The organism is Planomonospora alba, assembly GCF_039534085.1.
Classification (GTDB): Bacteria; Actinomycetota; Actinomycetes; order Streptosporangiales; family Streptosporangiaceae; genus Planomonospora_B; species Planomonospora_B alba.
The window spans coordinates 1-55,526 of the sequence record NZ_BAAAUT010000004.1 but is presented as its reverse complement, the minus strand read 5'-3'; the positions used below and the strand labels follow the sequence as shown (position 1 = coordinate 55,526).

Annotated in this window: 53 protein-coding genes, 2 tRNA genes and 1 riboswitch (1 of these 56 running past the window's edge); of the genes, 26 read left to right on the top strand and 29 right to left on the bottom strand. The window is 72.2% G+C overall.

Annotation, left to right across the window (positions count from 1 at the left end):
- The 3 genes from ettA to ABD823_RS03255 form a co-directional block, all read left to right on the top strand.
- Positions 1-103 carry the 3' end of an energy-dependent translational throttle protein EttA gene (gene ettA, locus ABD823_RS03265; RefSeq protein ID WP_344855722.1) on the top strand. The gene continues 1,562 nt to the left of window position 1, outside the view, so 103 of the gene's 1,665 nt are visible here — the last part of the coding sequence; its start codon lies off the left edge, out of view; the stop codon is at positions 101-103.
- 67 nt (positions 104-170) lie between these two features.
- Positions 171-617 (top strand): acyl-CoA thioesterase, encoded by a 447-nt coding sequence (locus ABD823_RS03260; RefSeq protein WP_344855720.1) that lies wholly within the window; start codon positions 171-173, stop codon positions 615-617.
- A 46-nt stretch (positions 618-663) separates the two neighbouring features.
- Positions 664-1,497, top strand: coding sequence for an arylamine N-acetyltransferase family protein (locus tag ABD823_RS03255; RefSeq protein ID WP_344855718.1), 834 nt, complete (start codon positions 664-666; stop codon positions 1,495-1,497).
- A gap of 85 nt (positions 1,498-1,582) precedes the next feature.
- On the opposite strand, the gene ABD823_RS03250 is transcribed toward ABD823_RS03255, so the two are convergent.
- The 4 genes from ABD823_RS03250 to ABD823_RS03235 all read right to left on the bottom strand — a co-directional run bounded on the left by ABD823_RS03250 (position 1,583) and on the right by ABD823_RS03235 (position 5,419).
- Positions 1,583-3,145, bottom strand: a complete 1,563-nt coding sequence (locus ABD823_RS03250) for a glycoside hydrolase family 13 protein (protein ID WP_344855716.1) — start codon at positions 3,143-3,145, stop codon at positions 1,583-1,585.
- Entirely contained in the window at positions 3,142-3,540 is a 399-nt protein-coding gene (locus ABD823_RS03245; protein WP_344855714.1) for a globin, read from the bottom strand. The genes ABD823_RS03250 and ABD823_RS03245 overlap by 4 nt, the downstream gene beginning before the upstream one ends.
- A gap of 152 nt (positions 3,541-3,692) precedes the next feature.
- On the bottom strand, positions 3,693-4,754 hold the full coding sequence (locus ABD823_RS03240) for a mechanosensitive ion channel family protein (RefSeq protein ID WP_344855712.1): 1,062 nt from the start codon (positions 4,752-4,754) through the stop codon (positions 3,693-3,695).
- A 380-nt stretch (positions 4,755-5,134) separates the two neighbouring features.
- Positions 5,135-5,419, bottom strand: a complete 285-nt coding sequence (locus tag ABD823_RS03235; protein ID WP_344855710.1) for a hypothetical protein — start codon at positions 5,417-5,419, stop codon at positions 5,135-5,137.
- Positions 5,420-5,759: 340 nt separating this feature from the next.
- On the opposite strand from ABD823_RS03235, the gene ABD823_RS03230 reads away from it, so the two are divergent.
- From ABD823_RS03230 to ABD823_RS03215, 4 genes are all read left to right on the top strand, one after another.
- On the top strand, positions 5,760-7,325 hold the full coding sequence (locus ABD823_RS03230) for an NsdA family TPR-like regulatory protein (RefSeq protein ID WP_344855708.1): 1,566 nt from the start codon (positions 5,760-5,762) through the stop codon (positions 7,323-7,325).
- Positions 7,322-7,816 carry a GNAT family N-acetyltransferase gene (locus ABD823_RS03225; protein ID WP_344855706.1) on the top strand — a complete coding sequence of 165 codons (495 nt, stop codon included), beginning with the start codon at positions 7,322-7,324 and terminating at the stop codon, positions 7,814-7,816. The genes ABD823_RS03230 and ABD823_RS03225 overlap by 4 nt, the downstream gene beginning before the upstream one ends.
- Positions 7,817-8,406: 590 nt before the next feature.
- Complete coding sequence (locus tag ABD823_RS03220) at positions 8,407-9,021, top strand: TetR/AcrR family transcriptional regulator (RefSeq protein ID WP_344855704.1); 615 nt, start codon at positions 8,407-8,409, stop codon at positions 9,019-9,021.
- The gene (locus ABD823_RS03215) at positions 9,021-10,169 is read left to right on the top strand and encodes an FAD-dependent oxidoreductase (RefSeq protein ID WP_344855702.1); all 1,149 of its coding nucleotides are present in this window, start codon (positions 9,021-9,023) and stop codon (positions 10,167-10,169) included. Before ABD823_RS03220 ends, ABD823_RS03215 begins: the two co-directional genes overlap by 1 nt.
- Positions 10,170-10,260: 91 nt before the next feature.
- Here the strand turns inward: ABD823_RS03215 and ABD823_RS03210 are convergent, their stop codons facing one another.
- From ABD823_RS03210 to ABD823_RS03200, 3 genes are read right to left on the bottom strand one after another with little or no spacing between them, the layout of a single operon-like run.
- Entirely contained in the window at positions 10,261-10,704 is a 444-nt protein-coding gene (locus ABD823_RS03210) for an NUDIX hydrolase (RefSeq protein WP_344855700.1), read from the bottom strand.
- 32 nt (positions 10,705-10,736) lie between these two features.
- Positions 10,737-11,369 carry a DUF47 domain-containing protein gene (locus tag ABD823_RS03205; protein WP_344855698.1) on the bottom strand — a complete coding sequence of 211 codons (633 nt, stop codon included), beginning with the start codon at positions 11,367-11,369 and terminating at the stop codon, positions 10,737-10,739.
- Positions 11,366-12,304: an inorganic phosphate transporter gene (locus tag ABD823_RS03200; protein WP_344855696.1), complete on the bottom strand. Its 939-nt coding sequence runs from the start codon at positions 12,302-12,304 to the stop codon at positions 11,366-11,368. The genes ABD823_RS03205 and ABD823_RS03200 overlap by 4 nt, the downstream gene beginning before the upstream one ends.
- Before the next feature lie 355 nt (positions 12,305-12,659).
- Here ABD823_RS03200 and purU point away from each other — a divergent pair, with 355 nt between their 5' ends.
- The gene (purU, locus tag ABD823_RS03195) at positions 12,660-13,511 is read left to right on the top strand and encodes a formyltetrahydrofolate deformylase (protein ID WP_344855695.1); all 852 of its coding nucleotides are present in this window, start codon (positions 12,660-12,662) and stop codon (positions 13,509-13,511) included.
- An 88-nt stretch (positions 13,512-13,599) separates the two neighbouring features.
- Here the strand turns inward: purU and ABD823_RS03190 are convergent, their stop codons facing one another.
- The 3 genes from ABD823_RS03190 to ABD823_RS03180 all read right to left on the bottom strand — a co-directional run bounded on the left by ABD823_RS03190 (position 13,600) and on the right by ABD823_RS03180 (position 17,047).
- Complete coding sequence (locus tag ABD823_RS03190) at positions 13,600-13,947, bottom strand: VOC family protein (RefSeq protein ID WP_344855694.1); 348 nt, start codon at positions 13,945-13,947, stop codon at positions 13,600-13,602.
- Between the two features lie 156 nt (positions 13,948-14,103).
- Positions 14,104-14,922 carry a helix-turn-helix domain-containing protein gene (locus tag ABD823_RS03185; protein WP_344855692.1) on the bottom strand — a complete coding sequence of 273 codons (819 nt, stop codon included), beginning with the start codon at positions 14,920-14,922 and terminating at the stop codon, positions 14,104-14,106.
- A 52-nt stretch (positions 14,923-14,974) separates the two neighbouring features.
- A complete protein-coding gene (locus ABD823_RS03180; protein ID WP_344855690.1) occupies positions 14,975-17,047 on the bottom strand; it encodes a prolyl oligopeptidase family serine peptidase in 2,073 nt (690 codons plus the stop codon).
- Positions 17,048-17,363: 316 nt separating this feature from the next.
- On the opposite strand from ABD823_RS03180, the gene ABD823_RS03175 reads away from it, so the two are divergent.
- The 3 genes from ABD823_RS03175 (at position 17,364) to ABD823_RS03165 (ending at position 19,035) form a co-directional block, all read left to right on the top strand.
- Positions 17,364-17,873: an HNH endonuclease gene (locus ABD823_RS03175; RefSeq protein WP_344855688.1), complete on the top strand. Its 510-nt coding sequence runs from the start codon at positions 17,364-17,366 to the stop codon at positions 17,871-17,873.
- A gap of 43 nt (positions 17,874-17,916) precedes the next feature.
- Positions 17,917-18,738 carry a GNAT family N-acetyltransferase gene (locus ABD823_RS03170; protein WP_344855686.1) on the top strand — a complete coding sequence of 274 codons (822 nt, stop codon included), beginning with the start codon at positions 17,917-17,919 and terminating at the stop codon, positions 18,736-18,738.
- An 87-nt stretch (positions 18,739-18,825) separates the two neighbouring features.
- On the top strand, positions 18,826-19,035 hold the full coding sequence (locus ABD823_RS03165; protein ID WP_344855684.1) for an FmdB family zinc ribbon protein: 210 nt from the start codon (positions 18,826-18,828) through the stop codon (positions 19,033-19,035).
- 155 nt (positions 19,036-19,190) lie between these two features.
- On the opposite strand, the gene ABD823_RS03160 is transcribed toward ABD823_RS03165, so the two are convergent.
- The 5 genes from ABD823_RS03160 to pepN all read right to left on the bottom strand — a co-directional run bounded on the left by ABD823_RS03160 (position 19,191) and on the right by pepN (position 26,585).
- On the bottom strand, positions 19,191-19,676 hold the full coding sequence (locus ABD823_RS03160) for a WYL domain-containing protein (protein WP_344855682.1): 486 nt from the start codon (positions 19,674-19,676) through the stop codon (positions 19,191-19,193).
- Between the two features lie 222 nt (positions 19,677-19,898).
- The gene (gene ilvD, locus ABD823_RS03155; protein ID WP_344855680.1) at positions 19,899-21,737 is read right to left on the bottom strand and encodes a dihydroxy-acid dehydratase; all 1,839 of its coding nucleotides are present in this window, start codon (positions 21,735-21,737) and stop codon (positions 19,899-19,901) included.
- Between the two features lie 222 nt (positions 21,738-21,959).
- Positions 21,960-22,799, bottom strand: coding sequence for a nuclease-related domain-containing protein (locus ABD823_RS03150; RefSeq protein ID WP_344855678.1), 840 nt, complete (start codon positions 22,797-22,799; stop codon positions 21,960-21,962).
- Positions 22,800-22,951: 152 nt separating this feature from the next.
- The gene (locus ABD823_RS03145) at positions 22,952-23,899 is read right to left on the bottom strand and encodes a hypothetical protein (RefSeq protein WP_344855676.1); all 948 of its coding nucleotides are present in this window, start codon (positions 23,897-23,899) and stop codon (positions 22,952-22,954) included.
- Positions 23,900-24,011: 112 nt separating this feature from the next.
- Positions 24,012-26,585: an aminopeptidase N gene (gene pepN, locus ABD823_RS03140; RefSeq protein ID WP_344855674.1), complete on the bottom strand. Its 2,574-nt coding sequence runs from the start codon at positions 26,583-26,585 to the stop codon at positions 24,012-24,014.
- A gap of 228 nt (positions 26,586-26,813) precedes the next feature.
- Between pepN and ABD823_RS03135 the strand changes: the two genes are divergently transcribed.
- A complete protein-coding gene (locus tag ABD823_RS03135) occupies positions 26,814-27,434 on the top strand; it encodes a mycothiol-dependent nitroreductase Rv2466c family protein (RefSeq protein WP_344855672.1) in 621 nt (206 codons plus the stop codon).
- A gap of 246 nt (positions 27,435-27,680) precedes the next feature.
- Positions 27,681-29,090, top strand: coding sequence for an aldehyde dehydrogenase family protein (locus ABD823_RS03130; protein WP_344855671.1), 1,410 nt, complete (start codon positions 27,681-27,683; stop codon positions 29,088-29,090).
- 27 nt (positions 29,091-29,117) lie between these two features.
- On the opposite strand, the gene def is transcribed toward ABD823_RS03130, so the two are convergent.
- The gene (gene def / locus ABD823_RS03125) at positions 29,118-29,606 is read right to left on the bottom strand and encodes a peptide deformylase (RefSeq protein ID WP_344855669.1); all 489 of its coding nucleotides are present in this window, start codon (positions 29,604-29,606) and stop codon (positions 29,118-29,120) included.
- A 100-nt stretch (positions 29,607-29,706) separates the two neighbouring features.
- Between def and ABD823_RS03120 the strand changes: the two genes are divergently transcribed.
- Positions 29,707-30,174 (top strand): ribose-5-phosphate isomerase, encoded by a 468-nt coding sequence (locus ABD823_RS03120; protein WP_344855668.1) that lies wholly within the window; start codon positions 29,707-29,709, stop codon positions 30,172-30,174.
- Between the two features lie 58 nt (positions 30,175-30,232).
- On the opposite strand, the gene ABD823_RS03115 is transcribed toward ABD823_RS03120, so the two are convergent.
- Positions 30,233-30,394: a hypothetical protein gene (locus tag ABD823_RS03115; RefSeq protein ID WP_344855666.1), complete on the bottom strand. Its 162-nt coding sequence runs from the start codon at positions 30,392-30,394 to the stop codon at positions 30,233-30,235.
- A 164-nt stretch (positions 30,395-30,558) separates the two neighbouring features.
- Positions 30,559-31,788, bottom strand: coding sequence for a GNAT family N-acetyltransferase (locus tag ABD823_RS03110; RefSeq protein ID WP_344855664.1), 1,230 nt, complete (start codon positions 31,786-31,788; stop codon positions 30,559-30,561).
- A gap of 117 nt (positions 31,789-31,905) precedes the next feature.
- Here ABD823_RS03110 and ABD823_RS03105 point away from each other — a divergent pair, with 117 nt between their 5' ends.
- The 3 genes from ABD823_RS03105 to ABD823_RS03095 all read left to right on the top strand — a co-directional run bounded on the left by ABD823_RS03105 (position 31,906) and on the right by ABD823_RS03095 (position 35,129).
- Positions 31,906-33,021 (top strand): PP2C family protein-serine/threonine phosphatase, encoded by a 1,116-nt coding sequence (locus ABD823_RS03105; RefSeq protein WP_344855663.1) that lies wholly within the window; start codon positions 31,906-31,908, stop codon positions 33,019-33,021.
- A 178-nt stretch (positions 33,022-33,199) separates the two neighbouring features.
- Positions 33,200-34,504: a M50 family metallopeptidase gene (locus ABD823_RS03100; protein ID WP_344855661.1), complete on the top strand. Its 1,305-nt coding sequence runs from the start codon at positions 33,200-33,202 to the stop codon at positions 34,502-34,504.
- Between the two features lie 49 nt (positions 34,505-34,553).
- Positions 34,554-35,129, top strand: coding sequence for a MarR family winged helix-turn-helix transcriptional regulator (locus ABD823_RS03095; protein WP_344855659.1), 576 nt, complete (start codon positions 34,554-34,556; stop codon positions 35,127-35,129).
- Here the strand turns inward: ABD823_RS03095 and ABD823_RS03090 are convergent.
- The 5 genes from ABD823_RS03090 to ABD823_RS03070 form a co-directional block, all read right to left on the bottom strand.
- Positions 35,116-35,622 carry a DinB family protein gene (locus ABD823_RS03090; protein WP_344855657.1) on the bottom strand — a complete coding sequence of 169 codons (507 nt, stop codon included), beginning with the start codon at positions 35,620-35,622 and terminating at the stop codon, positions 35,116-35,118. The two genes, ABD823_RS03095 and ABD823_RS03090, sit on opposite strands and share 14 nt — an antisense overlap.
- A 186-nt stretch (positions 35,623-35,808) precedes the next feature.
- Positions 35,809-36,756 carry a coiled-coil domain-containing protein gene (locus tag ABD823_RS03085; protein ID WP_344855655.1) on the bottom strand — a complete coding sequence of 316 codons (948 nt, stop codon included), beginning with the start codon at positions 36,754-36,756 and terminating at the stop codon, positions 35,809-35,811.
- Between the two features lie 54 nt (positions 36,757-36,810).
- Positions 36,811-36,945: riboswitch (cyclic di-AMP (ydaO/yuaA leader) on the bottom strand.
- Between the two features lie 72 nt (positions 36,946-37,017).
- Complete coding sequence (gene galT / locus ABD823_RS03080) at positions 37,018-38,097, bottom strand: galactose-1-phosphate uridylyltransferase (protein ID WP_344855654.1); 1,080 nt, start codon at positions 38,095-38,097, stop codon at positions 37,018-37,020.
- On the bottom strand, positions 38,094-38,894 hold the full coding sequence (locus ABD823_RS03075) for a DeoR/GlpR family DNA-binding transcription regulator (protein WP_344855652.1): 801 nt from the start codon (positions 38,892-38,894) through the stop codon (positions 38,094-38,096). Before ABD823_RS03075 ends, galT begins: the two co-directional genes overlap by 4 nt.
- A gap of 83 nt (positions 38,895-38,977) precedes the next feature.
- Positions 38,978-39,580: an HD domain-containing protein gene (locus ABD823_RS03070; protein ID WP_344855650.1), complete on the bottom strand. Its 603-nt coding sequence runs from the start codon at positions 39,578-39,580 to the stop codon at positions 38,978-38,980.
- A gap of 38 nt (positions 39,581-39,618) precedes the next feature.
- Here ABD823_RS03070 and ABD823_RS34550 point away from each other — a divergent pair, with 38 nt between their 5' ends.
- Positions 39,619-39,771, top strand: coding sequence for a 50S ribosomal protein bL37 (locus ABD823_RS34550; protein ID WP_425566561.1), 153 nt, complete (start codon positions 39,619-39,621; stop codon positions 39,769-39,771).
- Positions 39,772-39,850: 79 nt separating this feature from the next.
- Here the strand turns inward: ABD823_RS34550 and ABD823_RS03065 are convergent, their stop codons facing one another.
- From ABD823_RS03065 to ABD823_RS03050, 4 genes are all read right to left on the bottom strand, one after another.
- Complete coding sequence (locus ABD823_RS03065) at positions 39,851-40,420, bottom strand: TIGR03086 family metal-binding protein (protein ID WP_344855648.1); 570 nt, start codon at positions 40,418-40,420, stop codon at positions 39,851-39,853.
- 187 nt (positions 40,421-40,607) lie between these two features.
- Entirely contained in the window at positions 40,608-42,383 is a 1,776-nt protein-coding gene (locus ABD823_RS03060) for an ATP-binding SpoIIE family protein phosphatase (protein ID WP_344855647.1), read from the bottom strand.
- On the bottom strand, positions 42,380-43,966 hold the full coding sequence (locus ABD823_RS03055; protein WP_344855645.1) for a phytoene desaturase family protein: 1,587 nt from the start codon (positions 43,964-43,966) through the stop codon (positions 42,380-42,382). The genes ABD823_RS03060 and ABD823_RS03055 overlap by 4 nt, the downstream gene beginning before the upstream one ends.
- 152 nt (positions 43,967-44,118) lie before the next feature.
- Entirely contained in the window at positions 44,119-45,477 is a 1,359-nt protein-coding gene (locus ABD823_RS03050) for a TrpB-like pyridoxal phosphate-dependent enzyme (RefSeq protein WP_344855643.1), read from the bottom strand.
- A gap of 131 nt (positions 45,478-45,608) precedes the next feature.
- Between ABD823_RS03050 and ABD823_RS03045 the strand changes: the two genes are divergently transcribed.
- Complete coding sequence (locus tag ABD823_RS03045) at positions 45,609-45,761, top strand: hypothetical protein (RefSeq protein WP_344855641.1); 153 nt, start codon at positions 45,609-45,611, stop codon at positions 45,759-45,761.
- 89 nt (positions 45,762-45,850) lie between these two features.
- On the opposite strand, the gene ABD823_RS03040 is transcribed toward ABD823_RS03045, so the two are convergent.
- Positions 45,851-45,921 (bottom strand) — tRNA-Gly (locus ABD823_RS03040).
- An 89-nt stretch (positions 45,922-46,010) separates the two neighbouring features.
- Between ABD823_RS03040 and ABD823_RS03035 the strand changes: the two genes are divergently transcribed.
- Positions 46,011-46,084, top strand: a tRNA-Pro gene (locus ABD823_RS03035).
- 119 nt (positions 46,085-46,203) lie between these two features.
- Here ABD823_RS03035 and ABD823_RS03030 read toward each other — a convergent pair.
- Positions 46,204-46,713, bottom strand: coding sequence for an ATP-binding protein (locus ABD823_RS03030; protein WP_344855639.1), 510 nt, complete (start codon positions 46,711-46,713; stop codon positions 46,204-46,206).
- A 244-nt stretch (positions 46,714-46,957) separates the two neighbouring features.
- Here ABD823_RS03030 and ABD823_RS03025 point away from each other — a divergent pair, with 244 nt between their 5' ends.
- From ABD823_RS03025 to ABD823_RS03000, 6 genes are all read left to right on the top strand, one after another.
- Positions 46,958-47,824 (top strand): helix-turn-helix domain-containing protein, encoded by an 867-nt coding sequence (locus tag ABD823_RS03025; RefSeq protein WP_344855637.1) that lies wholly within the window; start codon positions 46,958-46,960, stop codon positions 47,822-47,824.
- A 207-nt stretch (positions 47,825-48,031) separates the two neighbouring features.
- Complete coding sequence (gene tig / locus ABD823_RS03020) at positions 48,032-49,414, top strand: trigger factor (protein WP_344855636.1); 1,383 nt, start codon at positions 48,032-48,034, stop codon at positions 49,412-49,414.
- 278 nt (positions 49,415-49,692) lie between these two features.
- Positions 49,693-50,337, top strand: a complete 645-nt coding sequence (locus tag ABD823_RS03015) for a ClpP family protease (RefSeq protein WP_425566560.1) — start codon at positions 49,693-49,695, stop codon at positions 50,335-50,337.
- A gap of 13 nt (positions 50,338-50,350) precedes the next feature.
- A complete protein-coding gene (locus ABD823_RS03010; protein WP_344855634.1) occupies positions 50,351-50,995 on the top strand; it encodes an ATP-dependent Clp protease proteolytic subunit in 645 nt (214 codons plus the stop codon).
- A gap of 195 nt (positions 50,996-51,190) precedes the next feature.
- Positions 51,191-52,468 (top strand): ATP-dependent Clp protease ATP-binding subunit ClpX, encoded by a 1,278-nt coding sequence (clpX, locus tag ABD823_RS03005; protein ID WP_344855632.1) that lies wholly within the window; start codon positions 51,191-51,193, stop codon positions 52,466-52,468.
- 210 nt (positions 52,469-52,678) lie between these two features.
- Positions 52,679-55,264 (top strand): valine--tRNA ligase, encoded by a 2,586-nt coding sequence (locus tag ABD823_RS03000; protein WP_344855630.1) that lies wholly within the window; start codon positions 52,679-52,681, stop codon positions 55,262-55,264.
- The last annotated feature ends 262 nt before the right edge of the window (positions 55,265-55,526 follow it).

Sequence of the window (55,526 nt, the reverse complement as noted above, 5' to 3'; positions counted from 1 at the left end):
CGAGGGCAACTTCGCCGACTACGAGAAGAACAAGATCGAGCGCCTGGGCGCGGAGGCGGCCCGCCCGCACCGGGTGACCTACCGCAAGCTCACCCGCGACTGACCCGGCCGCGCGCGGTCCCCGGACCCCGCCGCGAGGCGGGGGCCCGGGGACCGCTACGGTTCTCGATGTGCTCGGACAGACCACGAACGACACGGACCGCGGCCGGCGGCACGTCCTCCACCGGCCGGTCCGGTTCGCCGACATCGACGTGCTCGGCCACGTCAACAACGTGCGGTTCTTCGACTACCTCGAGGACGCCCGGATCGGGATGTTCCACGTCACCCCTCACCGGGAGGGCATCGCCGCCCCGTTCCAGGGGCTGGTCGTCGCGCGCCACGAGATCGACTACCGCAGGCCCCTGATGTTCCGGCCGGACCCGGTCCGGGTGGAGACCTGGGTGAGCGAGATCCGCCCGGTGCGCTTCACCCTCGACTACGAGGTCCGCGACGACGAGCAGGTCTTCGTCCAGGCCCGTTCGATCATGGTCGCCTACGACGTGGAGAAGGCGGCCGCCCGCAGGCTGACCGAGGACGAGACCGCCTACCTGCGCAGGTTCGCCCCCGAGGAGCGGTGAGGCCGGGGGGTCGCGGCAAGATCGCTCAGGCGGCCATCATGGGGACATGACGGAGAACAGTCCCGCCTCCGAGTGGGGTGCCGAACGCGTCGACCCGGCCGCCTACCTCCGGCGGATCGGCTGCGCGGGCCCGCTCGCCCCCACTGCGGAGACCCTGCGCGAACTGCACCGCGCCCACGTGCTGACCATCCCCTTCGAGAACCTCGACGTGGTCCTGGGCCGGGGCGTGCGGCTCGACGCAGGCGCCCTCCAGGGGAAACTGGTGGACGGCCGGCGCGGAGGTTACTGCTACGAGCACAATCTGCTCTTCGCCGCCGTGCTGGAGCGGCTCGGCTACCGGGTGACCCGGCTGCTGGCCCGGGTGGGCCCGCTCGGTGAGCCCAGGCGGGCGCGCACCCACGCCATGCTGCTGGTCGAGGCCGACGGCACGCGCCATCTGGCAGACGTCGGGTTCGGCGGGGAAGGGCTGGTGGAGCCGCTGCCGTTCGCCGAGGGCGCGGTCTCCCACGTCGGGCCGTGGACCTGGCGGCTCGGCAGGGCCGGCGACGAATGGGTGCTGAGCACCCTCCGGCAGGACGGCTGGGCCGAGCTGTACGCCTTCCGCCTGGAGGTGCACCACCGCGCGGACTTCGAGATGGCCAACCACTACACCTCGACCCTTCCCTCCTCGCCCTTCGTCCGGCACGTGATCGCCCAGCGGACGATCCCCGGCGCGCGCCGCCGGCTGCAGAACCTCGAGCTCGACGGGCAGGAGCTGAAGGCGGAGGAACTGCACGCCGTGCTCGGGGAGGTCTTCGGCATCGGCCTGGAGCCGGAGGAGGCCGAGGGACTGGCCCGCCACGCGCGGGCGGCGGGACGGTCCCCGGAGCGGCAGGGGTGACCGTCCCGGACGCGGCGGGGGCACCGCTCCCGCCGCGCCGGGGACGGACGCGTGAACCGCGGCCGGGCCCGGAAGGGCCCGGGTCTCAGGGAGTGTGCAGCCAGACGGCCGTGTCCGGCGGGAGCAGGCGACCGTCCACCGGCGCGCTGGCGATCAGGATCCGCTCGTGCGGCGGGAGCGGTACGGCCTCCGTGCCGCAGTTGACGGCGCAGGTCAGCGAGCCGCGGCGGAAGACGAGCGCGTCCGCGGGGGCGTCCAGCCAGTCGACGCGGTCGGGCAGCGAGCCGCGCAGCGCCCGGCGGGTCCGCAGCGCCTGCCGGTAGAAGGAGAGCGTCGAGCCGGGATCGCTGGCCTGGCGCTCGGCGGTCAGCGCCGCCCACTCGGCCGGCTGGGGGAGCCACGGGGCGGCCCCCTCCGGTGAGAAGCCGTACGGCTCGGCGGCGCCGGACCAGGGCAGCGGTACCCGGCAGCCGTCCCGGCCGGGCAGCCGGCCCTGCGAGCGGATGAAGATGGGATCCTGGCGGGCCCCGGCGGGGATGTCGGTCACCTCCGGCAGCCCGAGTTCCTCCCCCTGGTAGAGGTAGGCCGAACCGGGCAGGGCGAGCATGGCCAGCAGTGCCGCGCGGCCCCGGGCGAGACCGGTGGTGGAGTGCGGCAGCCCCTCGCCGTAGCGGGTGACGTGGCGGACCACGTCGTGGTTGGAGAGCACCCAGGTGTGCGCCTCCCCGGTGGCCAGCGTCTCGTCGATGACCTTGCGGAACGCCGTGGCCGACCAGGGGGCCTCCAGCCAGGCGAAGTTGAAGCTCTGGTGGAGCTCGTCCGGGCGGGTGTAGAGGGCGAGGTCCTCGGCGGAGTCGGTCCACACCTCCCCGACGGCGATGCGCTCGCCCGGGTAGGAGTCGAGCAGCTTGCGCCACTCCCGGTAGACCTCGTGGACCTCGGGGCGCCCCCAGATCGGCGAGGCGGCCTTGAACGACTGGTCGTCGGGCGGCAGGTCGGGCAGGCCCTCGGCCTTGTACAGGCCCATCGCCACGTCGATGCGGAAGCCGTCCACGCCCCGCTCCAGCCAGAACCGCAGGATGTCGAGGAACTCGGCGTGCACCTCGGGATTGCGCCAGTTGAAGTCGGGCTGTGAGGAGTCGAACAGGTGCAGGTACCACTGCCCGTCGGGCAGCCGGGTCCAGGCCGGGCCGCTGAAGGTCGACTGCCAGTTGTTGGGCGGGGAGTCCCCGCCGTCCCGGAAGACGTAGCGGTCGCGCCCCTCGCCCCGCAGCGCGGCCTGGAACCACGGGTGCGCCGAGGAGCTGTGGTTGGGCACGATGTCGACGAGCACCCGCAGGCCGTGCTCGTGGGCGTCGGACACCAGCGCGTCGAAGTCGGCCAGGGTGCCGAAGAGCGGATCCACGTCCCGGTAGTCGGCCACGTCGTAGCCGCCGTCGGCCATGGGGGAGGGGTAGAAGGGGGTCAACCAGATCGCGTCCACACCGAGCTCGGCGAGGTACGGCAGGCGCTGCCGGACGCCTTCCAGATCGCCGACGCCGTCTCCCGAGGCGTCGGCGAAACTGCGAACGTAGATCTCGTACACCACGGCATCACGCCACCAGGGGATCTCCATGGAGTTGGGCTGCCCCGGCGTGGCGCCGTTCATGCGTCGGGCGCGTTGACCATGCTGTGCGCCGCGTAGACGAGGTAGTCCCACAGGCGGTTCTGCAGCTCCTCGGGGAGCTCCAGGGAGAGCACGGCCTCGTGCATGTGCCGCAGCCAGGCGTCCCGCTCGGCGGCGCCGATGACGAACGGGCTGTGCCGCATCCGCAGCCGGGGGTGGCCGCGCCGCCGGCTGTAGGTGCTGGGACCGCCCCAGTACTGCATCAGGAACAAGCTCAGCCGCTCCTCGGCCCCGGCCAGGTCGTCGGCGGGGTACATCGGCCAGAGCAGGGGGTCGTCCACGACACCCTGGTAGAAGCGGTGGACCAGGCGGCGGAAGGTCTCCTCCCCGCCGACGGCGTCGAAGAAGGACTGGGATTCCTCGGTGGTACCTGACACGGTCTCAGCCTAAGGGGTCCGCGCCGGGGATCGCGTCCGGCGGCGGGCGTCCGCACCCGGACCGCACCCCGGCGGCGTCCGCCCCCGCCCGCGTCCGGCGCCTACGGCGGGCGCCGGGTCGCGGCCCGTGCGGCGGGACGCCGCCGCGGGCGTCAGCCGGCGATCGTGATGCCCGCCCCGTCCAGGGCCGTCTTGACCCGGATGCGGATCTCCCGGGCGACCTCCGCCTGACGGGACGGGATCGTCTTGACGCTGATCCGGAAGACGACGGCCGTGTCGGAGATCTGCTCGATCCCCCAGACCTGCGGTTCCTCGACGATGACGGCGTCGCGGTAGGCCGGGTCGTTCCAGATCTCCTCGGCCACCTGCGTGAGGAGGTCGCGGACGGCCGGCACCTCGGAGCTGTAGGCGACCGGGACGTCCACGGTGGCGCGGGCCCAGCCCTGGGACTCGTTGCCGACCCGGGTGATGGTGCCGTTGCGGACGTACCAGACCCGGCCGTCGGCGTCGCGCAGGCGCGTGATGCGCAGGGTGACCGCCTCGACGGTGCCGGTGACGGGGGTGCCGGTCGCGGCGCCCACGTCGATCACGTCGCCCACGCCGTACTGGTCCTCCAGGAGCATGAACATGCCGGCGATGAAGTCCCTGACGAGTTCCTGGGCGCCGAAGCCGAGGGCCACGCCGACGATGCCGACGCTGGTCAGCAGCGGGGCGATCGGTACGGAGAGCCGTTCCAGGACGGTCAGGACCGCGGTGCCGAGGATGACGATCGAGGCGACGGACCTCAGCACCGAGCCGATCGTCTCGGCCCGCTGCCTGCGCCGCTCGACGGCGACGGCGTCGAGCCCCTCCGGTTGCACCGTCTGCCGGCCGCGCAGCCGCCCGGCGATCGAGGCGTTGCCCGCGGACGCGCGCCGTACCACCCGGGTGATCAGGCGGTGGACCACCTTCCGCAGGACGACGGCGACCGCCAGGATCAGCACGATGGACAGCAGCCCGGCGATCACGGGGGCCCAGGAGGCGGGCAGCACGGAGTACACGGCATCGCAGAGTATGTCGTTGTCCCCACTGCCCGAGCACGCCCTCGTCAGGCCCTCGCTCATCTGGGTGGTGAAGTCCAGGATCGACGTGGGCGTCGGAGACGGGGACGGCACCGGTGAAGGCGTGGGCGTGGGGGTGGGCGTGGGAGAAGGGCTGGGGGAGAGCAGGAACACGGAGAGGATCCCTCCCGGATCGGCCGGTTCGGTAACGAGGAAGTCAACGACATCCCAATATCGCCGATCCGACCGGCCGCCGTCACATCGCCGGGGAAGACGGGGGCGTCCGATCCGGGGCCGCGGGGGACGGATCGGGACACTCCGGTGACGTACGGCACGGACGGGGCACGCACCCGGAAGCGTGTCCCGTACCGCTGCGCGGGAGGGATCTCCCGATCACCGCCCCGGTCGGACCGGGCGGCGCTCTCGACGTCCGAAGCCGGCAGGGTGACCAGCGTCCGAGGACGCTCCGCACCGGTCACCCCGCCGACCCGGCCGGGCCGTGGCGGGCACGGCGGACCGGTACGGCTGCGCCCCGTGCCGGTCCGCCGCCGTGGTCACTCTCCCACCGCGGCGAGCACGCGTGCGACCTTGGTCGCGGCACCGGCGGGGTCGTCCGCCGTGTGCATCTTCTCTCCCCAGGACCACCAGTAGTACCAGTCCGGCCGGCTGGCGGCGGTCTGGGCGCGGCAGGTGACGTTCTCCGCGAGGCTGGTCGCGTTCGGGTTGATCACGCGGACGAACGCACGGCCCGTCTGGCTCCGCACCACCCGGGCGTGCAGCCCGCGAGCGTCCAGTTCCGACACCAGTCGCTCCAGGTGCCCGAAGTCGTCTCCCTGCACCTCGTTCCCTCCTCTTCGGACTCACCGCACCGGGCGGCGCCCTCGCGGCGCTCGGATCGGTGCTGGTTGGCCAAAGATGTCTCACACCGGCGCGGGGGTCAACGGGACGGAACCCAAGATCAGGAGGGGTGTTCTCCCAAGTAGGTTGAAAGAAGCAGTCCGGGGGGAGACGATCCTTAGCCGGTGGCTCCATTCGTCGGTTCCGGATGAGCCAAAGGTGGTCCATCATTCTCTGTAGGCGCAGTGCGACGCTGTAGTCACACTGTGTCAGTAGGAGAGGACCGGTCAGGACATGTTGAGTGCGCCAGCCCGCCCAGCTGGTCACGAGAGAGGGGCCGGTATGTCCGGCAGGCAGCACAGAGAGACAGAGCTGGCACGGCGGATCCGGGCTCGGGGCCTGGCCGCGGGACGGAGCTCGGCGCAGATAGCCGAGGAGATCTTCGACAAGTGCGGTCCGCAGTTCGGGACCACGCGGATCAAGGGTCACCGTCTCGCGCACGGCATCGCGCTCGCCGACGTGATCGAACAGGTTCGGGCGCTGTTCGAACGCGACGGCAAGCCGGCGCCAGGCATCGGGGAGACGCTTCTGTCCGCCTACGAGAGCGGGTTGAAACGGCCCGGCCCCGAATACCTCCACTACCTCTGTTCCGTCTACCGGGTCGAACCGGTCGCTCTTGGATATGAGGGCCCGTGCATCTGCGGCCACGGCCACAAGATGCCCGGTGTCGTCCGAGGCGATCTCCAGGATGAGAAACCCGATACTTCCCCGGGTCCACGCGAGTCATGGACCGCGCAGGTCGACGGAGACCTCTCGGTGGACGGGGGCGAGGAGGACGAGAACGTGCTGCGGAGAACGCTTCTGGGCCTGCTGGCCGGCGGCAGCGTCGCTTTGGACGGTCAGGTGCTGGGATCGATGGAGAACATACGCCGGAGGATGGACAACACCCTGGTGTCGGCGACCGTCTCGCCCGCGATGCTCGACCAGTGGGAGGAGGCCGCCGTCGGCTTCGGCCGGCAGTACATGAACACGCCGCCCCTGCGCCTGCTCTGCGACGTGCTGCTGGAATTCAGCGCCGTGCGCAAGGCGATGGAGCGGCGTCAACCGGTCGACCTGCAGGAACGGCTCTGCCGGATGGCGGCTCAGCTGGCCGGCCTCAGCGGCATGATCATGATCAATCTGGGTGACCACCGGATGGCCCGCTCCTTCTTCCGGACCGGCCGGATGGCGGCCGACGAGACCGGCGACCGCGCGCTGCGGGCCTGGGTCACCGCCCGGGAGTCGCTGGTCCCGCTCTACTACGGCGACCCGCGCGAGGCGCTCAACCTCGCCAAGAAGAGCGGTGACCTGGCCGGTCAGACCCCGTGCGCGGCCCAGGCGATGGCGCCGGTCGTCGAGGCCAGGGCGCTGGCGATGCTCTCCGGCGCGGGGAAGAAGGACGTGGTCGACCAGGCCAAGCGGGCGCTGTCCCGGGCCCGGGCGGCGTTCGCCCAGATGACCGCGGACCAGAAGGAGGACGCGGCCTTCGGCTACACCGAGCGCCAGCTCTACTTCCACCAGGGCGACGCGCTGGTCCGGCTGGGGCAGGCGATGGAGGCCGACCTCATCCTGGAGCAGGCGCTCACCAAGTACGGCCCGTCCGACTGGCTCGATCCCACGCTGATCAGGCTCGACCGGGCCAGGTGCAAGCTGATGGAGGGCGACGTCGACGAGGCGGTGTCGATCGCCACGGCCACGATCGAGGGGCTCGGCGACGGCTGCCGGACGGACATCGTCATGCAGCGCGCCCACGAGGTGGCCAAGGCGATCGAGGCCAAGGTGCCGGACCACGCCGGGCTCCGGACCTACCTCGACGTGCTGCGCGCCGCGTCGCTGGTCAAGGTGGACCCGTTGGGCGTGGATGCATGAGCCACCTCAGGATCAGGCGCTACCGCTGGTCCGATCTCGAGGCGGTCTGCGCGCTGCATCAGATCTGCCTGGCCCAGGTCGGGCTCGCACCGGGGGACGGCGTCTGGTACGACGACGACTTCCCGAGGATCAACGAGATCTACCTCGCCGACCGGGGGGAGTTCCTGGTGGGTGAGGTCTCCGGCCGTGTCGTGTCGATGGCCGGGCTCCGCCGCGTCGACGACGAGACCGCCGAGATGTGCCGCCTGCGGGTCCATCCGGAGTTCCAGCGCCGCGGGTACGGCGCCCGGATGGTCTCGGCCCTGGAGGCGCGGGCGGTCGAGTTGGGCTACACGCGGCTGCGTGGGGACACCACCCTGAACCAGCCGGCGGCGATCGAGCTGTACCGCAAGTACGGCTGGCGCGAGATCCGCAGGGAGGAGCGCGGCGGGTGCGTCGTGCTCTACGGCGAGAAGGATCTGACGGGCGTGATGTCCGTGCTGCCGCAGTGATGCTGATGCCGTGTTGATCAGCTGTTTTCCGTTGCGATCCGGGGGAATCCCGAAATACTTGTCGTACCCGCAGTGACTCCCAGGGGGGTGCGATGAAGAGGATCGTCGTCCACAAACCCGGCGTGATCAGACTGAGCGGTGCCGCCAGCGCCACCCATGTGGGCTGACCGGCGCAGCCGACGGCTGGAACGCCCTCCGGCGCCCGTCCGGGCCTCGTGCCCCTCGGACGGGCGCCTTCGTCTGCGGTGCCGGGGCCGCCGGGGAGGACGGCGCGGCGGAGGAGAAAACCTCTCCCGGGATGCCTTCTTTCTCTCCCGGAGATTTCTCCCCGGCCGTGGCCGCGCTCTGGCCTGCCGGGTGGAGAACTTTCTTCTCCGGGAGGGGTTTTCCGGGTCGGGGTGAGGTTTTCCTCCCTCGATCCGGCGGGGCGGTGTATGCCCGAACCCTCCCGAGTAGAGGAATTCCACCCTTCGATTGATTTTTCATCGTCTCGGGTGTTCTTTTCTCCTCCTGGATGAGGAGTCTCGCCGGGTCTCCGGTGGGCGGTTCGGCCTTGCCCGCGTACTGAACAAACGTTTAGCATACTGAACATGCGTTCAGTAGATGATGACCGGACCGCCAGGGCCGTGATCCGGGACCGGGCACTGGAGCTGTTCGCCGCCCGAGGGCCGGACGCGGTGACCGTCCGGCGGATCGCCTCGGCCGCCGGGGTGTCGCCCGGTCTCGTCATCCACCACTTCGGCTCCAAGGAGGGGCTGCGCGCCGCGGTGGACGAGCACGTGGCCGCGGTCTTCGACGGCCTGCTGTCCAGGGCGGCGGACGGCGACCTCGACACGGCGGACGGGGCCTCCTTCGCGGAGGCGCTGCTGCGGGAGCTCCCTCCCGGCTCGCCGGTCCCCGGCTACCTGCGCCGCCTGCTGCTGTCCGGCGACCCCGCCGGGACCCGGGTGTTCCGGCGGTGGATGGAGGCCGGCCGGGCGACGCTGGAGGTGCTCGCCGCCCGCGGCGTCCTCGACCCGGGCCGCGACCCGGAGGTCCGGACGGCCTTCGTCGTGGCGGGCGACCTGATGCTGCTCCTGCTGCGGGAGCAGCTCGCCGACTCCCTCGGCGTCGACCCCCTCTCGCCGGAGGGCGCGGCCCGGTGGGCCGAAGAGGTGATGAGCATCTACCGGGACGGGCTGTTCGGCGTGGAGAGGAGATCCTGATGAAGGTCCTGGTCTGCGGTGCGGGGATAGCCGGGCTCACCCTGGCGTGGTGGCTGCGGCGGGTGGGCGCCGAGGTGGTGCTGCTGGAGAAGGCGCCCGAGCCGCGCAGCGGCGGCTACATGATCGACTTCTTCGGCGCGGGCTACGACGTGGCCGAGCGGATGGGCATCCTCCCCGGGCTGCACGCCGCCGCCGCCCGTATCACCGAGCTCGTCTACGCCGACGAGCGCGGCAGGCGGCTCGCCGGACTGCGCTACGCGGACGCCCGGGCGCTGCTGCGCGGACGGGTGCTGAGCATCATGCGCGGCGACCTGGAGGCGATCCTGCGCTCGTCGCTGGGCCCCGGTGCCGAGATCCGGTACGGCACCAGTCTCACCGCGATCCGCGAGGTCCCCGGCGGGATCGAGGCCGACCTGACCGACGGGACCACCTGCCGCGCCGATCTGCTGGTCGGCGCCGACGGCCTGCACTCCGAGGTCCGGCGGCTGGTCTTCGGCCCGGAACGCCGCTACCTGCGCTCCCTGGGCTACCACACCGCCTCCTACCTGTTCGAGGACGCGGGGCTGGCGGCGGAGACGGGCAGCCGGGCCGTGCTGGTGGGCCTGCCGGGCCGGCAGGCGGGGCTGTATCCGGTGCGGGACGGACGGCTGGCGGCGTTCCTCGTGCACGCCGCGCCGCAGGCGCCGCCGCCCGCCGACGCCCGGGGGGAGATCATGAGCCGGTACCGGGGGATGGGCGCGCTGGTGGATCGGGTGCTCGCCCACTGCCCGAAGGATCCCTACCACGACGACGTCGCCCAGATCCGGATGCCGGGCTGGACCCGGGGCCGGGTCACCCTGCTCGGCGACGCCGCCCACGCCGTCTCGCTCATGGCGGGCCAGGGATCGTCGATGGCCATGGGAGGGGCCCGCACGCTGGCCGTCGAGCTGCTGGGGGCCGGGGTGGAGGCGGCGCTGGAGCACTACGAGCGGCGGATGCGCCCCTTCGTGCTGGCCAAGCAGGAGAGCGGTCGCGCCGCCGCGCGCTGGATGGTCCCGGACCGGGCCTGGCGGATCACACTGCGCAACCGCCTGCTCGGCCTCGCCGGGCTGCCCGGCGGCGGTGCCGTGCTGGGCCGGGCGTTCAGGGGCCTGAGCTCCGGGCTGTGATCCGGCCGATCCGCCGGTCCCGCCGGTCCCGCGGGCGCGCCGGTCCGGTGCGCCGTACGGGACGGCGGTCCCGTACGGCGCGCGCCGGTGCTCACCCCAGCAGGGCGAGCCGGGAGACGACCTCCGCCAGGCCGGGAGGCTCCACCGACTCGGGCAGCCCGGCCGGCTCCGCCGGGGAGAACCAGCCGGCGCCCAGGTAGGCGCCCTCCTCCTCGGCGGTGAGCGCGCGGGGCCGCACCCGGGGCGTGCCGTCGAAGCGGGCCAGGTAGAACCGCTCGGTCTTGACGTAGCGCACGCCGAGCCAGGTGAAGTCCCGGCGCACCGGCAGCCAGCGGTCCAGCACCGCCCGCCCGGGCAGGCCGGTCTCCTCGGTCAGCTCCCGGCGGGCGGCCGCGAGAGGGGTCTCGCCCGGGTCGATGCCGCCGCCCGGCGGCTCCCAGAGGACCCGCCCGCTCACCGCGTCCCGCCAGCGCAGCAGCAGCACCCGGCCCAGTCCGTCCAGGCAGACCACCCGGGCCGCGGGCCGGTCGTCCACCGGAGGGACGCCCGTCGCGGGACCACCTCCGCTCAGCGTTTCATCGCCCCGTCGGCGATGGCGTCGGCGGCCTCGCCGATGGCGGCGGCGACGACCTCCAGCCGGCGGACCAGCTCGCGCTCCTTCATGGTCTCGGAGGTGATCTCGCCGGAGAAGATCCGCGCGATCTCGTACTGGTACATGCGCTGCAGGATGCCGCTGACCTTCTTGACCTCCAGGGCGTCTCCGGGGACCGCGGTGGGGCGGGACGCGAGGTCGTAGACCGCGGTCTCCAGTGCCTCGATGCCGGTGATCACCTGGTCCAGCATCGGGGCGAACCGCCGCTGCTCGCGGACCCGGTAGAGGTGGGACTCGCGGACGAAGTCGCGCAAGGAGTCCAGGATGTCGTCGATCGAGCGGGACAGGCGGAACATGTCCTCGCGGTCGATCGGAGTGATCAGCGCGCCGGACAGCTCCTCCACCAGACGGGCGCGCTGGGTGTCCCCCCGGTGCTCGATCTCGCGCATCCTCTCGTGCGCGTCGACCCTGCGGGTCTCGCCGCCGATCATCGCGATGGCCAGCCAGGCGCCCTCCTTGGTCGCCTCCAGCTGCCCGATCAGCGCCTCGGTGAGCACGCTGTCCATGTGGCCGGTCATCATGTCCCGGACACGACGTAACCGCTTCAAACGATCACTCCTCTGACGACGAGCGCCGTCGCCGCGGCGAGCAGGCCGCTCACCGGCAGCGTCAGCATCCAGGCTAGAACGATCTTCACGGCGGCGTGCCAGCGCACCCGGCCGCTGCCCTCGGCCACGCCCGCCCCGATCAGGGCGCCGGCGATGGTCTGGGTCATGCTCACCGGGGCCCCGATCGCGGCGCAGCCGATCACCGCGGTGCCGCTGGCCAGCTCGGCCGTCACGCCGTGCAGCGGTCGCGAGGCGATGATCTCCCGGCTGAGCGTGCGGCCGGCACGCGGCAGGCCGTACACGGCCCCGGCGCCGAACATCGCCGCCATGGCGACGCAGGTGGGCAGTGGCGCGCCGGAGAAACCCTGGGCGAGCATGAAGACGGCCAGCATCTTCTGGCCGTCGTTGGCCGCGTACGCCAGGCACTGCAGGCTGAACCCGACCCGGTGCCACCGCCGCAGCAGGCGGGCGTCGCGCAGGCGCGCCAGCAGGTGGCGCAGCGGCATCGACAGCAGCGCCCCGACGAGCGGCGCCGCCAGCGCGGTGGCCAGCACGAACAGCACCGCGTCGGAGGAGACCGGGGCGCCCCAGCCCAGACCGGCCCCGGTCAGGGCGCCGACGATGGCGAGGGTCAGGCTGGTGGGCCGCCCCCGGTTGCTCAGCGCCATGACGACGACCAGTGCGGCCAGGACCGCGACGGCCATGATGATCTGCCCGTCGGAGCCCTCCGCGGTGGTCAGCCGGGTGGCGAAGGTCGTGGCGACCTGGTGGGATACCAGAGGGACCAGCGCGACCGCGGCCATCATCATGAGCACACCGGTCACCGGGCGGATGCTGGGGATCTTCAGGCCGGTCGCGAGGAGCGCGCCGCCGTCGTTGACGCCCGTGATGACCGCGAACAGCGCGGCCAGTGCCGTCAGCGCGGCCAGGCTCACGGTTCCCACCCCACGTCAGCGGCCGCCGTCGGGTCCGGTGCCTCCGGTGCGGGTTCCGGATGGGGGATCGGTCTGTGCGTCCGTACCGTCTCCGTCCGTATCCAGGGGGTAATGCCTCATCAAAGTCAGATACCCGAAGTCAGCGGAATATAGCCGCTGATGGTGATATGTGGGGCGGCGCGGGCCGGGGAGGCGGAGGGGGAGGACGACCTCCGGGGCGAACCCGGGTAACCTCGTTCCCGCGACCGCCGGGGTGAGCCGGGCCGGACGCCCGGCGGGGGCGCCGCGCCCCGCCGGACCCGCCGGATCCGCTCACGGCGTCCGTACGATCCGACCTCGCGAAGGTGTGAAGGCCATGAGTGCTGCCGAGTATGTGCTGACGCTGTCCTGCCCGGACCGTCCCGGTGTCGTCGCCGCCGTCTCCGGACTGCTCGCCGGGCACGGGTGCAACATCACCGAGAGCCAGCAGTTCGGCGACCCGGACAGCAAGCGGTTCTTCATGCGCGTGCAGTTCTCCGCCCCGGTCTCCGAGGACGAGCTGCGCGCCTCCCTCGCCACGCTCGCCCCCGAGTTCGGCATGGAGACCAAGCTGCGCGACACGGCGGTCAGGCCGCGGGTGCTCATCATGGTCAGCAAGTTCGACCACTGCCTGAACGACCTGCTCCACCGGGCCCGCTCCGGCCTGCTCGACATCGACATCGTCGCGGTCGTCTCCAACCACCCCGACCTGCGGCCGCTCACCCAGTCGCACGGCGTCGACTACCACCACCTGCCGGTCACCCCGGAGACCAAGGCCCGGCAGGAGGCGGAGGTCCTGACGCTGGTCGAGCACTACCAGGCGGACCTGGTGGTGCTGGCCCGCTACATGCAGATCCTCTCCCAGGACCTCTGCGAGAAGCTGGCCGGGCGGGCGATCAACATCCACCACTCGTTCCTGCCGTCGTTCAAGGGCGCCAAGCCGTACCACCAGGCGTACGCCCGCGGGGTGAAGCTGATCGGGGCCACCGCCCACTACGTGACGTCGGACCTGGACGAGGGGCCGATCATCGAGCAGGAGGTGGCCCGGGTCAACCACAGCCACTCCCCGGAGGACCTGGTCGCCATCGGACGGGACGTGGAGTGCCTGGTCCTGGCCAGGGCCGTCAAGTGGCACGCCGAGCAGCGCGTGCTGCTCGACGGCCACAAGACGATCGTCTTCCCCCGCTGACCCGGGCGGCTCCGGGCCCGGGCCGCCCGGACGCGCGGGGGTTCCGGTCCGCGCCGCCCCGGCCGGGCGCGGAGCGGGACGGGCAGGGTCAGGGCCGGTAGGTCCCGAAATACCACGTGCCGCCCTCCGGGTCCGTGCAGGCGTACTCCCGGGAGCCGTACGGCTGGTCCGTCAGCGGCATGGTGACGACGGCCCCTGCGGCCACCGCCCGGTCGTGGTGGGCGTCCGGGTCGTCCACCGCCACGTACACCCCGTGCCCGCCCGGCTCCCCGGTGCCCAGCATGATCATCCCGGTGCCGACGGTCAGCTCAGCGTGCACGATCACGCCGTCGTCGTTCTCGGAGACCTCCCCGGCCTCGAATCCGAAGGCCTTGGCGAGCCACTCGATCGCCGCGGCGGGGTCGCGGTAGCGGACCAGCGGATAGACCGTTCGCATGGTCGTCCCTCCTGTCGTCCTTCACGGTCACCGGCAGTGTGTCCCGGCGGGGGCACGGAGGTCTTGGACGAATCTGACCTGCGCCCCGAGGCCCGTGCCCCTGAGGGCCGCGCTCCCGCGGCCCGTGCTCCGGAGAGGGCGGCGCCGGCCGGCGCCTCAGCCGGGGACGATGACCGGCTCCTCCGCCAGGGACCGGAGGAGCTCACCGGGGCAGGCCCCCGCCATCGCCCGGAAGTCGCGGTTCATGTGCGCCTGGTCGTAGTAGCCGCAGGCCGCGGCGGTCTCCGCGGGACGGGCACCGGCGCGCAGGCGCCGCAGGGCGCGCTCGAAGCGGAGCACGCGGGCGGCGGCCTTGGGGGCGAGCCCGATCTGGTCGTGGAAGCGGGCGACCAGGTGCCGGTGGCTCCAGCCCAACTCGCGGGCGAGCGCCGCGATGCCCGCCGTACCGCCGGTGGCGACGAGGCGGTCCCACGCCCAGCCGACCCGGGGGTCCGGGGCGGGAGCCGCGTGGATCCGCCGGGTGAGCAGCCCGTCCAGGAGCGCCAGGCGCTCGCGCCGGTCACCGGCCCGGGCCAGCCGCTCCAGCGCGGCGTCCGCCCACGGGCCGAGCAGCTCCTCCAGGGAGACCACCCGGTTGGCCAGCTCGCCCAGCGGGACCCCGAGCAACCGCCGCGCCCCGGCCGGGGTCAGGTCGATCTGCACGCTCTCGGCCGCCCCGCTCGTGAGGGTGTCGACGTAGGTGTCGTGGAGCCCGGCGACGAAGGAGGCCAGCCGCCGCGCCCCGCCGGGGCCGTCCAGGTCGAGCGGCGCGCCGAGACCGAAGATCACCACGATGCCGGAGAACGGCGGCTCCCTGCGCGCCAGCGGCACGTCGTAACGCTCGGAGTAGGCCGTCATCCGCCTGACGTACGGCCGCAGGGCGGGGCCCGGCGCGCCCACGGCGAACGTCAGGCCCCCGGTCGTCGCGTCGTCCATGCCCCGACGGTAACCGCTCCCGCCGACGGTTTCCCGCCGGCGGGGAGGCGTCCTACACGGCCAGGCCGGTGTGGTGGGCGAGGAAGGTGAGCTGGTCGGCGGCGAGGTCGACGGTCTTGCTGACCGCGCGGGCGCCGTGACCGGTCTCGGCCTCGTTGCGCAGCAGGATCGGCCGGTCGGCCGCCTGGGCGTGCTGCAGGGCGGCGCACATCTTCCAGGCGTGCAGCGGGTGGACCCGCGTGTCCGACTGGAAGACGGTGAACAGCGTCGCCGGATAGGAGACCCCTTCCCGGACGTGGTGGTACGGGGAGTAGGACCGGAGCCAGGCGAACTCGTCGGGCTTGTCGGCCGAGCCGTACTCGACGTTCCAGGTCGCGCCGAGGCCGAACAGCTCGTAGCGGATCATGTCGAGCAGCGGGGCCGAGCAGACCACCGCGGCGTAGAGGTCGGGGCGCTGGGTGAGGGCGGCACCGACCAGCAGACCGCCGTTGGAGCCGCCGGAGATGGCCAGCCGGTCGGGGGTGGTGACGCCGGTGGCGATCAGGTGCTCGGCGGCCGCGTGCAGGTCGTCGAAGACGTTCTGCTTGTTGGCCAGCATCCCGGCCCGGTGCCACTGCTCGCCCTGCTCGCCCCCGCCGCGCAGCTGGGCGATGGCGTAGGTGCCGCCCGCCTCCACCCAGGCCAGGATCGAGGCCGAGTAACCGGGGGTCATCGAGATGCCGAAGCCGCCGTAGCCGTACAGGATCGTGGGCCGGGGGCCCTCGGCGCCGGGCGGGGAGATCACCAGCATGTGCACCTCGGTGCCGTCGGCCGAACGGTAGACGACCTGCTCGGTGGTGACGGCGGGCACCTCGACGGCGCCCGGGGAGGCGGCCCACAGGGTGGTCTCGCCGGTGCGGGCGTCGTAGCGCTGCACGGTCGGCGGGGTGGTGTTGTCTGTGTAGCCGAACCAGGCCTCGTGCCCGCCCTCGGGGCGCTCGCTGATGCCGCCGATCGTGCCCAGGCCCGGCGTGGGGACCTCGCCGATCCGCTCCCCGGTGACCAGGTCGTGCACGGAGACCTCGCTGATCGCGTGCCGGGTCCAGCCGGCCAGCATGACGGGGCGGTCCACGTCGTCGAGGATCGCGAAGTCCGACAGCACGGCCTCGGCGTCCTGCGGGATCAGGTCGCGCCAGTGCTCGGCCTGCGGCGTGGCCGGGTCGGTCACGCAGATGCGGCCGCGGGGGGCGTCGCGGTCGGTGAAGACGTACAGCCGCCCGTCCCGGCCGAAGTGCAGCGAGGTCTGGGCGTCGACACCCTCCTGGACGACGACGAGCTCCGGGGCCTCGGGGGAGGAGGCCCGGATGTCGGCGACCCACAGGTCGTTGCGCGGGGCCGTGCCCCGGGAGGCGGAGACGGACAGCCACCGGCCGTCGCGGGAGACGCCGACGCCGTAGTAGTTGGTCTTCTCCATGCCGTCACCGAAGATCAGCACGTCGTCCTCGGTGGGGGCGCCGACGCGGTGCAGGTAGACCCGGCGGTGGTACTGCTCCTCGCCCTCGGGCACCTCGGCGGGCGGCAGCCTGCGCACGTAGTAGAACGCCTCGCCGCCGGGCAGCCAGGCGACGGGGGAGTAGCGGCACCGGTCGATCGGCCCCTCGACCGGGGTCCCGGTCGCGACGTCCATCACGTAGAGCCTGGACTCCTCGTCGCCGCCCACGGAGATCTGGTACGCGAGCAGGCGGCCCTCCTTGTCGGGCTGCCAGGCGTCGAGCGTGGTCAGCCCCGACGGGTCGAGCGCCGTCGGGTCGAGCAGCGCCCGCTCGGCGCCGGCGGGGTCGACCGTGTACAGCACCGCGTGCTCCTGGTCGGGGGTCCGCCGCATGAAGAAGCTGCGCTCGCCCCGCCAGACCGGGGCGCCGACGGTGCCGGACCTCAGCAGCTCGGCGACCCGGGCCTTGAACCGGTCGCGTCCCGGCAGCGCCCCCAGCTCCGAGGTGAACAGCTTCTCCTGCGCGGCCAGCCACTCCCCGGTCTCCGGGGCGTCGGGGTCCTCCAGCCAGCGGTAGGGGTCGGGGACGGGGACGCCGTGCAGGTCATCGACGACGTCGTCACGGCGGGCGGGCGGGTACGGCTGTCGCGTCATGGCTCGAACCCTACGACCTCGGACGGCCGATGAGGTACGGCTTACGCTCCGCGCGTTACCGAACGAGCTTCGGAGGAGTGAAGAACGGGTAATGCGGGCATAAAACACCCCAGCAGCCCCTCCCGTCATTTATGGGTGGCGGGCAGGCCGAAACAGAAGTCAGACTTGGTCCAGGACGGCGCCGTGGTGACCATCCGCTGGGCCGTCCGGCGGAGGTCCACGTGACGGAAGCGCCCGGGCCCCAAGAGGGGCCGCCAACCGGGGCACGCGGTGTGCCCCACGAGATGACGCGACGCACCGCGGGGGAGGCCCGCTGATGCGCCAGGTCCTGTTGCTCAACGCCACCTTCGAGCCGCTGACCACCCTCTCCCTGCAGCGCGCCGTCGTGCTCGTGCTGCGGGAGAAGGCCGACGTCGTGCACCGCGACGGGCGGGGCGCCGTGCTCCGCTCGGCGAGCCGCACGGTCGACGTGCCGTCGGTGATCAGGCTCCGCCGCTACGTCCGCATCCCCTACCGGTCGCGGATCCCGCTGACCAGGACCGCGCTGATGCGCCGGGACGACTACCGGTGCGTCTACTGCGGCCAGCGGGCCGAGACCATCGACCACGTGATCCCCCGCTCGCGGGGCGGCACCCACACGTGGGAGAACTGCGTGGCCTCGTGCACGGCCTGCAACCACCGCAAGGCCGACCGGCTGCTGGAGGAGCTGGGGTGGACGCTCGACGTCGTCCCGGCGGTGCCGCGCGGCGCCCACTGGCGGCTGATCGGCGCGCACGTCGTGGGCGACCCGCAGTGGGCGCCCTACCTGGAGGAGACCGCGGCCTGACATCCGCTCGCCCCGGCGCGGTCCGGATCGGCACAATCGGTGCATGACATGGACCTTCACCTCCGACGTCGAGGTGTTCGCCGGGGCGGCGGAGCCGTGGCTGCTCCGCGATCCGATCCGCAACACCCTTCTGCTCACGGTCCTGCGCGGCATCCGGATCGGCCTCCACACCGACGACCTGCTGCTGGGCCGGTTGGAGGAGGACGGCGAGACCGTGGCCGCGGCGATCCAGACACCGCCGCGCGGCCTGCTCCTGCCGGATCTCCCGGTCCGTGCCGTGCCCTCCCTCGCCGCCGCGCTGATCGAGGCCGAGCGGGCGGTCCCCGGGGTCAGCGGGCCGCTGGCGCAGGCGGAGGCGTTCGCCGCCTCCTGGTGGCGGCCCGCGGTACGGCGCGTCTCCGAGCGCCTCCACCGGCTGGAGTCCATGGCTCCGCCCCGGCGCCCGGTCCCCGGGGCCGCCCGCACCGCGGTCGACGGCGACCGAGAGCTGCTCACGGCCTGGTTCGCCGACTTCCACCTGGAGGCGATGGGGGAGCGGCCGGCGGACCAGACCCCGGTGGTCTCCAGCCGGATCGGCCGGCGGGAGCTGGTCCTGTGGGAGGACGGCGGCCGTCCCGTCGCGTGCGCGGCCTTCTCCGCGCCGATCGCCGCGATGTCGCGGATCGGCCCGGTCTACACGCCGCCGGAGTTCCGCGGCCGGGGGTACGGCGAGGCGGTCACCCGCGCGGCGACCCGCGAGGCTCTGGACGCCGGCGCCGCCGAGGTGCTGCTCTTCACCGACCTGGCCAACCCGGTCTCCAACTCGGTCTACCAGGCGATCGGCTACCGGGCGGTCGCCGACTACGCCACGATCGCGTTCGGGTGAGCGCGACCGCCGCGCCGGGTGCCGTGACACCTGCGCGGCGGTCCCCGGGAGGAGGGAGGAGCCGGGCCGCCTGAGTAATCTGGTGTCATGCCTCGTTACGATTTCCGCTGCCGCGCCTGCGGGTCCACCTTCGAGTTGTCGCGCCCGATGGCCGAGTCCGGTGCACCCGCTCCCTGCCCCGAGGGGCACGAGGACACCGTCCGGCTGCTGTCCACGGTCGCCGTGACCGGCGGCGCCGCCGCACCCCGCCCCGCCGGCGGTGGCGGCTGCTGCGGTGGCGGCTGCTGCGGCGGCTGACCCCGGCCGGAGTCTCCGGAGACGGGCGGCGTCCCCGCGCCGGATCCGCCCGGAGGAACGCCGCCCCGCGCTCGCGGGGCGGCGTTCCGGCGTCTCGGGGGAGTGCGCGGCCCTTCAGCGGACGCGTCCCGCGGGGGGCACGCCGTTCACCGGGGTCAGGCCGCGCGCTTGCCCTGGAAGGGCAGGAAGCGCTCGGCCAGGTGCGGCCGGGCGGGGACGAAGGTCGGCTCGGTGGCGATGATCCGGTCGAACCGGAAGGCCCGGATCGCGCCGCGCAGGCGGCACATGCCCACGAGGTACCAGTGCTCGCGGTGGACCATGCAGGTCACGGGGTCGACGTCGCGGACGGTGATCCGGCCGGAGACGTCGCGGTAGTGCAGGCGGACCACCATCCGCGAGGTGATGGCGCTCGCGATGGTCCTGGCCCGGTCGGCGATGTCGGCCGGGAGCGGCTCGGTCAGGGTGGCGAGGGTGGTGGCGGTGACGTCGTCGTCGAGCTGGAGGTGCTCGAAGGCGTGGCGGAGGCCGTGCCGGGCGGCGGCGGCCTGCGGGCCCGAGCCCAGGTGTGCCAGGGACAGGGCGAGGGCGGCGATCTCGGCGGTCGTCAGCGGGCTGGCAGGGGGCTTCATGACGGTAGCCATACCCATACAATACGGACGGCTACCGACATTTTTCGAACAAAAGTGCCGGTTTCCGGGACTCTAACCTCCCGGAAAGGCCCGTGGTCCCCCTCCGGTTCGATCGCCGGGGCGCGGCACGCGCCGGTCCCGGAGGGCGCTGGTTCCGGACGCGCGCCGGGCCCGCCCGCGGTACGCGGACGGGCCCGGAGGGATCCGGTCACCGGGAGCCCGGAGGAAGCCCGGTCAGCGGGAGAGCTGTGACAGGTCGCGCGAGGCGCCGGTGGAGGCCGAGGTGGTCAGCGCGGCGTAGGCCTGGAGCGCGGCGCTGACCGGGCGGCGGCGGTCGCGCGGCCGGTAGCCGCCCAGCTCGGCCAGGAGCCGCTCGCGGCGGGCGGCCAGCTCGGCCTCCGGCACCTGCAGCTCGATCGACCGGCCGGGGATGTCGATGGCGATGACGTCGCCGTCCTCGACCAGGGCGATGGTCCCGCCCTCGGCCGCCTCGGGGGAGGCGTGGCCGATGGACAGACCGCTGGTCCCGCCGGAGAAGCGGCCGTCGGTGACCAGCGCGCACGCCTTGCCCAGGCCCTTGCCCTTCAGGAACGAGGTCGGGTAGAGCATCTCCTGCATGCCGGGTCCGCCCTTGGGGCCCTCGTAGCGGATGACGACGACGTCGCCCTCCTTGACCCGGTTGTTCAGGATTCCCTCGACCGCGTCCTCCTGGGACTCGAAGACCACCGCGGGCCCGGAGAACCGCCAGATCGACTCGTCCACGCCGGCGGTCTTGACGATGCAGCCGTCGGCGGCGATGTTGCCGTAGAGCACGGCCAGGCCGCCGTCGCGGGTGTAGGCGTGCTCGACGTCGCGCACGCAGCCGCCCTCGCGGTCCAGGTCGAGCGAGTCCCACCGGTTGTCCTGCGAGTACGGCTTGACGGTCCGCACGTTGCCGGGGGCCGCGTGCCACAGCTCCAGCGCCTCCGGCAGCACCTTGTCCGAACGCACGTCCCAGGAGTCGAGGTAGTCGCCCAGGGTGCCGCCGCCAACGGTGCGCACGTCGCGGTGGAGCAGCCCGCCCCGGTCCAGCTCGCCCAGGATGGCCGGGATGCCGCCGGCCCGGTGCACGTCCTCGACGTGGTACTTGTCCGTGGCCGGGGCGACCTTGCACAGGCAGGGCACCCGGAGCGAGATCTCGTTGATCTCCTTGAGGCCGAAGTCGACCTGCGCCTCCCGGGCGGCGGCCAGGATGTGCAGGATCGTGTTGGTGGAGCCGCCCATCGCCACGTCCAGCGCCATGGCGTTCTCGAACGCCTCCTTGGTGGCGATGCTGCGCGGCAGCACGCTCTCGTCGTCCTGCTCGTAGTAGCGCTTGGTGATCTCGACCAGCTGCCGCCCGGCGTCCTCGAAGAGCTTCCTGCGGGCCTTGTGCGTGGCCAGGATCGTGCCGTTGCCGGGCAGCGCCAGGCCGATGGCCTCGGCGAGGCAGTTCATCGAGTTGGCGGTGAACATGCCGCTGCACGAGCCGCAGGTCGGGCAGGCGCTCTCCTCCATCTCCAGCAGCTCGGCGTCGGAGACGCTCTCGTCCGCGGAGGCGATCATGGGATCGATCAGGTCGAGCTTCTTGCCGGGCAGTTTGCCGGCCTCCATCGGCCCGCCGGAGACGAAGATCGTGGGGATGTTGAGCCGGAAGGCCGCCAGCAGCATGCCCGGTGTGATCTTGTCGCAGTTGGAGACGCAGATCAGCGCGTCCGCGCAGTGCGCGTTGACCATGTACTCGACCGCGTCGGCGATGAGCTCGCGGCTGGGCAGCGAGTAGAGCATGCCGCCGTGGCCCATGGCGATGCCGTCGTCCACCGCGATCGTGTTGAACTCGCGCGGGATCGCCCCCGCCTCGCGGATCGCCCCGGCGACGACGTCGCCGACCTCGCGCAGGTGGACGTGGCCGGGGACGAACTGGGTGAAGCTGTTGGCCACCGCGATGATGGGCTTGCCGAAGTCGCCGCCGGCTACGCCCGTCGCCCGGAGCAGGGCCCGGGCTCCGGCCATGTTCCTGCCGTGAGTGACCGTACGAGACCTGAGGGCGGGCATGACGCTTCTCCCATCATCGACACCGAGTCTTCAAATGGTACGGCCCACGCCCGGCTGATGAGACACGCGGTCCATCTTCCGGACGGCGGGGACGCCGTGCAGGGCGGCCGCGCGGGACCGCCGGGAAGCGCCGTGAGGGAGGGCGGGGCGGGGACGGCGCGGAGGAGGGGCGGCATGCGGAACGCCCGGCGGGAGGCCGCCGGGCGCCGGGGGAACGAGGGGTCAGCCCTCGGGGTAGCGGGCGGGCAGGGCCCGCTCGGCGATCTCGTAGATCTTCGCGATCTCGGTGTCGGTGAGCGACCGCTCCCGCTTGGTGATCCACTTGCGGACGCGCGAGCCGTCGAAGACGTCGACGCTGCGGACGTTGAGGACCTTCCACGGGACGGGCGGGCCGTAGATCGCCAGGGCCGGGACCACGACGATCTCGCGGCCGAGCGCCTCACCGATCAGCCGGGAGGCCTCCTCGGCCTCCCAGCGGGCCTCGTCGAGGCGGGCCTTCTGGTCGAACGGGCCGTGGAACAGCTTGCGGTGCGACTGCACGCGGACCGGGAGCCGCTTGTCCCACTTCTCGGAGTCGACGGCGTAGACCCCGGTCGGACCGATGACCAGGTGGTCGATCTGGGCGTCGCTGTCCGGGATCGCGCGGGCGTGCAGCGTGCGGTAGCCTCCGCGCTCCAGCCGTTTCAGCTGGGCCTCCGTGCGCCGCTCCGCGACCGAGGCGCGGCGCCAGGCGGGCACGCTCGAGTGCGAGCGGGCGCGCAGCACCGTGTCGGCGATCACGGCCAGCACGGCGGTGGTCACCCCCCAGCGCCAGCCGGCGAGCAGGACGCCTCCCGCCACCCCCGCGACGACCGCGATCAGGAGGCGGCGGCGGAGCGGGCGGTACCGGGGATGACCGAGCAGGGCGCGCAGCGTGACGCGCTCCGTGGGCGGCGCGTACGTAGACGCGGGCGCAGACGAGGGCGCGGCGGGCCGGGCCGCCGGCCTCTCCTCGGCCGGGCGATCACCGACCCAGAGCGGTGACGTGCTGTTACCGTCTTCGGGCACATGACCGGTGTCCACGTGACTCACGGTAGCCGAAGTCCGAAGAGGGTGCCTAGTAGTCCCCAACTCACACTTTTGTGACCACGGTCACCCGCATGGGACTGCAGGGTAACGGGTATCCATACATATCTCTCTAGAGAGGTCCGGGCCTCCCCGCCCGGTCGGTCCCCTCAGGCCCGCAGCAGTTCGACCAGGTGGACGGCGACGTCCTCCAGGAGGGTCGAGGGGGCCACCGGCGCGGCGGCGACGGCGGAGAACAGGCTCGGCAGGCCCGGCAGCGGGAACCCGTCCTCCCGCGCCGCGGCGCCGCCCACCTCGTTCTTGGCCAGCAGGACCCGGCTCCGCTCCCAGGCGTCCAGGACCTCCTCGGGGGAGGGCACCCCGAAGCCGTGACCCACCGGGGCCGCGTGGCGGAGCCGTACCAGCGGGGTGTCGGCGAAGGCCAGCGCCACCCGCGAGCGCAGCGCGAGGTCGTCGCGGAGCCCGCCGTCCACCCAGTCCATCGAGGTGCAGGGAGTGCGGCAGCCGGACACGCAGGTGGCCAGCGCGCCGGCCACCTGGCTGTGCTGCCGGTCGAAGTAGGCGCGCCAGCCCTCGGCGGGCTCGGCGGCCACGCGCAGGGTCCGGTTGGCGGCCGACTGCTCGGCCTTGGTGTGGTCGCACCCCCGGTCGCCGATCACGCCGAACCGGCTGCCCGGCGCGCTCAGCCCGGCGGGCCAGCGGACCGGGTCGCCCGCGTGCCCGAGCACCGGCTCGAAGGCGAGCAGCGGGAGATATTCGCTGGCGATGTGCAGGGCGGCCACCATGGGGCTGAGCTCGCGCCGGTGCCACCGGATCGCGATCACCTCCAGCAGCAGCCCGTAGGCCGGGCGCAGCGACTCCAGCGCCCCGCGCGGCTGGTGCCGGGGGGTCTGCGGCATGGTGCACGCCCGCGCCCGCCGCCGCAGCGCCGGGGGCACCTGCGGCGCCTCGACCGCGAAGTCCTCGGCGTCGAGGGAGAGCAGCCGCTGGCCGAACTCGCACACCGCGGCGACCTCGGGATCGTCGGTGAGGGCTTCGAGGTCGGCGAACGCGTGCCGCCGGGCGAGCGCGACGAGCAGGTCCTGTACCGAGTCCATCAGGGGGAGGATCTCACGTTTCCCGGCTCCGCCGGTCCGCGCGGACCGGCGGAACCGTACTCGAAGGGGAGCGCGACGGCGCCCCCGCGGGGGCGCCGTCCGGTCCGGTTCCTCAGGCCGCGGCGTCCCTGGCCTGGGCCCGCAGGGCGCGGCGGACGCCGTCGGCGCCCTCCATGAGCAGGCGGCGCAGCGCCTGCGGCGGGTCGCTGTCCTCGATCAGCCGCTCCGTCTTGGCGACGGTCTCCGGGGAGACGGCCAGGGCCGGGTAGCAGCCGTTGGCGAAGCTCTGCGCGCTGTCGGAGGTCCAGGACTTCCAGATCCGGCCGATCTCGGCGAAGTACCGGTCGGCGTACGGCTCCAGCAGCTCGGGGTGGCGCGGGTCCATGAAGCCGCCGATCGTCGAGCGGAGCAGGGCGCCGCTCAGCCTGCCCCCGGTGATCGCGGACCAGGCCTCGGCCTTGGCCTCGGCGGTGGGCAGCGCGGCCCGGGCCAGCGCGGCGGCGCGCTCGCCGGTCGCGGTGGGGTCGCGCAGCAGCTCCTCGGCGATGTCGGCGTCGCCGAGCACGCCGCCGGAGACCAGGGCCTGGACGAGGGTCCAGCGCAGGTCGGTGTCCACGGTCAGGCCCTCCAGCACGGTCGTGCCGTCGAGCAGGCCGGAGAGGAACGCCAGGTCGTCGGCGGAGACGGCGGTGGCGGCCAGGGCGTTGACGTAGGCGAGCTGGTGGTCGGAGCCGGGCTCCGCCGCCGCGACGAGGGAGCGCAGCGCGGCGGCCAGCGTGGCCAGGCCCTCGGCGCGCCAGGCCGGGTCGGCGTACTGCTGCACGGCCAGGCGGGCCTGGCGGAGCACGGTCTGGGCGACGGTGATGTCCTTGACCGAGGCGATGCCCGAGGCGACCAGCGCCACGTAGTCGCGGGTGGCCATCTCGGCGTCGCGGGTCATGTCCCAGGCCGCCGACCAGCACAGCGCGCGGGGCAGGGAGCCCGAGACCCCGTCGAACTTCGCGATGCCGCCCTCGACCAGGGTGCGCAGCGAGCGCTCGTCCAGCCGGATCTTGGCGTAGGTCAGGTCGTCGTCGTTGATCAGCACCAGGTCCGGCTGGGCCTCGCCGACCAGCTCGGGCACGGCCGTACGGGCGCCGACCACGTCGAGCTCGACCCGCTTGACGCGGACGAGGGCGTCGCCGGAGTAGGAGTACAGGCCGATGGCGACGCGGTGCGAGCGGAGCGTCGGGTAGTCGGCCGGCGCCTCCTGAAGCACCTCGAAGGCCGTGAAGCGGCCCGCCTCGTCGACCTCGAAGGAGGGGCGCAGGGTGTTGACCCAGGCGGTCTCCAGCCATTCCTTGGACCACTCCGACAGGTTCCGGCCGCTGGTGCGCTCCAGCGCGCGCAGCAGGTCGGACAGCTCGGTGTTGCCCCAGGCGTGCTCGTTGAAGTAGTCGCGCACGCCCGCCAGGAAGTTGTCCAGGCCGACGTAGGCGACGAGCTGCTTGAGGACCGAGGCGCCCTTGGCGTAGGTGATGCCGTCGAAGTTGACCTCGACCGCGTGCATGTCGACGATGTCGGCGGCGATCGGGTGGGTGGAGGGCAGCTGGTCCTGGCGGTAGGCCCAGGCCTTCTCCACGTTGGCGAAGGTCGTCCAGGCGCCCTGCCCCCAGCGGGTGGCCTCGGCCTGGCAGAGCACCGAGGCGTAGGTCGCGAACGACTCGTTCAGCCACAGGTCGTCCCACCAGCGCATGGTGACGAGGTCGCCGAACCACATGTGCGCCATCTCGTGCAGGATCGTCTCGGCCCGGCGCTCGATCACGGCGTCGGTGACGCGGGAGCGGAAGACGTAGTCCTCCAGGAAGGTCACGCAGCCGGCGTTCTCCATCGCGCCGGCGTTGAACTCCGGCACGAACAGCTGGTCGTACTTGCCGAAGGGGTAGCGGATGCCGAAGACCTTGTGGAAGAAGTCGAAGCCCTGCCGGGTGACCTCGAAGATGTTCTCCGGGTCGAGGTGCTCGGCGAGCGAGGCCCGGCAGTAGATGCCCAGCGGGATGCCGTCGTGCTCGGAGGTCACCTTGTGGTACGGCCCGGCGCACAGCGCGGTGATGTAGGTGCTCATCACCGGGGTGGGCGGGAAGTGCCAGCGCTTGGCGGCCTGCAGGGCGCCGTGCCTGCCCCGGTGCTCGGGCAGCTCCTCGATCTCGTCGGGCGCCGCGTTGGAGATCACCTCCCAGTAGGAGGGCGCGAGCACGGTCAGCTCGAAGGTCGCCTTCAGGTCGGGCTGGTCGAAGCAGGCGTACATCCGGTGGGCGTCGGCCGTCTCGAACTGGCTGTGCAGGTAGACGTTCTTGTCGACCGGGTCGACGAAGCGGTGCAGGCCCTCGCCGGTGCGCATGTAGGAGCAGTCGGCGTCGATCCGCAGCTCGTTGCTCTGTGCCAGGTCCGGCAGCGGGAGCCGCCCGGCCTCCGGGTCGTAGGTGTTCACGTCCAGCTCGGTGCCGTTCAGCACGGCCTTGCGCACCTTGGCGCCGGCCAGGTCGATGAACGTCTCCGCGCCCACCCGGTTGCTGGTGAAGCGGACCGTGGTGACGCTCTCGAAGCGCTCCTCACCCTCGGTCAGGTCGAGCTCCACCGCATACGACTGCACACTGAGCAACCCTGCGCGCTCACGGGCCTCGTCACGGGTCAGATTGCCTGCCACTACCGCTCCCTCGTCGCAACTTCCTCCGCTCCCTCGCTGGAGGACTGCCTGAATCCTGCCACGTGGGGCACAGAACCGTCGTGCGGAGGATCGCACACGCGGCGGGACGGCGTCCCGCGGCGGCGGTCCGGTCCCGGGACGGACCCGGAACACAGGTGTGATGCCCCGGGGTGCCGCCCGGGAAGACCGTTCTTGTCGAAGACCGTTGCCCGACGAGGGAGCCGACACATGACCGAACACACTCCGGTGGACCTCTGGTTCGACCCCTTCTGCCCGTTCGCGTGGATGACGTCCCGCTGGCTGCTGGAGGTGGAGAAGGTGCGGCCGATCGAGCCGCGCTGGCACATCATGAGCCTGTACGTCCTCAACGAGGACAAGGACGTCCCCGAGGAGTACCGCGAGATGACCGCCAAGGCCCTCGGGCCGGCGCGCGTGGTCACCGCGGTGCAGGAGGAGCACGGCTCCGAGACGGTGGGCCGCCTCTACACCGAGCTGGGCGTCCGCCTGCACAACCAGGGCGCGGTCAAGCGGCTCGACACGCTCCGCGAGACCGTCGAGGAGGCGCTGGAGGCGGCGGGGCTCGACCGGTCCTTCGCCGACGCGATGGACTCCGGCGAGTACGACGCGGCGCTGCGCGCCTCGCACGCCGACGGCATCGACCGAGTCGGCCAGGAGGTCGGCACCCCGGTGATCGCGGTCGGCGACGTCGCGTTCTTCGGGCCGGTCATCTCGCCCGCGCCCAAGGGCGAGGAGGCGGGCCGGCTCTGGGACGGGGTCCGGCTCGTCGCCGGCTTCGACGGTTTCTTCGAACTGAAGCGCTCGCGGACCCGGCCGCCGATCTTCGACTGAGCCGGTGTCGCGGACCGGCGCCCGTACGGCGGGCCGGGAGGGTCCGCCGTACGGTCATGACCGCCATTTATGACAAGTTCGCAATATCCTCGGCCATTTCCCGCCGAGCGAGACGCTCCTTCGTATCCTTGGCGGGCGAGACGGCGGAGGGCTCCGACCGCCATGTGACTGTGAGTGTCGTTACCACTACGATTCGTGATGGCAGGAGCTCTCGCCTTCCACCGGTCCGCGCGCGAGGATGAGGGAATGCGTCACCTTTATCTGAACGGAGCCTGGCAGCCGTCGGCATCGGGCGAGAGCATCGACGTGGTCAACCCGGCCACCGAGGAGCTGACCGACCGCGTCCCCGCGGGCTCGCCCGACGACGTCGAGGCCGCCGTGGCCGCCGCCCGCGCGGCCCTGCCGGCCTGGTCCGGCACGGCCCCCGCCGAGCGGGGCAAGGTCCTCGCCGCCGCGGCCGCGCTGATCCGGGAGCGCTCCGACCAGATAGCCAGGATCATCTCCACCGACATGGGCGCCCCGTACGGCCTGGCGACGAAGGTGCAGACCCTGATGCCCGCCCAGGTGCTGGACTCCTACGCGCACCTGGCGGAGACCTACGACTTCGACGCCCGGCGGATCGGCAACTCCCGGATCCTGCGGGAGCCGGTCGGCGTGGTCGGCGCGATCACGCCGTGGAACTACCCGCTCCACCAGATCGTGTGCAAGGTCGGCCCGGCGCTCGCCGCCGGGTGCACGGTCGTGCTCAAGCCCAGCGAGGTGGCGCCGCTGGCGGCCTTCGCGCTGGCCGGGGTCTTCGACGAGGTGGGGCTGCCCCCCGGGGTGTTCAACATGCTCAGCGGGCGCGGCCCGGTGATCGGCGAGGCCCTCGCCGCCCACCCCGGCGTGGACATGGTCTCCTTCACCGGCTCCACCCGGGCGGGCCGCCGGGTCGCCGCGCTCGCCGCCGAGACGGTCAAGCGGGTCGCGCTGGAGCTCGGCGGCAAGTCGGCGAGCGTGGTCCTGCCCGACGCCGACCTCCCGGCGGCGGTCAGGGCGACGGTGGCCAACGCCTTCCTCAACTCCGGCCAGACCTGCTCCGCCTGGACCCGCATGATCGTCCATCGCGACCAGTACGACGAGGCCGTCGCGCTCGCGGTGGAGGCCGCCGCCGGATACACCGTCGGCGACCCGTTCGACGAGGGCACCAGGCTCGGCCCGCTGGTCTCCGCCGCGCAGCGCGACCGCGTGATCCGCTACATCAACCGGGGCCAGGAGGAGGGCGCCCGGCTGGTCGCCGGCGGCACCGACCGCCCCCTGGAGCGGGGCTTCTACGTGGCGCCCACGGTCTTCGCCGGCGTCGCGCCGGGCATGGCCATCGAGCAGGAGGAGATCTTCGGCCCGGTCCTGTCGATCATCCCCTACAGCCGGGGCGAGGACGAGGCCGTCGCCATCGCCGACGGCACGCCGTACGGGCTGGCGGGCGCGGTCTGGTCCGGCGACGAGGAGCGGGCGGTCGCGCTGGCGCGGCGCCTGCGCACCGGCCAGGTGTCGATCAACGGCGGGAGGTTCAACCCGCTGGCCCCCTTCGGGGGCTACAAGCAGTCGGGGATCGGCCGCGAGCTGGGCGAGTTCGGGCTGGAGGAGTATCTGGAGACCAAGTCGCTCCAGCTGTGAACCCGCCCCGCCGCGGAGGGGGCGCCGTCAGGGCGTCTGGAGCAGGACCTTGCGGGCGGCGTCCTTGGCCAGCCGGTCGACGTAGAGGGTGCCGTTCAGGTGGTCGGTCTCGTGCTGGAAGCACCGGGCGAGCATGCCGCGCGCCTTCACCCGCACCGGCCGGCCGAGGCGGTCGACCCCGGTGACGGTGACCCCGGCGGCCCGCGGGGTCCTGGCGTACAGCGGCTTGCCCGTCTCGCGGCTCGGCACCGACAGGCAGCCCTCCTCGTCGAGCACCTCGGCGTCGTCGTCGACCGTCAGCTCGGGGTTGATCACGTGGCCCTTGCGGTTGCTGCAGTCGTAGACGAAGATCCGCTTCGACACGCCGATCTGCGGCCCGGCCAGGCCGACGCCCTGCGCGGCGTACATGGCGGTGAACATCTCGTCGACCAGCCGGCGCAGGTCGCGGTCGAAGTCCACCACCGGCTCGGCGGGCGTGCGCAGGACCGGATCCCCGATCACTCGGATGTCACGCATGTGAGGGCTCCCAGATGTAAGGGTTCTATCGGCAGATCACCTATTACTCTAGCGGGGGGCGGCCGCCCGGGCGGACGACTCCACCTGCCAGACTGGGCGGGTGCGTGTCTACATCGGTGCCGACCATGCCGGCTATGAACTCAAGAACCACCTCGTCTCCTGGCTGAAGGAGCACGGACACGAGGTCACGGACTGCGGTCCGTTCGTCTACGACGCCGAGGACGACTACCCGCCGTTCGTCCTGCGCGCGGCCGAGGGCGTCGCGAACGACCCCGGCAGCCTGGGGGTCGTCATCGGCGGCTCCGGCAACGGCGAGCAGATCGCGGCGAACAAGGTGCGCGGCGTGCGCGCGGCCCTGGCCTGGAGCGAGGACACCGCCAAGCTGGCCCGCGAGCACAACGACGCGAACGTGATCAGCATCGGCGGGCGGATGCACAGCACGGAGGAGTCGACCAGGTTCGTCGAGCTGTTCCTGTCGACCCCCTACTCGGGGGCCGAGCGGCACAGCCGCCGCATCGCGCAGCTCGGCGCCTACGAGACGACCGGCGAGCTCCCGCCGCTGCCGTGACACCCGCCCGTGCGGGGCGGCGCGTCCCACGCGGCCTGCCGGCCGCCCCGCACGCGGCCTACCGGCCGTCCCGGCCGCCCCTGCGGGCGGGCTCCCGGCGCGGGGTCTCGTCGCGCAGGGGCCGCCGGTCGGCGGCCTCCTGCTGCTCCTTCGAGGGCCGGGAGACGTCCCGGGCCCGCATCGCGGTGACCGCGGTGATCTGCAAGCTCTGCAGTGCCATGCCGCCAGCCTAGACGGCCCGGGCCCGCCGCGGGCGGGCCCGGCCCCGAGGACGGCGCCTGCCGGCAGGCGCCGCCAGGGAAGCGGCCCGCGGACGGCGCCGCCCGGATTCCGGGAAGCGGCCCGCGGACGGAACCGCTCAGAGGCGCGGGCGGGCGGCGCCGCTCAGAAGACCAGGCCCGCGCAGGGCGCGGGCTCCCACGACAGCGCGGTGGACAGCTCCCGCACGGCCCCCGCCCGGACCTCGCGCACCACGCCCGCCGCCTGCAGCGCAGTCAGCGGCCGTCCGCCCAGATAGGCCGCGCCCAGCGCGCTCACCGGCAGCGCCAGGTCGGCGGGGTCGCCGGTGGGCGCGCACCGGGCACCGGAGGTGTCAGCCGACAGCCGCCAGCGGCGGGCGTTCCACGGGCAGACGGTGTCGGCGACCTCGACCACCACGTCCACCGGGGCCGCGTAGCGGCGTGCCGGCAGGGCCCGCTCGACGTCCACCAGCCGGACCCACAGGTCGTCGAACCAGCCCGCGCGGAGCCGGCGCGGCTCGGCCAGCAGGTGGATCAGCGGGTCGTCGACCGGGCGGTACCAGGCCGTGACGCGGGAGACCAGGTCGCGCTCGAGCAGGTGCCGCCAGAGCAGCGCGTAGGCGGCCGGGTCCAGGCCGAAGACCTCCTTCAGCCGCAGCTCGCCGTCGGGCTCGTCGTGCCCGGTGAAGCTCGCCTTGATCCGGAAGAGCGCGTACCCGCGCGGGCCGCCGTCGTCCTCGGCCACGACCGCCCGGAGCGGGCCCGCGCCGCCCTGGTCGGCCTCGTGGTCGGACAGGACCGAGTCCCAGCGGGCGGGGGTGCGGGCGTAGCGGCCGGGGCGCTCGCCGAGCGCGGCCTCGAAGACCTTCTCGAAGATCCCCCGGGCCTCGGCCGGCCGGACGATCCGCAGCCGCAGCGCGGGGTCGGACGGGGCGTGCGCGGCCAGGGAGGTGCCGCGGGTGGGGATGTCGAAGGACAGGGCGTCGGCGGCCCTGCCGTACCCGAAGCGGCCGTAGATGGCGGCCTCGGAGGCGTAGAGGGCGGCGACCGCCTCCCCCCGCTCGTGCAGGTCGGCGAGCTGGCGGGTCATCAGCGCGGTCAGCACGCCCCGGCGGCGGTGCGAGGGGAGCACGCCGACCGCGGTGACGCCGCCGACCGGGATCGGTCCGCCGGGCACCGTCATGGTGAAGCTGCACACCCCGGTGACGCCCACGAGCGTGTCACCGTCGAAGGCGCCCAGCGAGCGCTCGAACTCGGTGTTGTTCCGGAACAGCTCCACCCGGTGGGGCGGGAAGGCGTTGCCGAACGCCTCCTCGTCGACGGCGATCCAGTCCGTCCAGTCGGCCTCGGTCATCGGGCGCAGGGTGAGACTCATTCCCCCACGGTAGGCAGGGCGGCCGGACGGGGCCACCGGATATGCCCGCCAGACGATCAAGGCAATGGTCAAGTGGGCTGCCCAAAAGCGAGGTGGGCCGCTACAGTCGAGCGCATCATGACTTCCCGCCCGGCGCCGCTGATCCCCGCGGGGCTCCGCGCGTTCCTGGTGCGGATCCCCCTCCTGGTGCGCGTGGTGCGGTTCCTGCGCCGGGGGCCGCTGGCCCGCGACCGCAACCTGCTCGTCACGCTGGCCGCGCTGTCGCTGGTGCTCGGCGGCCTGGCCGCCCGCGTCTCCGTCGAGTGGTTCTCGCCCGCGCTGCTGATCCCGGTGATCCTCGTCGGGGGCCTGCAGCTGCGGCTGCGCAGCCTCGCCAAGCTGCTGTGCGCGGTCGCGCTCGCCCTGGCCTACGTCGGGTTCGCCGCCGGGACCGAGCACATCGGCCCGGGGCTGCTGGCCGCCTTCGGCTTCGCCGCCGTGCTGGCCGCGCTCATGGCCCGCACCCGGGGCAAGCTCGGCGTGCAGGGGCTGCGCGGCGACGTGATGCTGCTGGAGCTGCGCGACCGGCTCAAGAAGCAGAGCGAGCTGCCGCCGCTGCCCAAGGACTGGGGCTCCAAGGTGGTGCTCAAGCAGGCCGGGGGCTCCTCCTTCGGCGGCGACTTCCTGGTCTCCGCCCGCGACGGCGACACGCTGCAGATCGCCCTGGTCGACGTGTCGGGCAAGGGCGTCGACGCGGGCACCCGCGCGCTGATGCTCTCGGGGGCCTTCGGCGGCCTGCTCGGCTCGGTGAGCGACTTCCTGCCCGCCTGCAACGCCTACCTGCATCGCCAGCGGGAGGCCGAGGGCTTCGTCACCGCCGTGCACGTCCGCTTCGACCTCGTCACGGGCGCGTACGAGATCACCTCGGCCGGCCACCCGCCGGTGGTCAAGTTCGAGGCGGGCACGGGCACCTGGCGCGTCTCCTCGGCCAAGGGCGTGGTCCTGGGCATCGTGCCGGACCTGCACTGCGAGCCCGACCGGGGGGTGCTGCGCAGGGGTGACGCGCTGATGCTCTACACCGACGGGCTGATCGAGCAGCCGGGACGGGACATCGACGCGGGCCTCGACCGCCTGCTGGGCGAGGCGGAGCGGCTGCTGCCCTCGGGGTTCGCGGCGGGCGCGCGGACCCTGGTCACCTCCATGTCGTCGGGGCACAACGACGACTGCGCGCTGGTCCTCGTCTGGCGGCCGTGACCCGCCGCCCGGTCCCGGTCCCGTGACCGGCTTCCGTGCCGGGAGGCCCGCGACCGGGGCCCGCGGGCGGGCGCCGCGGCGAGGCCGTACGGGCCCGCGCGGAACGAGGCCCGCACGCGAGGGCTTCGGCTAGTCTCTTATGGGGCATTGCCGATAAATCCGCGACCAGGGGGAGCCTGTGGACTGGCCTTTCGTGATCGGGATCATCCTCTTCCTCGTGGGGCTGATGGCCTCGATCGCGCTGCACGAGATCGGCCATCTCGTGCCGGCGAAGCTGTTCGGCGTCAAGGTCACGCAGTACATGGTCGGTTTCGGGCCCACGCTGTGGTCGCGCCGCCGGGGCGAGACCGAGTACGGCATCAAGTGGATCCCGTTCGGCGGCTACATCCGGATGATCGGCATGCTGCCGCCCCGCGCCGGGGACGCGCCCGGCACGGTGCGCTCGATCTCCAGCGGCCCCTGGCAGGGCTTGATCGAGAGCGCCCGCGAGGCCGCGCTGGAGGAGGTCCGCCCCGGCGACGAGGACCGCGTCTTCTACCGCAAGCCCTGGTGGAAGAAGGTCATCGTGATGGCCGGCGGCCCCGCGATGAACTTCGTGCTGGCCTTCATCCTCTTCGCCGTCGTGCTCATGGGCTTCGGCATCACGGTCTCCACCACGGAGGTCTCCTCGGTCCCGGAGTGCGTGAAGACGGCCGAGGCCTACGCGCAGAACCCCCGGTGCACCGACGCCGACCCGGCCAGCCCCGCCGCCGCGGCGGGACTGCGCCCCGGCGACGTCATCGTCTCGGTGGGCGGCAGGGCCACCGAGACCTGGGAGGAGGCGACCCGCGCCATCCGCGGCAGCGGCGCCGGGCCCGTGGAGATCGGCATCACCCGGGACGGGCGGCCGATGACCCTCACGGCCACGCTCATCGCCCAGGACCGCGAGTCCCTCGACGAGCCCGGCAAGATCGAGCGGGTCGGCTACCTGGGCGTCACCTCGAAGCAGGTCGTCGAGCAGCAGAGCCTCGGCGCCGTGGTCGAGCACATGGGCGACTTCACCGCCCGGACCGCCGCCGCGCTGATCCGCTTCCCGGAGAAGATGGTCGGCGTCTGGAACGCGGCCTTCTCCGGCGAGGAGCGCGACAAGGACGGCCCCATCGGCGTCGTCGGCGTCAGCCGCATCGGCGGTGAGATCGCGGCCTCCGACATCCCGCTCGAGAACAAGGCGGCCGTCTTCGTCAGCCTGCTGGCCAGCTTCAACCTGGCGATCGGCATGTTCAACCTGATCCCGCTGCTCCCGCTGGACGGCGGTCACATCGCCGGCGGCCTGTGGGAGGGCATCAAGCGCGGCTTCGCCCGGATCACCCGCAGGCCCGAGCCGGCGCACGTGGACATCGCCAAGGTGCTCCCGCTGACCTACGCGCTGGCCTTCGTGATGATCGCCGTGGCGGGTCTGCTGATGTACGCCGACCTGGTCAACCCCATCCGGCTGGCCGGCTGACCCCTTCCGGTACGGCGTGCACGCCGGTGCCGCCGATAAAGTGGGCCGGGTGGAGAACGGGACGCTCGGCACGGTGGTCGACGTGGCGCTGTTCCGGCTGCGCCGGATCTGGGCGCGGCCGCTGCGCGCGCGCAGGACGGCCGACCCGCAGCGGCCGGTCCCGATGTCCAACGTGATGGTCGTGCACGCCGTGCACAAGCTGGGCGTGGAGCTCCCCGAGGTGACCGTGGGGGCCGTCGCCGAGCAGCTCGACGTGGACCCCTCGACGGCGAGCCGACTGGTCAACGACGCGATCGGCGCGGGGCTGGTGACCCGGGAGGAGTCCGAGGTCGACGCCCGGCGGGCCCGGTTGACGCTGAGCGAGCCGGGGCGCCGGGTCCTGGAGGCGGTGGTCCGCTACCGGCGGGCCTATCTCGACGCGCTGATGGCCGACTGGGATCCGGCGGACCGGGAGGCCTTCGCGCGGCTGCTCACCCGCTTCGCCGAGGCCGCCGCGGCACGGCCCGCCGACTACGCCGCCCTCGACCGGTCGATCAGTGAGGCGCTGCTGGGCACCTCCGGGGGCGCCGGGGACGCCGGACCCGCAGGGGGCTCCGGGGAGGCCGCGGTGCCTACTCGCCCGTGACGCCGTCGATCCGTTCGCGGATGAGGTCGGCGTGCCCGTTGTGCCGCGCGTACTCCTCGATCATGTGGACGAGGATCCAGCGGAGTGAGACCTGCTCGCCCTTGCGCGGGGACTTGCCGAGGGTGTCGAGCGGCAGGCCGGCGCAGACCCGGCGGGCGTGCTCGATCTCGGCCCGCCAGCGGGTGAACGCCTCCTGCGCCGAGGCGGTGGCGACGTCGTCGAAGTCGCCGTCGCGGTTGTCCTCGTCGTAGAAGAGCGGGGGCGCGTCCTCGCCGCAGAGGATGTTGCGGAACCAGAAGCGCTCCACCTCGGCCAGGTGCCGGACCAGGCCCAGCAGCGAGAGCGTCGACGGCTCGGCGGAGCGCAGGCGCAACTGCTCCTCGGACAGGCCCGCGCACTTGACGGCGAGGGTCTCGCGGTGCCAGTCCAGCCAGGCGTGCAGCATGGGCGTCTCGTCGGCGACGAAGGGGGGGTCGACCCGGTTGTCAGTCATGGGGCCACATCCTGCCCGCCCGGTCAGCCGGTGTCATCCGGTTTTATCCCTGGTGAGGCGCCCTGCGGGCCGAACGGCCGTCTCCCTGTCCGCCGCGGGTCCACGGCGACCTCGGAATGCCCGCGGTCACGGCGTCCCGGCTGAAGGGCCTGCTGTGGAGGCCGGGCCGGTGAGATGGCGGCGCCGTCAGTGCATGGAGATGTGCACGTGGTCGTAGTGGTTGGCGGTGTTGCCGCCGCGGTCGGCCATGAAGCGCCACCCCGTGCCGTTGTTGATGCGCTGGCGCCAGATGACGTACTTGACGCCGAGCTTCCTGCGGTGCTTGATGGCCCAGGCGGCGATCTCGTCGCCGAGTGCGAGGTTGGCGGGGGTGGGCATGGCGCCGCCGGTGCTCATCATGAAGTCGCAGGCGCGGCCGAGGGGGTGCTCGCCGCCGTCGTTCTCGCTCCGGTAGCAGCCGACCGTGTGGGTCAGGTCGAAGCGCCGCTTGATGGCCTCGCGCATGTTCCGGGTGCGGGCGGTGATGTTGTCGGCGCCGGTGGGCAGCTGGGGCACCCAGCTGCCGTCGGCGCGGCGGCCGGAGCCCAGGGGCACGAGCTGGTCGAGCTTCCGCTTGATGTCGCGGATCAGCTTCTCGGCCTCCTTGCGCTGCCTCTCGACCTCCTCGGCCTCCTTGCGGCGCTGCTCGGTCAGCTCGGCCGCCCGGTCCGAGGCCTGCTTGCGGCGGTCCCGGCTGGCGGCGAAGCCCTCCAGATAGGCGGCCTGCTGGGAGACGAGATGCTCCATCATGGCGGCGGCGCTCATGCCGCCTTTGTCGAAGAACAGCACCGCGGGCAGGCCGCCGGAGCTGCTCTGGTAGCGGAGCTGGACGATCGAGTCGATCTCGTGGCGGGCCTCGTCGTAGGTCTTCTGCGCCTTGCGCAGGTTCTCCTTGGCGACGCCTTCGGCCTTCTCCGCCTTCCGCACGGACTCGCGCTTGGCGGCGTAGGCCTCGATGAGCTTGTCGACCTTCCCGCCGAGCTGGTCCAGCTCCTTCAGGAGCTGCTTCTCGGTCGGCTTGGGCTCCGCGGCGCCCGCACCGGGGACCGCGACGGTGAACCCGAGCGCGGAGAGCAGGCAGACGGTCGTGGCCATACGGCGGCGGAACGCAGGGAACGCAGGCGACGTGGGGGACGGGGCCGCCACGCACTCTCCTCTCCTTCAGCCGGCCGGGTTAGCTGACGGGTTCGGGCTGGAGCTGCCCGCCACGGAAGGTGGTTCACCCCGGGTGCGGTGGTTCCCCGGCTCCCGGGCGAGGCGCCCGGAATTAGGCATATCCGCTGTTGAAGCTGATGTTTGAAGGATAGTAGTGGTAATGCGATGGTCATGCGAATTCAAGCCGAGACCAAGCGGTGATCACTCTGTGATGACCTCGCGCAGGCGGCGGGCCGCCTCCTCGGGCAGGACGTCGTTGACGAAGGCCCCCATGGCCGACTCCGAGCCGGCGAGATACTTGAGCTTGTCCGCGCTCCGGCGGATGCTGAACAGCTCCAGGTGCGCGTACGCCAGCTCCCGACCGGTGCGGACCGGTGCCTGGTGCCAGGCGGCGACGTACGGCATCGGCACGCCGAACAGCCCGTCCAGCCGGCGGAGCACCTCGGTGTAGAGCGGCCCGAACGCCGCCCGCTCGGCCGCATCGAGCCCGGCCAGGTCCGGCACCCGCCGGTGGGGGTAGACGTGCACCTCGTACGGCCAGCGGGCCGCGGCCGGGACGAACGCCGTCCAGTGCTCGTTGGCCGCGACCACCCGCACGCCCGCCTCCCGTTCCGCGGCCAGCACGTCGGCGAACAGGTTGCGCCCGGTCCGGGCGTGGTGGCGCCCGGCGGCGGCGAGGGTCAGCTTCGTGCGGGGGGTCACGTAGGGGTAGGCGTAGATCTGGCCGTGCGGATGGGTCAGCGTGATGCCGATCTCCGCCCCCCGGTTCTCGAAGCAGAACACCTGCTCCACCCCCGGGATCGCCGACAGCTCCGTGGTCCGGTCGATCCAGGCCTCCATGACCAGCTCGACCTGCTCGGGGGAGAGCCGGGAGAAGGACGAGCCGTGGTCGGAGGTGAAGCAGACCACCTCGCAGCGGCCGGCGGCCGGGCGGACCTCGCTCAGCCCGCCCGCCGGCCCGTGCTCGCCGAGCCGGGTGGAGAACGACGGGAAGCGGTTCTCGAAGACGACGACCTCGTAGGAGGAGGCGGGGATCTCGCTGCGGCGGCCGGGGGCCGACGGGCAGAGCGGGCACTCGTCGGCCGGAGGCATGAAGGTCCGGCCCTGCCGGTGCCCGGCGATCGCGATCCACTCCTCGGTCAGCGGGTCGTAGCGCAGCTCGGACGCCTGAGGGCGGGGCGGCAGCTCGCGCTCGTCGACGGCGCCGCGGTCCGCGCCGTCCTGCCGGTCGTAGTAGAACAGCTCCCGGCCGTCGGCCAGCTGCGTGAGTGTGCGCTTCATCGGTCCGCGCCCTGCCTTTCCTGCTCCGGCTCGGCGATGACCAGCTCGCCCACCTCGGCGGAGAGCTCCTCCCTGGCCTCCGGAGGCAAGCCGGGATCGCTGATGACGACGTGGGCCTCCGCCAGGTGGGCGATGGTGCTGATGCCCACCGTGCCCCACTTGGTGTGGTCGGCGGGCACGACCAGGCGGTGCGCGGAGGCGACCAGCGCGCGGTCGGTCTCGGCCTCCAGGAGGTTGGGCGTGGTGAACCCGGCGCGGACGCTCATCCCGTGCACGCCGAGGAAGAGGGTGTCCACGTGCAGCCCGCGGATCGCGGCGACGGCGACCGGGCCGACCAGCGCGTCGGACGGGGTGCGCACGCCGCCGGTCAGCACGACCGTGCGGTCCGCGCGGGGCGAGCGGTGGAAGACGTCGGCGATGCGGATGGAGTTGGTGATGACGGTCAGCTCGGGCACGTCGACGACGAACCCGGCCAGGGTCCAGGTCGTGGTCCCCGCCGACAGCGCGATGGCGGTGCCGGGCCGGACGAGCCGGGCCGCGTGCCGGGCGATGGCCTCCTTCTCCGGCTGCTGGCGCGCCGACTTGGCGGCGAACCCGGGCTCCTCGGCCCGGCCGGGCCCGGTGGCGGTGGCGCCGCCGTGGACCTTCTCCAGCAGCCCGCGCTCGGCGAGGACCTCCAGGTCCCGGCGGATCGTCATGTCGGAGACGCCGAGCTCGCGGACGAGGTCGGCCACCCGCACGCCGCCGCTGCTGCGCACCCGTTCCAGAATCGCCTGCTGCCGCTGCTGGGCGAGCATTGACCCACTCCTTAATCAAACATCTTTCCCCAAATTACCACAGAAGTTCTCGGGGTAGATGTTCGTTTGTGCGGGATAACCGCTCACAACCGGTCGAGTTCCGCCCGGATGTTCGCCCGCGCGGCCTCCTCCCACCCGGCGCCGACGGTACGGAAGATCATCGGGAGATCCAGCAGCGAGCGGAGCACATCCGCCCGGCCGGCCCGGAACGCCTCGTCGGGGACGAAGGCGTACTCCTCGCGCACGGCTGCGGCGTAGGCGGCGTAGACCTCCGGCGGGGCGGCCAGGATCGCCAGGTCGGCGTCGCACAGCACCGCCCCGTCCGCGTCGTCCGGGGCGGGGTCGTGGGTGACGGTGAGCCTGACCAGCCGCGCCACCGTCGCCACCGCCGCGGGCGGCAACCCCAGCTCGGGCAGGGCCCGCTCGGCCATCCGGGCGCTGCGCTCCTCGTTGTCGCCGCGCTGCGGGTCGTAGACGGCGTCGTGGAACCAGGCGGCGAGCCGTACCAGGTCGGGGGAGCCGGCGTGGGCGGCCAGCGCGTCGACGTGGCCGAGCACCGCCTCCAGATGGGCGGTCGTGTGGTACCTGCGGTGCGGCTCGCCGTACCGGGAGATCAGATCCAGCCCGAGGCGGTCGGCCTCGGGGCCGGCCAGGGCGCGCCAGCGGTCCATCAGCTGAGAGGTCATGCCCGGACTCTAGGCGCGGCCGCCGGACGGACCGCGACATGGGTCTTGTCCGGGGCGCGTCCCCGGGAGACGGTGAAGGCCGGACCCGGTTCCACGGACGGAGGAGGTCGAGCATGGCCAGACGGGCACGCAAGGCGCGGGCGAGGAAGAAGCGGAAGGCCAACCACGGCAAGCGGCCCGCAGCCCGGTAGCACTCCCTGGACGCGCGGCCCGGCAGAGGCCCGGCGGATCCGGCGGCGGTGCGCCGGGTCCGCCGGGGGCGGGGCGCCGTCAGCCGCTGCGCCCCCAGGCGGCCAGCAGGCGGCCCTGCAGGTCGGCACCGGCCGGCGCCGGGTGCGGATCGCCGATGACGCCCGCCCGCCGGTAGTCGTCCTCGGCGTCGGCGAACCAGGCCGCGCAGGCCTCGACGAGCTCGGGATCGAGCCGCTCGTCCGCACCGATCGCGCGCGCCAGGTCCCAGGTGTGGATGAGGGCGTCGGCGAACAGCTCGGTGACGTACTCCGCGGCGGTCACGTCGCCGAACGACAGGCGCACGACGCGCGCCAGGGACCCGTCGTCGCCCACCGCGTGGGCCGCGGCCGCAGCCGCGGCGTCGAACGCCTTCAGCGGGTCGTCGCCGAGCAGGTCACCCTCGAAGGCGGGGCCGACCTCGGCGGCGCTCCGCCCGGCGAGCAGGCCGGGGACGGACAGGCTCTCGTTCACCACGTGGTTGACCAGGGTGCGGACGTCCCAGTCCGCGCAGGGGGTCGGGTTCTCCCACTGCCCGGGTGCGATCCGGTGGACGAGAGCGCCGAAGTCCTCCAGTGCCCGGCGGTAGGCCTCCCGGATGTCGATGGTCATGTGCTGCCCTCCCGAATCATCGATTCGACCGTAACCCGCGGACGGCCAGTAGTCAGCGCGCCTTTCGGGCATGACCGGATGGCGTGCGGCGGCACCCGCCGGAGGCGGAGGACGGGCCCGGCGCTGGATCCCGGCACCGGGGGAAGCGGGGCGGCGGCGCGCCGGGCGGCCGCCGCGGGGCCGGCGGTCAGGCCCGGGAGGTTCCCGGCAGGTTCTGCTCCACCCAGACGATCTTGCCCTGCGGGGTCAGCCGGGTGCCCCACCGGCGGGACATCCAGTTGATGAGCGCCAGACCCCGGCCGCTGTCGTCGGTGCCCGACGCCTCCCGCATGACCGGCAGCGCGAAGGAGCGGTCGGCCACCTCGCAGACGAGCGTCGGACCGCGCAGCAGGCGCAGGCCGACCGGCCCCTCGCCGTGCCGTACCGCGTTGGTGACCAGCTCGCTGACCATCAGCTCGGTGGCGTCGACGGCGGGCTCCAGCCCCCAGCCGGAGAGCGTGTCCCGGACGAAGGCGCGGGCCCGGGAGGCCGAGCGGGTGTCCGGGGGGAGCGCCAGCACGGCGACCTCGTTCTCGGACAGCTCGTGCACCCGGGCCAGCAGCAGCGCGATGTCGTCGCGTTCGTGCCCGGGGCGCTGCGTGCCGATCGTCCGGTCGCACAGGGCGTCCAGGTCCTCGTCCGGCAGCGCCCCCCGCTCGGCGAGCAGCCCGCTCAGCTCGCCGATGCCCTCGTCGATGTCGCGGTCACGGCTCTCCACCAGCCCGTCGGTGTACAGGGCCAGGACCGCGCCGTGCGGGAGGGTGACCGAGACCGTCTCGACCGGCTCGTTGCCGATGCCGAGGGGGAGCCCGGCGGGCACCTCGACGACCTCGGCGCCGTCGCCCGGATGGACCACGATCGGGGGGACGTGCCCGGCGCGGGCGATCGTGCACAGCCGGGTCACCGGGTCGTAGGTGGCGTAGACGCACGTGGCGATCTGGCTGGGGTCCAGGTCCTGGCTCATCCGGTTGAGCCGGAACAGCACCTCGCCGGGGCTCAGGTCGAGGCTGGCCAGCGTGCGGGCGGCCACCCGGAGCTGGCCCATGGTGGCGGCGGCCCGGGTGCCGTGCCCCATCACGTCGCCGACCACCAGGGCGACCCGGCAGCCCGGCAGCGGGATCACGTCGTACCAGTCGCCGCCGACGCTCGCCAGGTCGCTCGCCGGCAGGTAGCGGGAGGCGATCGACAGGCCGAGCGGCTGGTAGAGCTCGGCCGGGAGCAGGCTGCTCTGCAGGGTCAGCGCGGTACGGCGCTCGTGGCCGTAGAGCCGGGCGTTGTCCAGGCAGATCGCGGTCCTGGCGGCGAGCTCCTCGCCGAGGGCGATGTCCTGCTCCTCGAAGGGGGCGCTCTCCGGGCGGCGGGTGAAGACGACGAAGCCCAGCACCCGGCCGCGCGCCTTGAGCGGCACCACCAGGAACGAGCTGTTCTCCAGGACCCGGGTCACCGCCTCGCGCTTCCAGGCGCGGCCGATCTCCCGCGCGGTGCGCGCGCCCAGCCGGGGGTAGAGGATCGGCTGGCCGGTCTCCATGACCCTGGCGTACGGCGTCCAGGCGTCGTAGACGGTGACCTCGTCCACCGGGAACGCCTGGGCGTACTCGCCCGGGGTGTCGGAGGCCACGCCGACCGCGATGCGCCGCACCAGCGCCGAGCCGTCGGTGGTCCGGTTCGGGAACTCGCCGTCGGTGACGAGCCGGTCCTGCACCAGGATGCCGGCGGCGTCGGCGAAGCGCGGCACCGCGACCTCCATCAGCTCGCGGCCCGTCTCGAACATGTCCAGGGTCGTGCCGATCCGCTTGCTGGCGGCGTTGAGCAGCGAGAAGCGCTCGTGCATGGAGGCGGGGCTGCCGACCCGGGTGCCGCCCGTCTCGGGCGTCCTGGTCACGAAGCGGGACCCGGCCCGCTCCGCCGGGGCGTCGGTGCTCATTCGTCCCACCGGGGCTCGGGAACGGGCGTCCACCACGGGTCGACGCCGAGGTCGGAGGCGATGGCGTTCGCGCCGTTGTAGCCGGGGGCCGCGGAGACCGAGCCGCCCGGATGGCTGCTGGCGCCGCACAGGTACAGGCCGGCGACCGGGGTGCGGTACTGGCCCAGCTCGGGCACCGGCCGGTTGCCGCCCAGCTGGGACGGCTCGTACGCGCCGACGTGGTGGCTGCCGCGGACCATGTTCACGCAGTGCCGCTCGATGTCGAGCGGGGAGAACACCCGCCGGCCCAGGACGGCGCGCCCCTTCAGGTTGGGCGCGTACTCCGCCCACTCGGCCAGCAGCCGCTCGCCGACCTCCTCCTGGAGGCGGTCCCAGTTGGCCGCCTCGCCGTCGAGGTCGTAGGGGGCCCACGGCCACCAGAACGCCACATGCTTGCCGTCCGGCGCGTAGGACGGGTCGAACAGCGTGGGGCAGGCGCCGTTGCCCGCCATCCGGTCCGGGAGCCGGCCCTGGTGGATCTGGTCGAAGGTACGGCCGAGCTGCTCGCTGTCGTCGGCGCCGATCACGAACAGGAAGGCCCGGTCCACGTCCGGCTCGAACTCGGCCGCCCGGTAGCGCGGGGCCTCCTCCAGCGCCAGGTGCAGGGAGACCAGGCTGTGCCCGGCCCACTTGTACCGCTCGACCTTGGCCGCGATCTCCGCGCCGAAGTTCTCCGGGCCCGCCAGCCGCACCGTCTGGGGCGCGTCCACCGCGCTGGCCACGAACCGCCGCGCGGTCAGGGTCTGGCCGCCGGCCAGCCGGACCCCGGTGGCGCGGCCGTCGTCCACCAGGATCCGCTCGACGTGGCTGCCGGTGAGCACCGTGCCGCCGTGCTCCTCGACCGCCTTCCGCAGCGCGTGCGCCACGTTGGCCGCGCCGCCCACGGGCAGGCCGAGCCGGGCGATGCGCGACAGCAGCCGGGGGAAGAACCCGCCGGTGCCGGGGACGTTCTCGATGGAGATGGCGTGCAGGAAGGACTTGAACAGCACCCGTACCTGCTCGCTCTCGAAGTTGCGGTCCACGGCCTCGTAGAGGGACAGCGGCAGGTAGCCGAGCAGGTCGCGGCCGAGGTCGCCCTTGAGCCGCTCGGCGAGGACCTGCGGGGGCAGCGGCCGGGAGTAGAGGAAGCCGTTCATCAGGTCCCGGGCCGCCTCGGCGTAGCGCGCGTTCAGCTCCCGCCAGCGGTCGGCGTCGGTCTTGGAGAAGCGGGCGAAGGACTCGGCGGTGCGCTCGGCGTCGGTGTAGACCGTGATCGCGCGCCCGTCCCGGAAGACGGTGGCGTGCTGGACCTCGGGGTAGACGTAGCGCAGGCCGTACCGGTGGAGCTCCAGGTCGGCGGGGACCGGCCCCTCCTCCAGGAAGTGGTAGTTGCTGTGGGTGTTGTGCCGGAAGCCGGGCAGGGTGAGCTCCTGGGTGGAGCAGCCGCCGCCCGCCACCTCGTTGCGCTCGACGACCGCGACGGACAGGCCGGCCCGGGCGAGGTAGGCGGCACAGGTGAGCCCGTTGTGCCCGCCTCCGACGATGACGCCGTCGAACTCCGTCACGCGATCCTCCAGTCCGCGTCGATCGCCGCTCCACGCCAAGCGTAAAGAACGATCTAGGTTGGAGTCCCATCTTTACCGGATAAATCGACGAATGTCTTGATCCGCCCGGGCTCCCTGCGCCGTTTTCCCGTCGGCCGTTGTCACGCCCGGTGTCAGGCGAGGGGCAGCTCCTCCAGGGCCGTGTCGATGCGCTCCTGCGGCAGCGCGAAATCCTCCATCCGCCCGTCCAGGTAGCGGTCGTAGGCGCTCAGGTCGAAGTGCCCGTGCCCGCAGAGCGCGGTCAGGATGACCTTCGGCTCCCCGGTCTCGCGGCAGCGCAGCGCCTCGGCGACGGTCTCGGCCAGCGCGTGGGTCGGCTCGGGGGCCGGGACGATGCCCTCGGCCCGGGCGAAGCGCAGGCCCGCCTCGAAGCACTCGGTCTGGCCCTTGGCCACCGCCTCGAACATGCCCAGCTCGTACATGTGCGAGATCAGCGGGGACATGCCGTGGTAGCGCAGGCCGCCCGCGTGGATCGGGTCGGGCACGAAGCCGTGGCCGAGCGTGTGCATCTTCATCAGGGGGGTGAGCCCCGCGGTGTCGCCGAAGTCGTAGGCGTAGACGCCCCGGGTGAGCGACGGGCAGGCCTCGGGCTCCACCGCCCGGATCACCGGGTCCATCCGGCCCGCCAGCTTCTCCCGGACGAAGGGGAAGACCAGCCCGCCGAAGTTGGACCCGCCGCCGGTGCAGCCGACGACCAGGTCGGGCACCTCGCCGAAGGCCGCCAGCTGCTCGATCGCCTCCTCCCCGATGACCGTCTGGTGGAGCAGCACGTGGTTGAGCACGCTGCCCAGCGCGTAGCGGGTGCCGGGGTCGGCCGCGGCCTGCTCCACCGCCTCGCTGATCGCGATGCCCAGGCTGCCCGGAGAGTCCGGGTCCTCGGCCAGGACCTTGCTCCCCGAGACGGTCACCGGGGACGGGCTCGCGTGCACGGTCGCCCCGTAGACCCGCATCAGCGAGCGGCGGTGCGGCTTCTGGTCGTAGGAGGCGCGGACCATCCAGACCTCGCACTCCAGGCCGTACTGCGCGCAGGCGAACGCCAGCGACGACCCCCACTGCCCCGCGCCGGTCTCGGTCGTGAGCCTGCGCACGCCCTGGCGGGCGTTGTAGTAGGCCTGGGGCACGGCGGTGTTCGGCTTGTGGGAGCCCGCGGGGGAGCCGCCCTCGTACTTGTAGTAGATCCGCGCGGGGGTGCCGAGCGCGCGCTCGAGCCGCCGGGCGCGGATCAGCGGGGTCGGCCGCCAGAGCCGGTAGACGTCGCGGACGCCGTCCGGGATCGGGACGAACCGCTCGGCGCCGACCTCCTGGGCGATCAGCTCGTCGGGGAAGAGCGGCGCCAGGTCGTCGGGGCCGACCGGCTGCCGGGTGCCGGGGTGCAGGGGCGGCGGGGGCGGGGCGGGGAGGTCGGCCAGGATGTTGTACCAGGTGCGCGGGATGCGGGACTCGTCCAGCAGCACGCGGGTGGCCTCGGTCATCGATCGCCTCCAGGGGTCGGATGCACTCAGTGTCGTCCGGCTCACCGCCCGTGGTCCATGGGAATTCCGTTTTGTCCCGGCTGCTTCCGTACGGCACGGCAGGCGGCGGCTCCCGGGCGTACGGTGGAGGCATGGAGCACGGAGAGCGGGACTGGCGGCGCCTGCCGGAGCGGATCGCGCCCGAGGAGATGGTCGGGGGCGTCCCCGTGGAGGAGGTGCCGGACACCGCGTTCGTCGAGGACCTGCGCTTTAAGGAGTGGCTGAGGGGCCCGGCGAGCGGCTGATCCGGCGAGGCGGCCGGCGGAGGCGGACGGGTCCGGAGAGCACGCGGGCCAGGTCCCGGATCTCCGGTGACCTGGCCCTTCTTCGCGAGAGCGGACGACGGGAATCGAACCCGCGTAGCCAGTTTGGAAGACTGGGGCTCTACCATTGAGCTACGTCCGCGCGATCCGGTGTTGGTCTGGTCTAGACTTCATCCGGTCGTCAGGGCGTAATCGTACCGGAGATCCGGAGCGTGCGCGCACCCGACGTCACGGGGTGTGGCGCAGCTTGGTAGCGCACCTGCTTTGGGAGCAGGGGGCCGCAGGTTCAAATCCTGTCACCCCGACATCGGCCGGACGGCGTTCCCGCGTCGTCCGGCTCCACCGTCCTCCGGGCCGTCCTCTCCGGTCTCCCCGGACCCGGCCGTACGGCACGCGGAAGGGGCCGGGCGCGGCCGCGCCGAGGTCAGGAGGTGCCGCCGAAGATGGCCCAGACGGCCTTGCCGCCGCGGTCGAGGTGGTCCCAGCCCCAGCGCCGGCTGTAGGTCTCCACGATGTAGAGCCCCCGGCCGTTCTCCGAGGTGAAGTCCGGCTTCTTGGGTGCGGGCGGGGTGTCGCTCGGGTCGGCCACGGCGAGGAGCACCTGGGGGGAGAGCCGCAGCAGCATCAGGGTGATCGGCGCCGCCTCGGCCGTACCGGACGGGCACAGGGCGTAGCGGACCGCGTTGGTCACCAGTTCCGAAACCACTAACGCCGCGTCATCGCTGAATTCCGACAGTCCCCAGTCGCGGAGGGTGGAGCGGGTCACGTCCCGGGCGGTCTTCACCGAATCGGCCTGCCGGGGGAGGGGGCAGGCCGTGGCGTCCGGACGGTCGGCCGCGAGGAGCTCGTCGAAACCGACCCCGCGGGTCGCCTGCAGGTAGTCGGCGGCCGATTGCGGCTCGTCCACCATCCCGCCCGTGCTTCCCGCTGTCATCCTGAGCTCTCCGTGCCGGTTGAGAGTTTTCAAAGCTTGTGCACTATAAGCCCAATATGCACCAAGCCATCATGGGTCACGGAGGCGCCCCCTGCAAGACCCAAATGCACGTGCAGCTGCAGCGTGCAGCGGCATGGGCGTTTATGGTCGCGGGACGCCCGATAGGACACGGCGTTGAGACCTTGTCATAACGGCCGGAAGTCGTGACACTGTGTGCGCTGGCCCAAGTGAATAGGGAGGCGAAGTGACGCAGATCCAGCAGGGATCGGGTCCCACAGCGCTGCGCATCCTCCTGGGCTCCCAACTGCGCCGGCTCCGCGAGGCCAGGGGCCTCACGCGGGAGGAGGCCGGCCACCTGATCCGCGGCTCCGAATCCAAGATCAGCAGGATGGAGCTCGGCCGGGTCGGTCTGAGGGAACGCGACGTCGCGGACCTGCTCACCTTCTACGGCGTGCATGACGAGGAGGCGCGAGCGGCCGTGATGGACCTGCTGGCCAGAGCGAACGAGCCCGGATGGTGGCACCGCTTCAACGACCTGCTGCCCGGCTGGTTCCAGACCTACGTCGGCCTGGAGGAGGCGGCCTCCCGGATCCGGACCTACGAGGTGCAGTTCGTGCCCGGACTGCTCCAGACCAAGGAGTACGCCCGGGCCGTCATCACCGCCGGCGGCGCGGGCATCTCCCCCGAGGAGATCGCGCGCCGGGTGGACCTCCGCCTGGAGCGCCAGCGCGTGCTGGAGCGGCCCGGCGGGCCGTTCTTCTGGGCGGTCATCGACGAGGCGGCGCTGCGGCGCCCCATCGGCGGCGCCGAGGTGATGCGGGCGCAGCTGGAGCACCTGATGGACCTGATGCGCCAGCCGAACATCACGATCCAGGTGATGCCCTTCAGCTTCGGCGGCCACAGCGCGGAGGGCGGCGCCTTCAGCATCCTGCGCTTCCAGGACGACGAGCTGCCCGACGTGGTCTACGTCGAGCAGCTCGCCAGCGCGCTCTACCTCGACAAACGCGAGGACGTCGACCGCTACGGCGAGGTCATGGAGCGCCTGTGCGCGGTGAGCACCACGCCCGACGAGACCGTCGACATCCTCCGGCGCATCATCAAGGAGATCTGATCCGCGCCGTTCGCTGCGGGGTACGGGTCTGCCCTAGACTGGCCTGTGGCGCTGGACACCCGCCGCAGTGGAGCGTGCCCTCATCGTGCACGCCCTGACGGCTGGGTCCGGTTCCGCTCATGTGGGCGCGGCGCGCGAGCTTGCCGCGGTAGCCGTACGAATTGGCGCGCCCGCGATCACTCGAAGCTTGATCAAGGAGACCACCCCGTGAAGACCGCTGTCGAGGAGCTCAGCCCGACCCGGGTCAAGCTCACTGTCGAGGTGCCGTTCGAGGAGCTCGGCGAGAGCATGCAGGCGGCGTACAAGAAGGTCGCGCAGCAGGTGCGCGTCCCCGGCTTCCGCCCCGGCAAGGTTCCGGCCCGCATCATCGAGCAGCGCTTCGGCCGCGCGGTGGTGCTGGAGGAGACCCTCAACGACGCGGTGCCGAAGCTGTACGGCCAGGCCGTCGACGAGAGCGAGATCTTCCCGGTCAGCCAGCCGGACATCGAGGTCACCAAGATCGAGGACGGCGAGCAGGTCGAGTTCACCGCCGAGGTGGACATCCGCCCGAACTTCGACGTGCCCGACTACCAGGGCATCGAGGTCACCGTCCCGGTCGCCGAGGTGACCGACGAGGACGTCGACACCCAGCTGGACGCCCTGCGCCAGCGCTTCGCGACGCTGACCGGCGTCGAGCGGCCCGCGGCCAACGGCGACTTCGTCGTCATGGACCTCGCCGCCGCGATCGACGGTGTGAACATCGAGGAGCAGCAGGCCAACGACGTCTCCTACGAGGTCGGCGCCGGCTCGGTGCTGCAGGGCCTGGACGACGCCCTGGCCGGCATGTCCGCCGGCGACGTCAAGGAGTTCACCACCAACCTGGTCGGCGGGCAGAACGCCGGCGAGGAGGCCGTGGTGACCATCACCGTCAAGAGCGTCAAGGAGAAGGTCCTCCCCGAGCTCGACGACGAGTTCGCGCAGCTGGCGAGCGAGTTCGACACGCTCGACGAGCTCAAGGAGAGCCTGCGCGGCCAGATCCGCCGCAACAAGGTCATCGACCAGGTCGTGCAGGCCCGGGAGAAGGCGCTCGACGCGCTGCTGGACAAGATCGACATCCCGCTCCCGGAGAGCGCGCTCAAGGCCGAGATCGACAACCGCAAGCACAACCTCGAGCACCAGATCGCCGACAGCGGCCTGAGCAAGGAGGCGTTCTTCCGCCTCTACCAGACCACCGAGGAAGAGCGTCAGGCCGAGATCGAGCAGAACGCCGCCAAGGCGCTCAAGACCGGCTTCGTCCTCGACAAGATCGTCAAGGCTGAGGAGCTCGGCGTCAGCGAGCAGGAGCTGACCAACTTCGTGGTGCAGCGCGCCATGCAGATGAACGTCGCCCCGAACGTGCTGGCCAAGCACCTGGCCGACAACGACCAGCTCACCCTGGCCATGGTCGAGATCGTCCGCGACAAGGCCAAGAGCGTCGTCGGCGACGCCGCGAAGGTCGTCGACGAGGCGGGCAACGAGGTGGACCTCAAGGCCCTCTACGCCGAGATCAACGGCGAGGAGGTCACCGAGGAGCCCGCCGCCGAGCCCTCGGAGGAGAAGGCCGCCGAGTAGCCTCCGGCGCCCCGTTCCGCCATCAGGACACCGCACCGCCCCCCACAGTGCCCGCACCGTGGGGGGCGGTGCCGTCTTCCCGGAGGACCCCGCCCGAGGGGCGGGATGCCTCCCGTGGCCTTCCGCGGCGCCGCCCGATCCCTCCGGGGACGGGCGGAGCGGACGGCCCCATCATGCGCTGTCGGCGAACAGCACGTGGAGGGGGCATGTCCGGTGGGCACCGCGCGTTAAGGTCACAAGCAAAGCCAATCGATTACGACGCATCGGAAGGTGACGCTGTGACCAGCCCGCCGACCTTCTACCAGCCGACCGGCTCCGGGCCCGAGTCCATGAGCCAGCCGAACGCCGCGTTCAGGCTCGAAGACCAGCTCTACCAGCGGCTGCTGCGTGAGCGCATCATCGTGCTGGGCACCCAGGTCAACGACGAGATCGCCAACCGAATCTGTGCCGAGCTGCTCCTGCTCGCGGCCGACGACGCCGACCGGGACATCTGGCTCTACATCAACTCGCCTGGCGGGTCGGTGACCGCCGGCATGGCGATTTACGACATGATGGAATACGTGCCGAACGACGTGTGCACGGTCGCGATGGGCCTGGCCGCCTCCATGGGCCAGTTCCTCCTGTGCGCCGGAGCGCGGGGCAAGCGCTACGCCCTGCCGCACGCCCGCATCATGATGCACCAGCCGTCCGGCGGCATCGGCGGCACCGCCGCCGACATCGCCATCCAGGCCGAGCAGATGCTCTACGTCAAGAAGACGCTCGCCGAGCGCATCGCCTACCACACGGGCCAGGAGCTGGCGCAGATCGAGGCCGACTCCGACCGGGACCGCTGGTTCACGGCCGAGGAGGCCAAGGACTACGGCTTCATCGACCACGTCGTCCGGAGCGCCCGTCAGGTGCCCTCCGAGGGCGCCGTCTCCTAAGGAGGGACCCAACGTGAGTGAGTTGATCCGGCCGGGAGACATCAACGGCCGCTATGTTCTCCCCTCCTTCGTCGAACGCACGTCGTACGGCGTCAAGGAGATGAACCCGTACAACAAGCTGTTCGAGGACCGCATCATCTTCCTCGGGGTGCAGATCGACGACGCGTCCGCCAACGACGTCATGGCGCAGTTGCTGACGCTGGAGTCGCTCGACCCCGACCGCGACATCAGCATCTACATCAACTCGCCGGGCGGTTCCTTCACCGCCATGACGGCGATCTACGACACGATGCAGTTCGTCCGGCCGGACATCCAGACGGTCTGCCTCGGGCAGGCGGCCTCGGCTGCGGCGGTCCTGCTGGCCGGCGGCACGCCGGGCAAGCGGTTCGCCCTGCCGAACGCCCGCATGCTCATCCACCAGCCCTCCACCGAGGGCGGCGGCCAGGGCAGCGACATCGAGATCCAGGCGCGCGAGATCCTGCGGATGCGCTCGCTCCTGGAGTCGATCGTGGCCAAGCACTCGGGCCGGAGCGCCGAGCAGGTCCGCAAGGACATCGAGCGCGACAAGATTCTGGACGCCGAGGAGGCCAAGGCGTACGGGCTGATCGACGACATCATCCCGTCCCGCAAGAAGCTGGCCAAGGCCGTCGCCTCCTGAGGGGGGTAGATTGCATCGGAACGGTGCCCAATTGGGCACCTTCCGGTGCGACTCGCCGCCAGGGGGCTCACTGAGGGCTCAGAAGACGGTAACGTCGAAACCTGAGCGGGATGACTCTTCGTACCGGGCTGGACCGGTCTCGAAAGAAAACGGACCGCGGCAGCCAGAGCGGTCCCACGCAAAGGAGTATCTGGGGTGGCACGCATCGGCGACGGGGGAGACCTGCTGAAGTGCTCTTTCTGCGGGAAGAGCCAGAAGCAAGTCAAGAAGCTCATCGCCGGACCCGGCGTATACATCTGCGATGAGTGCATCGATCTCTGCAACGAGATCATCGAGGAGGAGCTCAGCGAGTCCTCCGAGCTCAAGTGGGACAGCCTGCCCAAGCCGCGGGAGATCTACGAGTTCCTCGACGCCTACGTCATCGGTCAGGACAAGGCGAAGAAGGCGCTGTCCGTGGCGGTCTACAACCACTACAAGCGGGTGCAGTCCGGCGATCGCGGGCGTGACGACGGCCTGGAGCTGGCCAAGTCGAACATCCTGCTCCTGGGCCCGACCGGTTCCGGCAAGACACTGCTCGCCCAGACGCTGGCGAAGATGCTGAACGTGCCGTTCGCCATCGCCGACGCCACCGCGCTGACCGAGGCGGGCTACGTGGGCGAGGACGTCGAGAACATCCTGCTCAAGCTGATCCAGGCCGCCGACTACGACGTCAAGAAGGCCGAGACCGGCATCATCTACATCGACGAGGTCGACAAGATCGCCCGCAAGAGCGAGAACCCGTCGATCACCAGGGACGTCTCCGGCGAGGGCGTGCAGCAGGCCCTGCTGAAGATACTGGAGGGCACCACGGCGAGCGTGCCGCCGCAGGGCGGCCGCAAGCACCCGCACCAGGAGTTCATCCAGATCGACACCACCAACGTGCTGTTCATCTGCGGTGGCGCCTTCGCGGGGCTGGAGAAGATCATCGAGTCCCGGATCGGCAAGAAGGGCATCGGCTTCAACGCCATCATCCGGTCCAAGGAGGACATCGACACCTCCGACATCTTCGGCGACGTGATGCCCGAGGACCTGCTGAAGTTCGGCATGATCCCTGAGTTCGTCGGCCGCCTGCCGGTCATCACGAGCGTGCACAACCTCGACCGCGAGGCGCTCATCCAGATCCTCACCGAGCCGCGCAACGCCCTCGTCAAGCAGTACCGCCGCCTCTTCGAGCTCGACAACGTCGAGCTGGAGTTCACCGCCGACGCGTTGGAGGCCATCGCCGACCAGGCGATCCTGCGCGGCACCGGCGCGCGCGGCCTGCGGGCCATCCTGGAGGAGGTCCTGCTCTCGGTGATGTACGAGGTGCCCTCCCGGGAGGACGTGGCGCGCGTCGTCATCACCCGCGAGTCGGTGCTGGAGCACGTCAACCCGACGCTCGTCCCGCGCGACCAGCTCAACAAGCAGCGGACCCCGCGCGAGAAGTCGGCCTAGCCCGGCGTCCGCCCGCTCCCGTACGGCCGGCGCCCCCGCGGACATCCCCGCGGGGGCGCCGCCGTTCCCGGGGTCTTCCGCGGACGTGTCCGGGAGCGCCCGGGTTCGTCGGGTCCGGAGCGGGAAAGCCGGATGGAACCGCCGCAAGCCGTACAGACGACGCGCAGGGGAACGGGCGATGGGACGGCGTCCGTCCGGACATCCCTAGAATTGGGCATCGTGACGACGCCAGAGCTGCCTACCCAGTACACGCCCGCCGATGTGGAGACCCGGAGCTATGAGCGCTGGGTATCGGACGGGCTCTTCACCGCGGACCCGAGCAGCGAGCGCGAGCCGTACACCATCGTTCTGCCGCCGCCGAACGTGACCGGTGTCCTGCACATGGGGCACGCGCTCGACCACTCGATCCAGGACGCGCTGACCCGCCGCGCCCGCATGCGCGGCCACGAGACGCTCTGGCTGCCGGGCATGGACCACGCCGGCATCGCCACCCAGAACGTCGTCGAGCGTGAGATCGCCAAGGACGGGCTGTCCCGCCACGACCTCGGCCGTGAGGCGTTCGTCGAGCGGGTCTGGCAGTGGAAGGAGGAGTCCGGCGGCCGGATCCTCGGCCAGATGAAGAAGCTCGGCGACGGCGTGGACTGGTCGCGCGAGCGCTTCACCATGGACGCCGGGCTCTCCCGCGCCGTTCAGACGATCTTCAAGCGGCTCTTCGACGACGGGCTCATCTACCGCGCCGAGCGCATCATCAACTGGTGCCCGCGCTGCCTCACCGCCCTGTCGGACATCGAGGTCGAGCACAGCGAGGACGAGGGCGAGCTCGTCTCGATCCGGTACGGGGACGGCGAGGACTCCATCGTGGTCGCCACCACGCGCGCCGAGACGCTGCTCGGCGACACCGCTGTGGCCGTGCACCCCTCCGACGAGCGCTACGCCCACCTGGTCGGGCGCGAGGTGGAGCTGCCGCTGACCGGCCGCCGCATCCCGGTGGTGGCGGACGAGCACGTCGACCCGGCCTTCGGCACCGGCGCGGTCAAGGTCACCCCGGCTCACGACCCGAACGACTTCGAGATCGGCCGGCGCCACTCGCTGCCCTCGATGACGATCATGGACGAGCGCGGTGTGATCACCGCCCACGGCCCGTTCGAGGGGCTCGACCGGTTCGAGGCCCGTCCCGCGGTGGTCGCCGCGCTGCGCGAGCAGGGCCGGATCGTCGCCGAGAAACGGCCCTACCTGCACTCGGTCGGCCACTGCTCGCGGTGCAAGACCGTGGTCGAGCCCCGGCTGTCGCTCCAGTGGTTCGTGAACGTCGCGCCGCTGGCCAAGGCCGCCGGTGACGCGGTCCGCGACGGTCGGACGAGGATCCACCCGCCGGAGATGGCCAAGCGCTACTTCGACTGGGTCGACGACATGCACGACTGGTGCATCTCGCGGCAGCTGTGGTGGGGCCACCGGATCCCCGTCTGGTACGGCCCCGACGGCGAGGTCGTCTGCGTGGGCCCGGACGAGGAGGCGCCCGAGGGCTACGTCCAGGACCCCGACGTCCTCGACACCTGGTTCTCCTCGGGACTGTGGCCGTTCTCGACCCTGGGCTGGCCCGACCGCACACCCGAGCTGGAGAAGTTCTACCCGACCTCGGTCCTGGTGACGGGCTACGACATCCTGTTCTTCTGGGTCGCCCGGATGATGATGTTCGGCCTGTACGCCATGGACGGCCGGCCGCCGTTCCGGACCGTCGCGCTGCACGGCATGGTCCGCGACCAGTTCGGCAAGAAGATGTCCAAGTCGTTCGGGAACGTCGTGGACCCGATGGACTGGGTGGAGCGCTTCGGCGCCGACGCCACGCGCTTCACGCTGCTGCGCGGGTCCAACCCCGGATCCGACGTGGCGATCAGCGACGAGTGGGCGGCGGGTTCCCGGAACTTCTGCAACAAGATCTGGAACGCGACCCGGTTCGCCCTGATGAACGGCGCCGCGGTCGGCGAGCTCCCGGTGGACGACCTCACCGCGGCGGACCGGTGGATCCTCTCCCGCCTGCAGACGGTCGTCGCTGCGGTGGACGAGGCGTTCGAGGAGTTCGAGTTCGCCAAGGTCTCGGATCTGCTCTACCACTTCGCGTGGGACGAGGTCTGCGACTGGTACGTCGAGCTCGCCAAGATCCAGCTCGCCGCGGGCCAGGAGCACACCCGGCTGGTCCTCGGGCACGTCCTGGACGCGCTGCTGCGGCTGCTCCACCCGCTGGTCCCGTTCGTCACCGAGGAGCTGTGGCGGGCGGTCACCGGAGGGGAGTCCGTCGTGGTCGCCCCCTGGCCCGCGGTCCAGGAGACCCTGCGCGACGCCGTGGCCGAGGAGGAGATCCTCGCGGTCCAGGGGCTGGTCACCGAGGTCCGCAGGTTCCGGTCGGACCAGGGACTCAAGCCCGGCCAGCGGGTCGCCGCGCGGCTGTCGCTGGAGGGCACGGCTCTCGCCCCGCACGAGAACGCGATCCGGGCACTGCTCCGGTTGGACCCGCCGTCGGAGTCGTTCTCGGCGACCGCGCGTCTCGACGTGGCCGGTGTCGCCGTCGAGATCGACACGGCGGGGGCCATCGACGTGGCCGCCGAGCGCAAGCGCCTGGAGAAGGACCTCGCGGCGGCGCACAAGGAGGCGGCGCAGGTCGCGGCCAAGCTCGGGAACGAGCAGTTCATGGCGAAGGCTCCCGAGGACGTGGTGCGCAAGGTCAGGGCGCGTGCCGAGCAGGCCGAGCAGGACATCGCCCGGCTGAGCGCTCAGCTGGACGCGCTGCCGGCGGGCTGACCGCGGAGCGGCGAGGACGCGGGGAATGGTTGACCCCGCGTCCTCGTGTTTGGACTCTTCTGGTTCCGGGAAGACCCAGTTGTTACCGAGAACTTGGTCATGGCGGTCCCAGAGCCTGCTACTGTTTCTTCTGCAGGGCCGAGCCCTGCACCCCCTCTCACGAACCCCGGCAAATCGGGCGCGTCCGCACGATTGGACACGAACGGGATGTCAAGGTAAGTTAGAAGGGTTGCTCCGGAGACGGAGCGGTTCCGGTCGGACC

Coding starts and splice junctions, on each gene's coding strand:
- ABD823_RS03075 (WP_344855652.1), bottom strand. CDS start 38,894: ATGCTCGCCCAGCAGCGGCAGCAGGCGATTCTGGAACGGGTGCGCAGC.
- ABD823_RS03250 (WP_344855716.1), bottom strand. CDS start 3,145: ATGAACGGCGCCACGCCGGGGCAGCCCAACTCCATGGAGATCCCCTGG.
- ABD823_RS03045 (WP_344855641.1), top strand. CDS start 45,609: ATGGAGCACGGAGAGCGGGACTGGCGGCGCCTGCCGGAGCGGATCGCG.
- ABD823_RS34550 (WP_425566561.1), top strand. CDS start 39,619: ATGGGTCTTGTCCGGGGCGCGTCCCCGGGAGACGGTGAAGGCCGGACC.
- ABD823_RS03130 (WP_344855671.1), top strand. CDS start 27,681: ATGCGTCACCTTTATCTGAACGGAGCCTGGCAGCCGTCGGCATCGGGC.
- ABD823_RS03085 (WP_344855655.1), bottom strand. CDS start 36,756: ATGGCCACGACCGTCTGCCTGCTCTCCGCGCTCGGGTTCACCGTCGCG.
- ABD823_RS03160 (WP_344855682.1), bottom strand. CDS start 19,676: ATGGCTACCGTCATGAAGCCCCCTGCCAGCCCGCTGACGACCGCCGAG.
- ABD823_RS03175 (WP_344855688.1), top strand. CDS start 17,364: ATGCGCCAGGTCCTGTTGCTCAACGCCACCTTCGAGCCGCTGACCACC.
- ABD823_RS03220 (WP_344855704.1), top strand. CDS start 8,407: ATGCGTTCAGTAGATGATGACCGGACCGCCAGGGCCGTGATCCGGGAC.
- ABD823_RS03050 (WP_344855643.1), bottom strand. CDS start 45,477: ATGACCGAGGCCACCCGCGTGCTGCTGGACGAGTCCCGCATCCCGCGC.
- ABD823_RS03115 (WP_344855666.1), bottom strand. CDS start 30,394: ATGGCACTGCAGAGCTTGCAGATCACCGCGGTCACCGCGATGCGGGCC.
- ABD823_RS03165 (WP_344855684.1), top strand. CDS start 18,826: ATGCCTCGTTACGATTTCCGCTGCCGCGCCTGCGGGTCCACCTTCGAG.
- ABD823_RS03170 (WP_344855686.1), top strand. CDS start 17,917: ATGACATGGACCTTCACCTCCGACGTCGAGGTGTTCGCCGGGGCGGCG.
- ABD823_RS03065 (WP_344855648.1), bottom strand. CDS start 40,420: ATGACCATCGACATCCGGGAGGCCTACCGCCGGGCACTGGAGGACTTC.
- ABD823_RS03180 (WP_344855690.1), bottom strand. CDS start 17,047: ATGACGCGACAGCCGTACCCGCCCGCCCGCCGTGACGACGTCGTCGAT.
- ABD823_RS03230 (WP_344855708.1), top strand. CDS start 5,760: ATGTCCGGCAGGCAGCACAGAGAGACAGAGCTGGCACGGCGGATCCGG.
- ABD823_RS03110 (WP_344855664.1), bottom strand. CDS start 31,788: ATGAGTCTCACCCTGCGCCCGATGACCGAGGCCGACTGGACGGACTGG.
- ABD823_RS03255 (WP_344855718.1), top strand. CDS start 664: ATGACGGAGAACAGTCCCGCCTCCGAGTGGGGTGCCGAACGCGTCGAC.
- ABD823_RS03090 (WP_344855657.1), bottom strand. CDS start 35,622: ATGACTGACAACCGGGTCGACCCCCCCTTCGTCGCCGACGAGACGCCC.
- galT (WP_344855654.1), bottom strand. CDS start 38,097: ATGAAGCGCACACTCACGCAGCTGGCCGACGGCCGGGAGCTGTTCTAC.
- ilvD (WP_344855680.1), bottom strand. CDS start 21,737: ATGCCCGCCCTCAGGTCTCGTACGGTCACTCACGGCAGGAACATGGCC.
- ABD823_RS03105 (WP_344855663.1), top strand. CDS start 31,906: ATGACTTCCCGCCCGGCGCCGCTGATCCCCGCGGGGCTCCGCGCGTTC.
- ABD823_RS03190 (WP_344855694.1), bottom strand. CDS start 13,947: ATGCGAACGGTCTATCCGCTGGTCCGCTACCGCGACCCCGCCGCGGCG.
- ABD823_RS03135 (WP_344855672.1), top strand. CDS start 26,814: ATGACCGAACACACTCCGGTGGACCTCTGGTTCGACCCCTTCTGCCCG.
- ABD823_RS03145 (WP_344855676.1), bottom strand. CDS start 23,899: ATGGACTCGGTACAGGACCTGCTCGTCGCGCTCGCCCGGCGGCACGCG.
- purU (WP_344855695.1), top strand. CDS start 12,660: ATGAGTGCTGCCGAGTATGTGCTGACGCTGTCCTGCCCGGACCGTCCC.
- ABD823_RS03225 (WP_344855706.1), top strand. CDS start 7,322: ATGAGCCACCTCAGGATCAGGCGCTACCGCTGGTCCGATCTCGAGGCG.
- ABD823_RS03060 (WP_344855647.1), bottom strand. CDS start 42,383: ATGAGCACCGACGCCCCGGCGGAGCGGGCCGGGTCCCGCTTCGTGACC.
- ABD823_RS03070 (WP_344855650.1), bottom strand. CDS start 39,580: ATGACCTCTCAGCTGATGGACCGCTGGCGCGCCCTGGCCGGCCCCGAG.
- ABD823_RS03030 (WP_344855639.1), bottom strand. CDS start 46,713: ATGACAGCGGGAAGCACGGGCGGGATGGTGGACGAGCCGCAATCGGCC.
- ABD823_RS03185 (WP_344855692.1), bottom strand. CDS start 14,922: ATGGACGACGCGACGACCGGGGGCCTGACGTTCGCCGTGGGCGCGCCG.
- def (WP_344855669.1), bottom strand. CDS start 29,606: ATGCGTGACATCCGAGTGATCGGGGATCCGGTCCTGCGCACGCCCGCC.
- ABD823_RS03215 (WP_344855702.1), top strand. CDS start 9,021: ATGAAGGTCCTGGTCTGCGGTGCGGGGATAGCCGGGCTCACCCTGGCG.